Source organism: Nocardioides sp., from assembly GCF_964229035.1.
GTDB lineage: Bacteria > Actinomycetota > Actinomycetes > Propionibacteriales > Nocardioidaceae > Nocardioides.
This window is the reverse complement of sequence record NZ_CAXRAZ010000051.1, coordinates 1-55,378: the sequence shown is the minus strand read 5'-3', so window position 1 is coordinate 55,378 and position 55,378 is coordinate 1. Positions and strand designations below refer to the sequence as shown.

At 73.7% G+C, this 55,378-nt stretch carries 57 protein-coding genes and 1 tRNA gene; 23 read left to right on the top strand and 35 right to left on the bottom strand.

Annotated features, from left to right (window positions below):
* Positions 1-121: 121 nt before the first annotated feature.
* Both ACERUN_RS15700 and ACERUN_RS15695 read left to right on the top strand, forming a co-directional pair.
* Complete coding sequence (locus tag ACERUN_RS15700) at positions 122-1,411, top strand: citrate synthase (RefSeq protein ID WP_370290970.1); 1,290 nt, start codon at positions 122-124, stop codon at positions 1,409-1,411.
* Positions 1,412-1,476: 65 nt separating this feature from the next.
* Positions 1,477-2,067 (top strand): HAD family hydrolase, encoded by a 591-nt coding sequence (locus ACERUN_RS15695; protein ID WP_370290969.1) that lies wholly within the window; start codon positions 1,477-1,479, stop codon positions 2,065-2,067.
* Between the two features lie 4 nt (positions 2,068-2,071).
* On the opposite strand, the gene ACERUN_RS15690 is transcribed toward ACERUN_RS15695, so the two are convergent.
* Entirely contained in the window at positions 2,072-2,383 is a 312-nt protein-coding gene (locus ACERUN_RS15690; RefSeq protein ID WP_370290968.1) for a chorismate mutase, read from the bottom strand.
* 187 nt (positions 2,384-2,570) lie between these two features.
* On the opposite strand from ACERUN_RS15690, the gene ACERUN_RS15685 reads away from it, so the two are divergent.
* Both ACERUN_RS15685 and ACERUN_RS15680 read left to right on the top strand, forming a co-directional pair.
* Complete coding sequence (locus ACERUN_RS15685; protein WP_370290967.1) at positions 2,571-3,752, top strand: RtcB family protein; 1,182 nt, start codon at positions 2,571-2,573, stop codon at positions 3,750-3,752.
* 87 nt (positions 3,753-3,839) lie between these two features.
* Positions 3,840-4,484 carry a hypothetical protein gene (locus tag ACERUN_RS15680; protein ID WP_370290966.1) on the top strand — a complete coding sequence of 215 codons (645 nt, stop codon included), beginning with the start codon at positions 3,840-3,842 and terminating at the stop codon, positions 4,482-4,484.
* A gap of 5 nt (positions 4,485-4,489) precedes the next feature.
* Here the strand turns inward: ACERUN_RS15680 and ACERUN_RS15675 are convergent, their stop codons facing one another.
* Together ACERUN_RS15675 and ACERUN_RS15670 are read right to left on the bottom strand one after the other, a co-directional pair.
* Entirely contained in the window at positions 4,490-5,239 is a 750-nt protein-coding gene (locus tag ACERUN_RS15675) for a hypothetical protein (protein ID WP_370290965.1), read from the bottom strand.
* Positions 5,236-5,664: a hypothetical protein gene (locus ACERUN_RS15670; RefSeq protein ID WP_370290964.1), complete on the bottom strand. Its 429-nt coding sequence runs from the start codon at positions 5,662-5,664 to the stop codon at positions 5,236-5,238. Before ACERUN_RS15670 ends, ACERUN_RS15675 begins: the two co-directional genes overlap by 4 nt.
* A gap of 108 nt (positions 5,665-5,772) precedes the next feature.
* On the opposite strand from ACERUN_RS15670, the gene ACERUN_RS15665 reads away from it, so the two are divergent.
* Both ACERUN_RS15665 and ACERUN_RS15660 read left to right on the top strand, forming a co-directional pair.
* Positions 5,773-6,186, top strand: coding sequence for a hypothetical protein (locus tag ACERUN_RS15665; protein WP_370290963.1), 414 nt, complete (start codon positions 5,773-5,775; stop codon positions 6,184-6,186).
* Between the two features lie 64 nt (positions 6,187-6,250).
* Positions 6,251-6,871: an alpha-ketoglutarate-dependent dioxygenase AlkB gene (locus ACERUN_RS15660; protein ID WP_370290962.1), complete on the top strand. Its 621-nt coding sequence runs from the start codon at positions 6,251-6,253 to the stop codon at positions 6,869-6,871.
* A 33-nt stretch (positions 6,872-6,904) separates the two neighbouring features.
* Here ACERUN_RS15660 and ACERUN_RS15655 read toward each other — a convergent pair whose 3' ends face one another.
* From ACERUN_RS15655 to ACERUN_RS15645, 3 genes are all read right to left on the bottom strand, one after another.
* Complete coding sequence (locus tag ACERUN_RS15655) at positions 6,905-7,696, bottom strand: 3'(2'),5'-bisphosphate nucleotidase CysQ (protein ID WP_370290961.1); 792 nt, start codon at positions 7,694-7,696, stop codon at positions 6,905-6,907.
* 41 nt (positions 7,697-7,737) lie between these two features.
* Positions 7,738-8,334, bottom strand: coding sequence for an aminoacyl-tRNA hydrolase (gene pth, locus ACERUN_RS15650; RefSeq protein WP_370290960.1), 597 nt, complete (start codon positions 8,332-8,334; stop codon positions 7,738-7,740).
* Positions 8,335-8,483: 149 nt separating this feature from the next.
* Positions 8,484-9,161 carry a 50S ribosomal protein L25/general stress protein Ctc gene (locus tag ACERUN_RS15645; protein ID WP_370290958.1) on the bottom strand — a complete coding sequence of 226 codons (678 nt, stop codon included), beginning with the start codon at positions 9,159-9,161 and terminating at the stop codon, positions 8,484-8,486.
* A gap of 291 nt (positions 9,162-9,452) precedes the next feature.
* Between ACERUN_RS15645 and ACERUN_RS15640 the strand changes: the two genes are divergently transcribed.
* A complete protein-coding gene (locus ACERUN_RS15640) occupies positions 9,453-10,631 on the top strand; it encodes an ATP-binding protein (protein ID WP_370290957.1) in 1,179 nt (392 codons plus the stop codon).
* A 55-nt stretch (positions 10,632-10,686) separates the two neighbouring features.
* On the opposite strand, the gene ACERUN_RS15635 is transcribed toward ACERUN_RS15640, so the two are convergent.
* Positions 10,687-11,667: a ribose-phosphate diphosphokinase gene (locus ACERUN_RS15635; RefSeq protein WP_370290956.1), complete on the bottom strand. Its 981-nt coding sequence runs from the start codon at positions 11,665-11,667 to the stop codon at positions 10,687-10,689.
* A 310-nt stretch (positions 11,668-11,977) separates the two neighbouring features.
* On the bottom strand, positions 11,978-13,495 hold the full coding sequence (gene glmU, locus ACERUN_RS15630; RefSeq protein WP_370290955.1) for a bifunctional UDP-N-acetylglucosamine diphosphorylase/glucosamine-1-phosphate N-acetyltransferase GlmU: 1,518 nt from the start codon (positions 13,493-13,495) through the stop codon (positions 11,978-11,980).
* Between the two features lie 298 nt (positions 13,496-13,793).
* Here glmU and ACERUN_RS15625 point away from each other — a divergent pair, with 298 nt between their 5' ends.
* From ACERUN_RS15625 to ACERUN_RS15615, 3 genes are read left to right on the top strand one after another with little or no spacing between them, the layout of a single operon-like run.
* Positions 13,794-13,976 (top strand): DUF5999 family protein, encoded by a 183-nt coding sequence (locus ACERUN_RS15625; protein WP_370290954.1) that lies wholly within the window; start codon positions 13,794-13,796, stop codon positions 13,974-13,976.
* Positions 13,977-14,025: 49 nt separating this feature from the next.
* Positions 14,026-15,084, top strand: coding sequence for a hypothetical protein (locus ACERUN_RS15620; protein ID WP_370290953.1), 1,059 nt, complete (start codon positions 14,026-14,028; stop codon positions 15,082-15,084).
* Between the two features lie 57 nt (positions 15,085-15,141).
* Positions 15,142-16,053, top strand: coding sequence for an NAD(P)H-binding protein (locus tag ACERUN_RS15615; protein WP_370290952.1), 912 nt, complete (start codon positions 15,142-15,144; stop codon positions 16,051-16,053).
* Positions 16,054-16,115: 62 nt separating this feature from the next.
* Here ACERUN_RS15615 and ACERUN_RS15610 read toward each other — a convergent pair whose 3' ends face one another.
* Entirely contained in the window at positions 16,116-16,811 is a 696-nt protein-coding gene (locus tag ACERUN_RS15610) for a CPBP family intramembrane glutamic endopeptidase (RefSeq protein WP_370290951.1), read from the bottom strand.
* 260 nt (positions 16,812-17,071) lie between these two features.
* On the opposite strand from ACERUN_RS15610, the gene ACERUN_RS15605 reads away from it, so the two are divergent.
* Positions 17,072-19,021, top strand: a complete 1,950-nt coding sequence (locus ACERUN_RS15605) for a clostripain-related cysteine peptidase (protein WP_370290950.1) — start codon at positions 17,072-17,074, stop codon at positions 19,019-19,021.
* 22 nt (positions 19,022-19,043) lie between these two features.
* Here ACERUN_RS15605 and ACERUN_RS15600 read toward each other — a convergent pair whose 3' ends face one another.
* Genes ACERUN_RS15600 through ACERUN_RS15570 form a run of 7 tightly spaced genes read right to left on the bottom strand, consistent with a single transcriptional unit; the run spans position 19,044 to position 24,443 of the window.
* Entirely contained in the window at positions 19,044-20,174 is a 1,131-nt protein-coding gene (locus ACERUN_RS15600; RefSeq protein WP_370290949.1) for a sensor histidine kinase, read from the bottom strand.
* The gene (locus ACERUN_RS15595) at positions 20,171-20,854 is read right to left on the bottom strand and encodes a response regulator transcription factor (RefSeq protein ID WP_370290948.1); all 684 of its coding nucleotides are present in this window, start codon (positions 20,852-20,854) and stop codon (positions 20,171-20,173) included. Before ACERUN_RS15595 ends, ACERUN_RS15600 begins: the two co-directional genes overlap by 4 nt.
* Before the next feature lie 2 nt (positions 20,855-20,856).
* Positions 20,857-21,291 carry a hypothetical protein gene (locus ACERUN_RS15590; protein WP_370290947.1) on the bottom strand — a complete coding sequence of 145 codons (435 nt, stop codon included), beginning with the start codon at positions 21,289-21,291 and terminating at the stop codon, positions 20,857-20,859.
* Entirely contained in the window at positions 21,288-22,493 is a 1,206-nt protein-coding gene (locus ACERUN_RS15585) for a molybdopterin-dependent oxidoreductase (RefSeq protein ID WP_370290946.1), read from the bottom strand. Before ACERUN_RS15585 ends, ACERUN_RS15590 begins: the two co-directional genes overlap by 4 nt.
* Positions 22,493-23,131, bottom strand: coding sequence for a methyltransferase domain-containing protein (locus tag ACERUN_RS15580; RefSeq protein WP_370290945.1), 639 nt, complete (start codon positions 23,129-23,131; stop codon positions 22,493-22,495). The genes ACERUN_RS15585 and ACERUN_RS15580 overlap by 1 nt, the downstream gene beginning before the upstream one ends.
* Positions 23,128-23,787, bottom strand: a complete 660-nt coding sequence (locus tag ACERUN_RS15575) for a DUF2064 domain-containing protein (RefSeq protein ID WP_370290944.1) — start codon at positions 23,785-23,787, stop codon at positions 23,128-23,130. Before ACERUN_RS15575 ends, ACERUN_RS15580 begins: the two co-directional genes overlap by 4 nt.
* A complete protein-coding gene (locus ACERUN_RS15570; protein WP_370290943.1) occupies positions 23,784-24,443 on the bottom strand; it encodes a glycosyltransferase family 2 protein in 660 nt (219 codons plus the stop codon). Before ACERUN_RS15570 ends, ACERUN_RS15575 begins: the two co-directional genes overlap by 4 nt.
* A 112-nt stretch (positions 24,444-24,555) precedes the next feature.
* Between ACERUN_RS15570 and ACERUN_RS15565 the strand changes: the two genes are divergently transcribed.
* Positions 24,556-25,968, top strand: coding sequence for a hypothetical protein (locus ACERUN_RS15565; RefSeq protein ID WP_370290942.1), 1,413 nt, complete (start codon positions 24,556-24,558; stop codon positions 25,966-25,968).
* Between the two features lie 19 nt (positions 25,969-25,987).
* On the opposite strand, the gene ACERUN_RS15560 is transcribed toward ACERUN_RS15565, so the two are convergent.
* The 10 genes from ACERUN_RS15560 to ACERUN_RS15515 all read right to left on the bottom strand — a co-directional run bounded on the left by ACERUN_RS15560 (position 25,988) and on the right by ACERUN_RS15515 (position 35,936).
* Positions 25,988-27,055 (bottom strand): NAD-dependent epimerase/dehydratase family protein, encoded by a 1,068-nt coding sequence (locus tag ACERUN_RS15560; RefSeq protein ID WP_370290941.1) that lies wholly within the window; start codon positions 27,053-27,055, stop codon positions 25,988-25,990.
* Positions 27,052-27,834, bottom strand: a complete 783-nt coding sequence (locus ACERUN_RS15555; protein WP_370290940.1) for an S-methyl-5'-thioadenosine phosphorylase — start codon at positions 27,832-27,834, stop codon at positions 27,052-27,054. Before ACERUN_RS15555 ends, ACERUN_RS15560 begins: the two co-directional genes overlap by 4 nt.
* A 93-nt stretch (positions 27,835-27,927) precedes the next feature.
* Positions 27,928-28,755, bottom strand: a complete 828-nt coding sequence (locus tag ACERUN_RS15550; protein ID WP_370290939.1) for a cytochrome c biogenesis CcdA family protein — start codon at positions 28,753-28,755, stop codon at positions 27,928-27,930.
* A 4-nt stretch (positions 28,756-28,759) separates the two neighbouring features.
* Positions 28,760-29,377, bottom strand: coding sequence for a TlpA family protein disulfide reductase (locus ACERUN_RS15545; protein WP_370290938.1), 618 nt, complete (start codon positions 29,375-29,377; stop codon positions 28,760-28,762).
* 85 nt (positions 29,378-29,462) lie between these two features.
* Positions 29,463-29,541, bottom strand: a tRNA-Gln gene (locus ACERUN_RS15540).
* A gap of 14 nt (positions 29,542-29,555) precedes the next feature.
* Positions 29,556-30,125: a cysteine hydrolase family protein gene (locus ACERUN_RS15535; RefSeq protein WP_370290937.1), complete on the bottom strand. Its 570-nt coding sequence runs from the start codon at positions 30,123-30,125 to the stop codon at positions 29,556-29,558.
* Between the two features lie 58 nt (positions 30,126-30,183).
* The gene (locus ACERUN_RS15530) at positions 30,184-31,818 is read right to left on the bottom strand and encodes a metallophosphoesterase (protein ID WP_370290936.1); all 1,635 of its coding nucleotides are present in this window, start codon (positions 31,816-31,818) and stop codon (positions 30,184-30,186) included.
* Positions 31,815-32,783 (bottom strand): 23S rRNA (guanosine(2251)-2'-O)-methyltransferase RlmB, encoded by a 969-nt coding sequence (gene rlmB / locus ACERUN_RS15525; protein ID WP_370290935.1) that lies wholly within the window; start codon positions 32,781-32,783, stop codon positions 31,815-31,817. Before rlmB ends, ACERUN_RS15530 begins: the two co-directional genes overlap by 4 nt.
* Positions 32,784-32,872: 89 nt before the next feature.
* Positions 32,873-34,300: a cysteine--tRNA ligase gene (gene cysS, locus ACERUN_RS15520; protein WP_370290934.1), complete on the bottom strand. Its 1,428-nt coding sequence runs from the start codon at positions 34,298-34,300 to the stop codon at positions 32,873-32,875.
* 94 nt (positions 34,301-34,394) lie between these two features.
* Complete coding sequence (locus ACERUN_RS15515; RefSeq protein ID WP_370290976.1) at positions 34,395-35,936, bottom strand: molybdopterin-dependent oxidoreductase; 1,542 nt, start codon at positions 35,934-35,936, stop codon at positions 34,395-34,397.
* Positions 35,937-35,978: 42 nt separating this feature from the next.
* Here ACERUN_RS15515 and ispF point away from each other — a divergent pair, with 42 nt between their 5' ends.
* Positions 35,979-36,512, top strand: a complete 534-nt coding sequence (gene ispF, locus ACERUN_RS15510; RefSeq protein ID WP_370290933.1) for a 2-C-methyl-D-erythritol 2,4-cyclodiphosphate synthase — start codon at positions 35,979-35,981, stop codon at positions 36,510-36,512.
* 101 nt (positions 36,513-36,613) lie between these two features.
* Here the strand turns inward: ispF and nirD are convergent, their stop codons facing one another.
* Positions 36,614-36,979 carry a nitrite reductase small subunit NirD gene (nirD, locus tag ACERUN_RS15505; protein ID WP_370290932.1) on the bottom strand — a complete coding sequence of 122 codons (366 nt, stop codon included), beginning with the start codon at positions 36,977-36,979 and terminating at the stop codon, positions 36,614-36,616.
* A 92-nt stretch (positions 36,980-37,071) separates the two neighbouring features.
* On the opposite strand from nirD, the gene ACERUN_RS15500 reads away from it, so the two are divergent.
* Positions 37,072-37,878, top strand: coding sequence for a 2-C-methyl-D-erythritol 4-phosphate cytidylyltransferase (locus ACERUN_RS15500; protein ID WP_370290931.1), 807 nt, complete (start codon positions 37,072-37,074; stop codon positions 37,876-37,878).
* Here ACERUN_RS15500 and ACERUN_RS15495 read toward each other — a convergent pair.
* Positions 37,856-38,476, bottom strand: a complete 621-nt coding sequence (locus tag ACERUN_RS15495; protein WP_370290930.1) for a 2-C-methyl-D-erythritol 4-phosphate cytidylyltransferase — start codon at positions 38,474-38,476, stop codon at positions 37,856-37,858. The genes ACERUN_RS15500 and ACERUN_RS15495 overlap by 23 nt on opposite strands.
* Positions 38,477-38,615: 139 nt before the next feature.
* The gene (locus ACERUN_RS15490; RefSeq protein ID WP_370290929.1) at positions 38,616-39,101 is read right to left on the bottom strand and encodes a CarD family transcriptional regulator; all 486 of its coding nucleotides are present in this window, start codon (positions 39,099-39,101) and stop codon (positions 38,616-38,618) included.
* Positions 39,102-39,450: 349 nt separating this feature from the next.
* Between ACERUN_RS15490 and ACERUN_RS15485 the strand changes: the two genes are divergently transcribed.
* From ACERUN_RS15485 to ACERUN_RS15475, 3 genes are all read left to right on the top strand, one after another.
* Entirely contained in the window at positions 39,451-40,539 is a 1,089-nt protein-coding gene (locus ACERUN_RS15485) for a UbiA family prenyltransferase (RefSeq protein WP_370290928.1), read from the top strand.
* A gap of 234 nt (positions 40,540-40,773) precedes the next feature.
* Positions 40,774-41,364, top strand: a complete 591-nt coding sequence (locus tag ACERUN_RS15480; RefSeq protein ID WP_370290927.1) for a hypothetical protein — start codon at positions 40,774-40,776, stop codon at positions 41,362-41,364.
* Positions 41,361-42,110 (top strand): phosphoglyceromutase, encoded by a 750-nt coding sequence (locus ACERUN_RS15475; protein WP_370290926.1) that lies wholly within the window; start codon positions 41,361-41,363, stop codon positions 42,108-42,110. The genes ACERUN_RS15480 and ACERUN_RS15475 overlap by 4 nt, the downstream gene beginning before the upstream one ends.
* Positions 42,111-42,138: 28 nt before the next feature.
* Here the strand turns inward: ACERUN_RS15475 and phoU are convergent, their stop codons facing one another.
* Complete coding sequence (phoU, locus tag ACERUN_RS15470; protein WP_370290925.1) at positions 42,139-42,789, bottom strand: phosphate signaling complex protein PhoU; 651 nt, start codon at positions 42,787-42,789, stop codon at positions 42,139-42,141.
* Between the two features lie 123 nt (positions 42,790-42,912).
* Between phoU and ACERUN_RS15465 the strand changes: the two genes are divergently transcribed.
* The 4 genes from ACERUN_RS15465 (at position 42,913) to ACERUN_RS15450 (ending at position 49,881) form a co-directional block, all read left to right on the top strand.
* Positions 42,913-44,124 carry a sensor histidine kinase gene (locus ACERUN_RS15465; protein ID WP_370290924.1) on the top strand — a complete coding sequence of 404 codons (1,212 nt, stop codon included), beginning with the start codon at positions 42,913-42,915 and terminating at the stop codon, positions 44,122-44,124.
* Positions 44,121-44,798 carry a response regulator gene (locus ACERUN_RS15460; RefSeq protein WP_370290923.1) on the top strand — a complete coding sequence of 226 codons (678 nt, stop codon included), beginning with the start codon at positions 44,121-44,123 and terminating at the stop codon, positions 44,796-44,798. The genes ACERUN_RS15465 and ACERUN_RS15460 overlap by 4 nt, the downstream gene beginning before the upstream one ends.
* Positions 44,799-44,909: 111 nt before the next feature.
* Complete coding sequence (locus tag ACERUN_RS15455) at positions 44,910-45,887, top strand: DMT family transporter (protein WP_370290922.1); 978 nt, start codon at positions 44,910-44,912, stop codon at positions 45,885-45,887.
* Between the two features lie 487 nt (positions 45,888-46,374).
* Positions 46,375-49,881: an AAA family ATPase gene (locus ACERUN_RS15450; protein WP_370290921.1), complete on the top strand. Its 3,507-nt coding sequence runs from the start codon at positions 46,375-46,377 to the stop codon at positions 49,879-49,881.
* 28 nt (positions 49,882-49,909) lie between these two features.
* On the opposite strand, the gene ACERUN_RS15445 is transcribed toward ACERUN_RS15450, so the two are convergent.
* The 3 genes from ACERUN_RS15445 to ACERUN_RS15435 form a co-directional block, all read right to left on the bottom strand.
* Positions 49,910-50,524: a YbjN domain-containing protein gene (locus ACERUN_RS15445; protein ID WP_370290920.1), complete on the bottom strand. Its 615-nt coding sequence runs from the start codon at positions 50,522-50,524 to the stop codon at positions 49,910-49,912.
* Entirely contained in the window at positions 50,521-51,822 is a 1,302-nt protein-coding gene (gene mshA, locus ACERUN_RS15440; RefSeq protein WP_370290919.1) for a D-inositol-3-phosphate glycosyltransferase, read from the bottom strand. The genes ACERUN_RS15445 and mshA overlap by 4 nt, the downstream gene beginning before the upstream one ends.
* A gap of 147 nt (positions 51,823-51,969) precedes the next feature.
* Complete coding sequence (locus tag ACERUN_RS15435) at positions 51,970-52,395, bottom strand: hypothetical protein (protein ID WP_370290918.1); 426 nt, start codon at positions 52,393-52,395, stop codon at positions 51,970-51,972.
* Between the two features lie 180 nt (positions 52,396-52,575).
* On the opposite strand from ACERUN_RS15435, the gene ACERUN_RS15430 reads away from it, so the two are divergent.
* A complete protein-coding gene (locus ACERUN_RS15430; protein WP_370290917.1) occupies positions 52,576-53,343 on the top strand; it encodes an SDR family NAD(P)-dependent oxidoreductase in 768 nt (255 codons plus the stop codon).
* 95 nt (positions 53,344-53,438) lie between these two features.
* Positions 53,439-54,128, top strand: a complete 690-nt coding sequence (locus tag ACERUN_RS15425) for an aspartate/glutamate racemase family protein (protein ID WP_300404145.1) — start codon at positions 53,439-53,441, stop codon at positions 54,126-54,128.
* 133 nt (positions 54,129-54,261) lie between these two features.
* Here ACERUN_RS15425 and ACERUN_RS15420 read toward each other — a convergent pair whose 3' ends face one another.
* Positions 54,262-54,735 carry a PPOX class F420-dependent oxidoreductase gene (locus tag ACERUN_RS15420; RefSeq protein WP_370290916.1) on the bottom strand — a complete coding sequence of 158 codons (474 nt, stop codon included), beginning with the start codon at positions 54,733-54,735 and terminating at the stop codon, positions 54,262-54,264.
* A 126-nt stretch (positions 54,736-54,861) separates the two neighbouring features.
* Positions 54,862-55,378: hypothetical protein (locus ACERUN_RS15415; protein WP_370290915.1), on the bottom strand; the 517-nt coding region annotated here is incomplete at its 5' end.

Below are 55,378 nucleotides of genomic sequence, written 5' to 3'. Positions count from 1 at the left end.
GGCGGCCAAATCCCTGATCGGTGGCACGCCGACGGCGCCTCGTGCGTCCCACTGATCGCCTCTGGTCACGGTTCGGGACACCCGCTATCGCGCGTTTTCGCGCGCGCACTAGGTTGGCAGCGTGACTGAATCCCTGACCGTACGCGACAACCGCACGGGAGCGGAGTACGAGATCCCGATCGTCGACGGCACCATCAAGGCCGCCGACCTCGGGCAGATCAAGCTCAACGACGACGAGCCCGGCCTGGCGACCTACGACCCCGGGTTCGTCAACACCGCCTCGTGCCGCAGCTCCATCACGTTCATCGACGGAGAGAAGGGCATCCTCGAGTACCGGGGCTACCCCATCGAGCAGCTGGCCGAGAAGTCGAACTTCCTCGAGGTCGCCTACCTGCTCATCCACGGCGACCTGCCCACCCGCGAGCAGTACGAGCAGTGGGTGCACGAGATCACCTTCCACACGTTCGTCCACGAGAACGTGAAGAGCTTCATGCACGGGTTCCGCTACGACGCGCACCCCATGGGCATGCTCATGGCCTCGGTCGGCGCGCTGTCGACGTTCTACCCGGAGTCGAGCAAGATCAGCGACCCCGACAACCGCCACATCCAGATCGTCCGGATGATCGCGAAGATGCCGACCCTCGGCGCGTGGGCCTTCCGTCACGCCCAGGGCAAGCCGTACGTCTACCCCGACAACGACCTCTCCTACGCCGAGAACTTCCTCTCGATGCTCTTCAAGATGAGCGAGGTCACCTACCAGCCCGACCCGCGCATCGCGAAGGCGCTCGACGTGCTGTTCATCCTGCACGCCGACCACGAGCAGAACTGCTCCACCAACGCCGTGCGCTCGGTGGGCTCCTCGCAGGTCGACCCCTACTCGGCGGTCTCCGCCGGCATCGGCGCCCTCTTCGGTCCGCTGCACGGCGGCGCCAACGAGGCGGTGCTCAAGATGCTGCGCCGCATCGGCACCAAGGAGAACATCCCCGCGTTCATCGAGGGCGTGAAGAACGGCGACGAGCGCCTCATGGGCTTCGGTCACCGCGTCTACAAGAACTACGACCCGCGGGCCAAGATCATCAAGAAGGCCTGCGACGACGTCTTCGAGGTCACCGGCGTCAACCCGCTGCTCGAGGTCGCCCAGGAGCTCGAGAAGATCGCGCTCGAGGACGAGTACTTCGTCAAGCGCAAGCTCTACCCGAACGTCGACTTCTACTCGGGCCTGATCTACGAGGCGCTGCAGTTCCCGCCCGAGATGTTCACGGTGCTCTTCGCCATCGGCCGCACCCCGGGCTGGCTCGCGCAGTGGCTCGAGCTCACCCAGGACAAGGACCAGAAGATCGCCCGTCCGAAGCAGATCTACACCGGCGCGCGCACGCTCGACTTCGTGCCCGCGGAGGAGCGGTGGGCCTGAGCCCCCACGCTCTGCCGGACCACCCGGACCACGACACGACCCCGACCGCTCCTGCGGTCGGGGTCGTGTGGGATCTGGGCGACGTCCTGGTGCGGTGGTCCCCCGTGGCCGCCGTCACCGCGGGCGTCGGCGAGAGCGAGGCGCGCCGCTTCCTCGCCGAGTTCGACTTCGCATCCTGGAACCACGCCTGCGATGCGGGCACGAGTTGGGACGACGCCCTCGCCGTCCTCGAGCGCGACCATCCGCGGTGGGTGGCGCACGGCCGTGCCTACCGCGAGCACTTCGGGCTCGCCCTCACGGGCGAGGTGCCCGGCTCGGTGGACCTGCTGCGCACCCTGGACGCGGCCGGCGTGCGGCAGGTCGCGCTCACCAACTTCTCCGACGAGCTCTACCGGGCCCACATGCCCGCGCGCTTCGACTTCCTGCGCCTGTTCGCCGACGTCGTGGTCTCCGGCTCCGAGGGCCTGGCCAAACCCGATCCGGCGATCTACCGGCTCGCCGCCACCCGCATCGGCCTGCCGCTGGAACGACTCGTCTTCATCGACGACCGCCAGGTCAATGTGGACGCCGCCCGCTCGCTCGGCATGACCGGCGTGCTCTTCGTCGACGCCGAGCGCCTGGGCGCTGACCTGCGACGTGCGGGATTGCCCGTCTGAGGGCTCAGCCCTCGTGCTCCTCGGCGAACTGCTCGTGGTTGCGGATGACCTCGGCGATGATCACGCCGAGGATCTTCTCCGCGAAGTGGGGGTCGAGGCCGGAGCTGGCCGAGAGGGCGCGCAGGCGCTCGATCTGCACCGCCTCACGGGCGGGGTCGGCGGCCGGCATGCCGGCCCGCGCCTTCAGGCGCCCGACCTGCTCGGTGCACTTGAAGCGCTCGGCGAGCAGGTTGACGAGAGCGGCGTCGAGGTTGTCGATGCTCGACCGCAGGCGGTTGAGCTCGGCGCGGGCGTCGTCTGCACTCACGGGCTGCATCCTGCCCTATCGGCCCGCGCCGGGCCGGACGGCGTCCACCTCCTCGCGCGGGCGGAGCCTCGCGCGAGCGCGCGAGGATGCCGGTGCGAAAACGGGCGGTGCAACCCGATTCCCGCTCCGTAGCGTCCTCCCCCGGCCCCGCACCCGGCGGGGCCGACGACCACGGAGGAGACCCGCGGAGACCATCATGGAGAAGATCACCCCGACGCTGCTGAGCTGGGCGTCGATCCTCGAGCAGAAGACCCGCGACCAGGCGGTGACCACGGCGACCATGCCGTTCATCCACCCGCACGTCGCGCTGATGCCCGACGCCCACCTGGGGCTCGGCGCCACCGTCGGGTCGGTCATCCCGACCCTCGGCGCCATCATCCCGGCTGCGGTCGGCGTCGACATCGGCTGCGGCATGATCGCGGTGCGCACGCAGTTCACCACCGACCAGCTGCCCGCCGAGCGGCGCACCCTGCGGGAGGCCATCGAGCGCGCGGTGCCGCTCTCGGCGGGCGCCGCGAACCGCACGGTGTCGCGCGAGCACACCCGCGAGCGGCTCGAGGAGCTGACCCGCCTGGCCGAGGAGGCCGGCTTCGAGCCGGGCTCCTACGCCAAGCGGTGGGACCTCCAGCTCGGCACCCTGGGCTCGGGCAACCACTTCATCGAGGTGACGGCCGACGAGGAGCAGCGCGTCTGGCTCTTCCTGCACTCGGGGTCGCGCGGCGTGGGCAACCGGATCGCCCAGCGGCACATCCAGGTGGCCCGCACGCTGTGCGAGCGGTGGTGGATCCCGCTGCCCGATCGCGACCTGGCCTACCTGGTGGAGGGCACCGACGAGTTCTGGGCCTACATCCGCCAGATGCGGTGGGCGCAGCGCTACGCACTGCTCAACCGCGAGGAGATGATGGACCGGGTCGTTCGGCAGTTCGCCGAGTGGGTCGGGCTCGGCTCCGCCGATGAGGTGGAGCGCTGCGAGGAGATCAACTGCCACCACAACTACACCGAGCGTGAGACCCACTTCGGCCGCGAGGTGTGGCTCTCGCGCAAGGGCGCCATCAACGCCGAGGCCGGACGGCCCGGCCTGATCCCCGGCTCGATGGGCACGGCGTCCTACGTGGTGAGCGGCAAGGGCCACCCGGTCTCCCTCAACTCCGCGCCGCACGGCGCAGGGCGGGAGTACTCGCGCACGAAGGCCCGCCAGACCTTCGACCGCGAGCAGCTGCGGGCGGCGATGGTCGGTATCGAGTACCGCGACACCAACGCCTTCATCGACGAGATCCCGGCGGCCTACAAGCCGATCGACCAGGTGATGGAGGACGCGCGCGACCTCGTCGAGGTGCGGCACGTGCTGCGCCAGCTGGTCAACGTCAAGGGCGACTGAGCAGCTGCGCGTGGTTCCGGCGGCGCCGGATCCGGTGAGGACCGGGTCCGGCGCCGCCCCGCTGGGAGCGTCGGCTTCAATAGCGGGATGGATGACGATCCTGATCCTGCCGATCCCCTCCCCGCCGCGCTCGCGCAGCGGTGGCCCCTCAAGGGCGCCGACGACCTGCGCGAGGACCTCGCCGCCGCCTACGCCGACCCGGCGCGGGCCCATCACGGCACGCGGCACTTGCGCGAGGTGCTCGACCACCTCGACGAGATCGCGGCGAGCGGTGAGGGCTTCGACCCCGTCAGCGTGAGCCTGGCCGCGTGGTTCCACGACGCCGTCTACGACGGCGAGCGCGACGCCGAGGAGCGCTCGGCCACCTGGGCCGAGGAGGCCCTCGCCGGCCTCGTGGACGACGCCACCGTCGCCGAGGTCGCACGCCTGGTGCGCCTCACCGAGCACCACCGCCCCGAACCCGGCGACACTGCCGGAGCGGCTCTCTCGGACGCCGACCTGGCGATCCTGGCCGCACCCGCCGAGCGCTACGCCGCCTACGTGGAGGCCGTGCGCCGCGAGTACGCCCACCTCGACGACGCCACCTTCGCCGAGGGCCGCACGGCCGTGCTGACCAAGCTGCGCGAGGCACCCACCCTGTTCGCCACCCACTACGGTCTGGCCACCTGGGAGCGCGCGGCGCGCGCCAACGTGGACGCCGAGCTCGCCTCGCTCGCCGCCGCCACCGTCTGAGCGGCTCACCGCAGGCGGCGGCCGACCGACGCGACGAGATCGCCCACCTCCTCGATGCGCCGGCGGTGGTCGTGGGCGGCGGCGACGACGTCGTCCTTGATCTGCTCGCAGCGCTGCAGCAGGGCGATGACCCGCTCGACGTCGTCGACGATGTCGGCGACCACCTCGATGCCTCGGATCGCGAACTCGGCGGCCACCGCCGCCCAGCCGCCGGGGCCCGAGAGCCTCGCGAGCAGGCGCAGCACGAGGCGGCGCACGATGCGCACGAGCTCGACCACGAGCCGCTCGACCTCCTCGGCGACGCGGTCGCAGAAGCGCGCGAGCTCGTCGAGCCCGACGGCCAGGGGGGTGAGGGTCAGCGCGAGCCCCTCCACGGCGAGGGCGTGCTGCTCCAATCGGACGACGCACCCCGGCCCGGCCAGACCGCGCCACCGCAGCGCGACCTGCGCCCCCAGCGCCGCGAGCTGCGCGGCGTGGACGTGCAGGCCGGACTCGAGGTGGCGCGCCGCCTCCGCGTTGGCGCGCAGGGCGGCGCCGTCGCCGCTGACGGGCAGCACGACGAGCTCCTCCAGGCCCGCCTCGGGCAGCGACGGCAACCCGAGACCGAGACCGCGCAGCAGGTCGATGCCCTCGCTGACGGCCTGGCGGGCGCCGTCGTAGACCTCGCACAGGTGGGCGAAGGACGCGTCGTGCACGCGCGGCGGCTCCTGCACCGGAGCCGGCAGGTCGGCGGCGACGATCGCGGCGAGACTCATGCGGCGGCCGCCGTCACAGGGCCGAGCGCCGGCGCTGCGACGACCTCGACGCCGCCGGCGACGGCTCCCATCGACCGCTGCACGCGACCATCGGTGGCGTGCAGGTCGGCGGCGCCGGCCACGACAGCAGCCTGCACTGCGATGAGGTCGGCGCGCGCGGCGTCCTCGAGGTCGCGCAGGGCTTCTGAGAGGAGGTCGAAGGCGCCGGCGACAGGGCGCAGGAGGCACACGGGACTCGTCTGGACGCCGTCGGGCCGGCACACCCAGCGTCGCCCGTAGGAGCCGAGGGCGCCGAGGTGCTCGGTGAGGGTGTCGAGGTCGGCGACGAGGAGATCGAGGTCGGACCACGCGGCGACCTCCATCTCCTGCGACGAGACGGGCGGGCTCAGGGGCTGACCGAGGGGCTGGCTGAGGAGCTGGGGCATGGCGGGCCTTCCGGGAGAGCGGCGTCCACGGCGCCGGGGACGCCGAGGAGCGAGGGCCCGGCCCCTGCCCGCTGCGGGGCTGGGGACAAACCCGACCACAATGGAGCTGTGGACGACCCCGTGGACCCCGTCAGCGAGCCGGCGGACGAACCCGTCGACGACACCCCGATCTACGCCGCGCGGGCCCTCGTGCTGGCCGACCTGCAGGCGCGCGCGCTCGCCACGGCCGACGCGGTGACGGTGCTCGAGGAGGTCTGCTCCGAGCGCCGGTGGTGGTTGGAGCAGTGGGCCGAGGGCGCTCCGTTCGTGCCGGGCCTCATCGCGCAGGACGTGCAGGAGCACCTCGCCGACCGGTTCGGGCGCCACGATCCGCAGGGCCTGTGGCCGGTGTGCACCGCCTGCGACGCCGGTCCGGTGCACGCGCTGCACGTCGAGCCCGACCTCGGCGGCCCCGATCCGCATTGGATCTGCGAGGAGTCCGGACGGGTGATCGCCGCCCTCGGCGCGCTCGGATCCGCCTGAGCGCCACCCGACCCGCCGCGCACCGCTACGAACACCTGTTCGAACGGTGGCGTATCCTCGCGGCATGAGCGTGGACTTCCAGACCACCCTGTTCGAGGCCGACGACGTGCAGCCCGCGGCACTCGAGCGTCGCGAGCTCAGCGCCGGCGCCTGGGTGGACGTCGCCCGGGGCTGGCTGCCCCACGCCGACGACGTGCTGGCCACGCTCGTGCGCGACGTGCCGTGGCGCACGGAGCGGCGGGCGATGTACGACCGCGTGGTCGACGTGCCGCGCCTCGTCTACACCTACATGATCGGCGAGGAGCTGCCGCACCCCGCGCTCACGGAGGCTCGCGAGGCGCTGAGCGAGCACTACCGCGACGAGCTGGGCGAGCCGTTCCGCACGGCCGGCTGCTGCTTCTACCGCGACGGCCGCGACAGCGTGGCGTGGCACGGCGACACCATCGGCCGGGGCTCGACCCACGACACCATGGTGGCCATCGTCTCGGTGGGCGACCCCCGCCGCCTGCACCTGCGACCGCGCGATCCGGAGCGCCGCGAGGAGGCCTTCGCCGTCGAGATGGGCCACGGCGACCTCGTCGTCATGGGCGGTTCCTGCCAGCGCACCTGGGAGCACGCGGTGCCCAAGGTCGCGGCGGTCGGCCCTCGCATCTCCGTGCAGTTCCGCCCGCTCAACGTGTTCTGACAGGGGCCGCGCTCCCCCGACGCCTCGCGCGGCTCAGTCGGTGCCGTGCTCGGCGATGAAGGCGAGGATCCGCTCGGCGAGCTCGGGACGACACACCACGACGTCCGGGAGGTAGACGTCGGCCCGGTTGTAGCGCAGTGGCGAGCCGTCGACCCGGGAGGTGAACAGCCCCGCCGCACGGGCCACGGCCACCGGGGCGGCGGAGTCCCACTCGTACTGCCCACCGGCGTGCACGTAGGCGTCGGCGACGTCGCGCACGACCGACATCATCTTCACCCCCGCCGAGCCCATCGGCACCAGTTCGGCGTCGAGCGCGGCGGCCAGGGCCTCGACGAAGGCGGGCGGACGGCTGCGCGACACCGCGATCCGCGGGCGCGTGGACGACGACGCCGGCACCTGCGGCGCAGGGTCGGTCGAGAAGGTCTCACCGAGCGCGGGCTGCGCGACCGCGCCCGCCACGAGGTCGCCGCTCTGCCACAGGGCCACGTGCACGGCCCAGTCGTCGCGCGGGGGCTCGGAGAACTCGCGGGTGCCGTCGAGCGGGTCAACGATCCACACGCGATCGGCGCGCAGCCGCGCGTCCTTGTCGACGGCCGTCTCGAGGGCCTCCTCCGACAGCACGGCGTCGTCGGGGCGGTGCGTGGCCAGCAGTGCGGCGAGCAGTTCGTGGGCGGCGCGGTCGCCGGCGTCCTTGAGGGCCTTGCCCTCGAGCCCCTCGGCGCGGACAGCGAGCAGGCGCTCGCCGGCCGCCTCGGCCAACCAGCCGGCGAGTCGGTGGTCGTCGGCGACGACCTCGGGCGCGGGGACGGGCAGCGGCGCACTCACGCGCGTCACCCTAGCCGCCCGCCCGGGCGGCGGAGCCGGCGTCAGGAGTTGAAGCGCTGCTGGGTGCGTTCGAGGCCCACCGTGACGAGGCTCTCGACGGCGTCGGCGGCCGAGTCGACCTGGAACGGGAGTTCCTTGCGCTCGGTGCCGTTGTAGTTCGACAGCACGAAGTCGGCGACGTCCTGGCGCCCCGGCGGGCGGCCGATGCCGGCGCGCACGCGGTAGAACTCGCCGCTGCCGAAGGAGGATCGCAGCGACTTGAGGCCGTTGTGGCCGTTGTCGCCGCCACCCTTCTTGATGCGCAGGGTGCCGAAGTCGATGTCGAGCTCGTCGTGGATCGCGACGATGCGCTCGGGCGTGACCTTGTAGAAGGTGGCGAGGGCCTTGGTGGGGCCGCCGACCTCGTTCATGTAGGAGCGCGGCTTCGCGAGGACGACGCGCGGCCCGCTGCCCGGCGCTCCGAGCCGACCCTCGACGACGTCAGCGCGGCCGGTCTTGTGGGCGCGGAAACCGCTGCCGAGGCGGCGGGCCAGCTCGTCGACGACGAGGTAGCCGATGTTGTGGCGGTGGCCGGCGTAGGAGGGGCCGGGGTTGCCCAGGCCGACGACCAGCCAGACCTCGGCGGTGGTGTCGCTCATCGCCGCTTCGCTCCCCTGCTCGTCGGGTTGGTCGGTGCCGCTCGGGCCGGCGTCCGCGGCGTCATCGCCCCGGACAGCCGAACTCCCCGGCGCGGAGGTCCGCGCCGGGGAGATCAGTCGGCCCAGGTACCACCTGAGCCGGCTGAGGATCACTCGCTGTCGCCGTCCTCGGCGTTCTCGCCCTCGGCGGCGTCGTCGTCGCCCTCGGTGGCGTCCTCGGGCTCGTCGCGCTCGATGCCGGCCTCGGCCTCGGCCTCCTCCAGCTCGGCCTCGATCTCCTCCGCAGTGGGCGCGGCGGTGACGTTGACGACGAGCAGGTCGGCGTCGGAGAGCAGGGTGGCGCCGTTCGGCAGGGCGATCTGCTCGGCCAGGAACTGGGTGCCGACCTCGGCGTCGGTGACGTCGATCTCGAAGGTCTCGGGGATGTTGGTGGCCTCGGCCTCGATCTGCACGGTGGCGTTCTCGGTGACGACGAGGGTCTCGGGCTTGGCGTCGCCGACGACCACGACAGGGACGTCGACGGTGACCTTCTCGCCGCGCTTGACGGCCACGAAGTCGACGTGCTCGAGCACGCGGCGGACCGGGTCGACCTGCACCTGCTTGGTGAGGGCGAGCTGGGTGGTGCCGTCGAACTCGAGCTCGAGCAGGGCGTTCGCGCCGCCGTGCTTGAGCGCCATCATCGTGTCGTGGCCCGGGAGGGTCAGGTGGATCGGGTCGTTGCCGTGGCCGTAGACGACGGCGGGGACCTTGTGCTCGCGGCGGATGCGGCGGGCGGCGCCCTTGCCGAACTCGGTGCGGACCTCGGCGGTGATCTTCTCGGTGCTCATGGGTGCTCCTGCGGTTGTGCGGTGGATCCGGCGTGCTGCCGCGGCTCGAAAAGCAGGAACGCCGCGCTTCCCTCACCCGATGATCGGCAGGGCGCGCGGCGGCGTCGATGACGTGCCGGCCCAGTCGATCACGGAGTCACAGAAGCGGGTGCTCCCTCGCCGAGGCAACCTGGAGAGGCTACCCGCGACGACGCCGGGGGACGAAATCCGACGAGTGCGTGCCCGGGCAGTTGTGTCGATACCCCTTGATACTTTCCGCGAGTATCGGAATCGATCGCCTCGGGAGGCAGCGTGCCGTCGCTTACCAACCCCTACACCCCCGGCCAGGTGCCGCGGGTGTTCGCCGGACGCGCCGCCGAGCTGCGCCGGGTGGAGGATCTGCTCGCCCGCGTCGTGGCCTTCGGCGAGCTCGGCGGCCCGCTGCTGGTCTTCCACGCCCCCCGCGGGATCGGCAAGACCTCGCTGCTGCGCACGGCCCAGCGTCGCGCCGAGGCGCTCGGCTTCGTCGTGGCGTGGACGGCGTGCTCGCGCCAGCGGCCCGTTCTGCCCGAGATCGTCGCCAGCCTGCGCACCGCGCTGGAGCGTGCCGACGTCCTGCCCTCCGGCGGCGGATGGCGCGAGCGTCTCGACCGGGTGAGCGTGGAGGTCGGCATCCCGGGCGCGAGAGTCGGCGCCACGCTGGCCACCGGCGAGGGCGGGGCGCGCCGCCCCGATCTCGGCCAGGCACCGATCGCGGCCCTCGAGTCTCTGCTCCACGACACTGCCGCCCTGGTGCGCGAGCGCGGTGGAGCCGGCCTGCTCGTACTGCTCGACGAGCTGCACACCGCACTGCCCGACGACATGGCCACGCTGCTCAACGCGCTGCAGTACCTCGACGGTGCCCGCGAGACGAATCCGCTGGCCGTGGTCGGAGCGGGCCTGCCCGTCACCCCCGAGGCCCTCACGCGCGCGGCGACCTTCGGCGAACGCAGCACCTACGTCGCCCTCGACGTCCTCGACGACGCCGATGCCCGGGCGGTGCTCACCGCGCCCGCCGCCGACGCCGAGGTGCGCTGGTCGGACGCCGCCCTGGGCGCCGTCCTCGCCGAAGCGCACGGCCACCCCTACCTGCTGCAGCTCATGGGCAGCAGCACCTGGGACGCCGCCGATCCGCAGCCCGGTGATCTCCTCGGCGTGGCCGACGTGCGGCGCGGGGTGCCGGAGGCGCGGCGCCAGCTGCAGGCGATGCACCGCGCGCGCTGGGGATCGGCCACCCCCACCGAGCAGGCGTTCCTGCACGCGATGGCGGCCACCGGTCTCGACAACGTCACCCGCGCGGCGATCGCCGCGGGCATGGGCCGCGACTCCCGCTCCATCAGCGCACCGCGCGAGCGGCTCATCGAGAAGGGCGTGATCGAGCCGGTGGGGCACGGGCTCGTGCGCTTCACCCTGCCCGGGTTCGGCGCGTTCGTGCGGGCGCTCGACGACTGAGGAGTCCGGCCGCCGGCCGGGACCGGCCGCCGTCCACCTCGGGGTGGACGAGGGCTCAGGCGTGGCCCTCGAACATCGAGGTGACCGAGCCGTCCTCGAAGACCTCGCGGATGGCGCGGGCCACCAGCGGAGCGATGGAGAGGGTGGTGAGCTTGTCGAACTGCTTCTCCGGCGGCACCGGCAGCGTGTTGGTGATGACCACCTCGACGGCCGGGCTGTTCTTGAGCCGGTCGACCGCCGGGCCCGAGAGGATCGCGTGCGTGGCGGCGATGATGACGCCCGCGGCACCGTCGGCCATGAGGGCCTCGGCGGCCTTCACGATGGTGCCGCCGGTGTCGATCATGTCGTCGGTGAGCACGCAGATACGGCCCTTGACGTCGCCGACGACCCGGTTGGCGACGACCTCGTTGGCCACGTCGGTGCGGCGGGTCTTGTGGATGAAGGCCAGCGGCGCGCCGCCGAGGCGGGCCGACCAGCGCTCGGCGACCTTGATGCGGCCGGCGTCCGGCGAGACGACGGCGAGGGGCTGGTCGCCGTACTTGTCCTTGATGTAGTCGGTGAGCACCGGCAGCGCCATCAGGTGGTCGACGGGGCCGTCGAAGAAGCCCTGCAGCTGGTCGGCGTGGAGGTCGACGGTGATGATGCGGTCGGCGCCGGCGGTGCGGAAGAGGTCGGCCATCAGGCGGGCCGAGATGGGCTCGCGGCCACGGTGCTTCTTGTCCTGACGGCTGTAGCCCCAGAACGGCATGACCACCGTGATCCGCTTGGCCGAGGCGCGCTTGAGCGCGTCGACCATGATCAGGTGCTCCATGATCCACTCGTTGATCGGCGTGGTGTGGCTCTGGATCACGAAGGCGTCGCACCCGCGCACCGACTCCTCGTAGCGCACGTAGATCTCGCCGTTGGCGAACTCGTAGGCCGAGGTCGGCACGAGCTCCTGGTCGAGCAGGTTGGCCACCTCGTCGGCCAGCTCGGGATGTGCGCGCCCGGAGAAGACCATCAGGTTCTTCTCGGTCGTCCGCTTCAGTCCGCTCACGACGGTGACTCCCCTGGATCGACGGCTCGGCCGCACGCGATTCTGCCGCTTCCGGACCACTCGCCCAACTCGCCGTCCGTTCCCCGGCCGTTCACCTGCGGCGGGCGGGTGGGCGGGGGCGTGGGCGGACGCGTGGGCGGGCCGGTGGGCGGGGTGAGATGTAACACGCCGTTACGTCATCCACCTGCCGCGAGTCAGTCGCGGGCAGGCCCCTGAGGGCACCTGAGCGACTGACAACGGCTGGGTAGAACGGTGGACGGCGTGTTACATGCCGTCGCGCGGCGGCGCGGCTCCATCGGCGTCCACGTCGTTACTCGGCGTCGCGGGCGGCGGCGTCGCGGGCGGCCTCGGCGGCCGCCGCCTGCGCGGTGCCGGCGCGCCGGGAGATCGCCCAGCCCTCGAGGTTGCGCTGGGGCGAGGAGCTGACGGCCAGCGCGCCCGGCGGCACGTCGCGGCGCACCACGGTGCCGCCGGCGGTGCCGGCGCCGTCGCCGATCGTGACGGGGGCGATGAAGGTGTTGTTCGAGCCGGTGCGGGCGTGGGCGCCCACGGTGGTGCGGTGCTTGTTCACCCCGTCGTAGTTGGCGAAGATCGTGCCGGCGCCGATGTTGGTGCCCTCCCCGATCTCGGCGTCGCCGACGTAGGAGAGGTGCGGCACCTTCGCGCCCTCGCCGATGCGGGCGTTCTTGGTCTCGACGAAGGCGCCGATCTTGCCGTCGGCCCCGAGCTCGGTGCCCGGGCGCAGGTAGGAGAACGGGCCGACCGTGGCCCCCGCACCGATCGTGGCGAGCTGGCCGTAGGTGCGCACGACCCGGGCGCCGGCGCCGATCTCGCAGTCCTCGAGGGTGGTGTCGGGGCCGACGACGGCGTCCTCGGCCACGGTGGTGGTGCCGAGCAGCTGCGTGCCCGGCAGCACCGTGACATCGGGGGCGAGGGTCACGTCGGCGTCGATCCAGGTGGTGGCGGGGTCCATCACCGTGACGCCGGCGCGCATCCAGCGCTCGACGATGCGGCGGTTCATCTCGCGGCCGAGCACCGCCAGCTGGGCGCGGTCGTTGGCGCCCTCGGTCTGGAGGGCGTCGTCCACGGGGTGGGCGGTGACGAGCAGGCCGTCGGCGCGAGCCAGCTTCACCGCGTCGGTGAGGTAGTACTCGCCGTTGGCGTTGTCGTTGGCGAAGCGCCCCACGACCTCGGCCAGGAAGGCGGCGTCGAAGGCGAGGATGCCGGAGTTGATCTCGGTGATGGCGCGCTGGGCGTCGTCGGCGTCCTTCTCCTCGACGATCGCCTCCACGTGCCCCTCCGCGTTGCGCACCACCCGGCCGTAGCCGAACGGCGAGGCGACCACACCGCTGAGGATGCTCACGGCAGCGCCCGCGGCACGGTGGGCCTCGGTGAAGGCGCTCAAGGTGGCGGCCTCGAGCAGGGGGGTGTCGCCGTAGGCGACGAGCACCGTGCCCGTGGACGGCGGCTCGGGCAGCGCCTCGAGCGCGATGCGCACCGCGTGCCCCGTGCCGAGCTGCTCCTCCTGCACCGCCAGCACGACGCCGGGCATCGTCTCTTCGACGTGGGGACCCACGAGCTCGCGCTGGTGTCCGATCACCGTCACGACACGGGCCGGCTGCAGCGCCGCGACGGCGGCGAGCACGTGCCCCACCATGCTGCGCCCACCGATGCGGTGCAGCACCTTGGGCGTCTTCGACCGCATCCGTGTGCCTCCACCGGCAGCGAGGACGACGACCGTCAGCGCCGAGCCGTCCGCGCCCTGCTCAGCGGGGGGCGCGGCGGAGGTCGGGGCGGTCGCGGCGGCAGCGTCGTCGAAGGTGCTCACCGGGGCAGCCTAATCAGCGCGAGCCCGCGCTCGACGTCCACCGGGGCTGGGCCCCGACCACCGTCGGCGTGGTCCGTACAGATCGCGCCCGCGATGGCCCGAGACGTCCCGGACCCATGGCCCGGAAGGACCAGGACGGGCGCCGACCGGACCGAAGAGGGAACTTCTGTCCACAGATCGTCGAAAGCCGCTGCGCTGCCCGCCGATGTGGCGTACCACTGGAGAAGAACCCGCGAGAGGTGAGGTGCACCACACCGATCCGCGACCGGGACCGAAACCCAAGGAAGGGAGCACGACGATGTGTCACCACTCACCGCAGTGCCCGGAGGCGGCCGACCCCGCCTGCACCAGCGCCCACGTCATCGCCGACCACATGGAGCAGGGCTGGTGCCGGCTCTGCAACGGCGTCATCCTCTTCGACGACGGCGCGTACCTGACCCCCGAGGGTCAGATCCAGGTCCTGCTGCCCCGCTCGGCCTGATCCTTCGGACGGCGACGGGCCGGGCGGCCCCGCGGTTACGCTTCGCCGCGTGACCACGACGCCCCCGGCCCAGCCGTCCGAGCAGCTCTCCCCCCAGGCCCAGCGCCTGCTCGACGCGCAGGTCGCCTGGCTGATCGCCCGGGTGAGCGGTGACGAGCTCGAGGCGAGCATCCGCCGCGAGACCGACGAGCTGCTCGAGATCGGCTCCCGCATCACGTTCGCCGAGCTGGTCGACGTCGAGGCGGTCAAGTCCGCAGCCCGGGCGCTGTTCACCCTGGTGCCGCCGAGCACGGCCGCCAGCACGCTGGTCGAGATGGCCGCCGACGTGGCCTACGAGGGCCCCGGCCGCCCGTTCACGCTGGCCGACGTCCTCGACCGCGAGAACGTGGAGCGCATCGCCGACGAGGTGCTCGGCAGCGCCGACCTCGTGGGCACGGCGCTCGACGACCTCACCCGCAGCCCCCTCGTGGCCGGGCTCGCCTCGCGCTTCGTCACCAAGATCGTCACCGACGTGATGGCCTCCAACCGCGCGATGGCCGAGAAGATCCCCGGTGTCGGCGGACTCGTGGGCTTCGGCGCCGGCGCCGCCGGGAAGATGGCCGGCAAGGTCGTCGGTGCCGCCGACAAGCAACTCGAGGCGGTGCTGGGCGACACCGCCGCCAAGGGCGCGGCCTTCGCGATGCGCCGGCTCAACAAGATCATCGTCGAGATCCTCAAGGACCCCACGACCCGCAGCGCCGTGCTCGAGGTCTTCGACCTCTACGCCGTCCAGGACGTGCCGCCGCTCTCGGACACCTTCGAGCGCGACGACATCCACCGCGTGGCCGCGCTCATCCAGGACATCGTGATCGCCGGAGCGCCCACCGCGCCGGTGCTCGCGGTGCTCGACGCCCTGGTCGACGGGTTCTTCGAGTGCTACGGCGAGCACCCCGTCACCACGCTCGTCACCGACCTCGGCCTCGAGCGCGACGTGCTCGTCGAGCACGGCCTGGCCTGCGGACGACGCGGCGTCGCCGCGGTGCTCGCGAGCGGCGACCTCGAGCGGGTGCTGCGCGCGCGGCTCGCCGAGTTCTACGCCTCCCCCGAGGTCGCCTCGATCCTCGCCTGATCGCGCGCCGACCTCGGCGGCCCTGGTGTTCTTCCTCACGGCCCGTAGGCTCGCTGCATGGAGCAGCCCACGACCGTCCTCGTGACCGGGGCGACCGGATTCGTCGGTCGCCGCCTGGTCCCCGTGCTGGTCGAGCGTGGGCTGCAGGTGCGGGCGATGACCCGTCGCCCGGAGTCCTACGACGGCCTCGGTGTGCCCGTCGGCGCCGACGTCGCCGACGAGGCCGCGCTCGCCCGCGCCCTCGCGGGCGTCGAGGTGGCGATCTACCTCGTCCACTCCCTCGACCACCACGACTTCGAGACCCGCGACGCCGCAGCGGCGCGCACCTTCGGCCGTGTCGCCGCGGAGGCGGGCGTGCGCCAGATCATCTACCTCGGCGGCCTCGGCGCGGACGACGAGGAGCTCTCGCCGCACCTGCGCTCGCGTCGTGAGGTGGAGGGCCTGCTCGGCGAGGCGGGCGTGCCGGTCACCGTGCTGCGCGCCGCGATCGTGGTCGGCCACGGCGGCATCAGCTGGGAGCTCACCCGCCAGCTGATCAAGCGGTTGCCGGCGATGATCGTCCCGCGCTGGACGAGCACCCGCACGCAGCCGATCGCGCTCGACGACATCATCCGCTACCTGGCCGGCGTGATCGACCACCCCGACGCGCTGGGGCAGGTGTTCGAGGTGGGCGGGCCCGAGCAGATGACGTACGTCGACATGCTCACCGTGGCCTCCGAGGTGGCCAACGGGCGCTCGGTACCGGTGGTACCGGTGCCGGTCCTGACGCCGCGGCTGTCGTCGTACTGGCTCTCGTTCGTCACCGACATCGACGTCGTCACCGGTCGCAACCTCATCGACTCCATGAGCACCGAGGTGGTCGTCACCGACCACCGCATCCGCCAGGTCGTGCCCGGCGAGCCGCTCAGCTACCGCGAGGCCGTGCAGCGCGCCCTCGCCGAGCGGCTCCGGGAGGGGCAGACGGTCTGAGCCGCACGGCGGTCGCTGACGCCTGACCGCCTCTTCGATCGGGTGACCGGAAGCGAGCGGGCTCAGCCGAAGAGCAGCGGCAGCGCGAAGAGCATCGTGAGCGACCACGTGCAGTGCGTGAGGATCGGCCCGAGGATGCCGCCCGAGGCCCGCCGCTCCAGACCCACCAGCGCGCCCAGCAGGATCGCGGCGAAGGCCAGCATGATGTTGCCGGTGGCGAGCGTGGCGATCACGTAGGCGATCGACGTCCACAGCACCGGGTTGCGGGGCACGGCCGCGTAGGCCGCGCCGCGGAAGAAGAGCTCCTCGGCGACCCCGTTGACCGCGGTGACGACGATGAGCAGCGGGATCGAGCCCTGGTCGGCGAAGTCGACCACCGAGCGCACCTGCTGGTCGAGCCACGGGATCTCGCGCACGATGAGCCCGCCCACCACGAACACCGCGGCCAGGGCGAGGCCCAGCATGATGGGCGCCAGGACGGGGCGCACGAGCCGCCCGTCGCCGTCCCACGTGGCGATGCGGCCCAGGTGGAGGGGGCCGGAGATGAAGGCGCCCGCCGTCCAGACCCCGGCGAGGGCGAAGGTGGCCGGGTAGAACCACACGCTGCCCGGCTCGATGCGCAGCGAGATGCCCAGCAGCACCGCGCCGGTGAGGACGACACCGATCACGATGAGCTGTCGACGCCGCAGCGCCACGGTGCTCTCGCGGTGGTCACGGGGGACGACGTCCCACAGCGACCTGCGAAGCCATGTCTGCACGGTGGTGTCCACTCCCTTCGGGCTCTGGCTCCAACCTACGTGGCCGAGCCAGCCGCCTCGGGCGGCGCACGCCCTCCGGACGTCGCGGCGGCCATCCCTCCTCCTGCCCGTGACGACGACCGCGACCCCTGCGCTGTGCTGGTCGCCCGCCGCCGGTTGACGGCGACCGTCGACGTGACGCCCTGGGCCGGCGCCGGGAGACCGGGGGCCATCCCCCGATTCCGGCCTCCCGGCGGCGGTCTCGGACCTACGATCCGCTCATGCTCGCCTCGCTCCGCCCACGGAACCCGGCCCGATCGCGCTCCCGGCGCCTGCGCAGCGCGGCCGCGGCCTCGATGCTGCCCGCCGCGCTGCTGAGCGCCTGCACGGCCAGCGAGGACGACGGCACCCCCGACCCGCGCGCCGGCGAGGGGTGGACGGTGCTGCACTACTCGATGGCCGACACCGACCTCGAACCCTTCATGGTCGACGACCTCAACGAGATGGGTGAGGTGGGCACGCAGGGCGGCCTTCAGCTGCGGGCGTTCATGGACCGCTCGAAGGAGTACGGCAAGGCCAAGGCGCTCGACCAGGGCAACTGGGTCGGTGCGCGCGTGCTCGACGTGCTGCCGGACAGGAAGAGCGAGCTGGTCGACGACCTCGGCGACGTCGACTCGGCCGACCCGGCCGTGCTGGCCGACTTCATCGCCCAGGGCATCGCCGACCGACCGGCGCAGAAGTATGCGCTCATCATCTCCGACCACGGCGCCTCCTGGCCCGGCATCGGGCCCGACGAGGGCGCCGACGACAACGTGCTCGACCTCGCCGAGATGACCCGCGGCATCCGCGACGGCCTGAAGCGAGCCGGCCTCGACCGCCTGGACCTGCTCGGCTTCGACGCCTGCCTGATGGCCAGCTACGAGGTGGCCAGCGCCATGGCTCCGCTGGCGAAGCGCCTGATCGCCTCGCAGGAGCTCGAGCCCGGCCACGGCTGGGACTACACCGTGCTCCAGCAGGCCGCCGACGATCCGGACATCTCCGCCGACGACCTCGGCTCGGCCATCCTCGACGGCTTCAAGGAGCAGGCCAAGGAGGAGGACACCCAGGAGTCGATCACCCTCGCGCTGCTCGACCTCGACCGGATGAAGGAGGTCGACGAGGCCGTCGACGCGCTCGCCGACGCCCTGGGCGAGCGGGCGGCCAAGGTGAGCGGTCCGGTCGGACGCGTGGCCCAGAAGACGCTGAGCTTCGCCCGCAGCCCCGACGAGACCGAGGACGCGCACCTGCTCGACCTCGGCCTGCTGGCCGGCGGCATCGCCGTGGAGGCGCTCGACGTGGCCGACGAGGCCGACGCCGTCGTCCGCGCGGTGAACGACGTGACCCTGGCCAAGGTCGACGGCAAGGCCACCAAGGGCGCCTCCGGGCTCTCGATCTACTTCCCGCCGAACTCCGAGCTCATCGACGACGCCTACACGAAGGTGCGCACGGCCAAGGGCTGGAACGGCTTCCTCGACGCCTACTACGGCGCCGGCGACGCCCTCACCGACGAGGAGTCCGCCTCGCTGGACGACGGCGCCACCGAGGTCGAGTTCGACGGCGACGGCTACCTCATCAGCTCGATCTACGACGAGATCGGCCAGGACAACCTGGTCGGCGCCACGATCGCCTACGCCCTCAAGGACGCCGACGGCTCGCTGCGCTACATCGGCGAGGAGTTCGCCGAGATCGGCGAGGACGGCGAGCCCGTGGCCGCCGGCTTCTACGACCAGACCCAGCTGGTGATCAGCGACGGCGAGGACGAGGCGGTGGCCTACCTGCAGCTCGAGCGCGCCGAGGACGACGGGCAGTACACCGTCAACGTGCCGATGGCCTACTACGCGCCCGACGACGTCGACGGCGAGACCTACCAGGACGCCCTGCTCTCGCTGGTCTTCGACGAGGAGGGCGACATCATCAGCGAGGTCTACTACGCCTACGACGCCGACGCCGAGACCTACGGCGAGCTCACCGTCGAGCCCGACGGCATCATCGTGCCCGAGATCCTCACCGTCGACGCGCAGGGCGAGGAGGAGTGGGTGGCCACCACCGAGACCGGTCTCTACGCCGACCTCGACAACCTCACCTACGACCTCCAGCCGGTGGAGAAGCGCACCCCGATGCGCCTCGAGCTCACCGTCACCGACGTCGGCGGCAACACGAGCACCGTGGGGCGCGACATCCGGGTGCGCTGAGGCCGGGCGCGGCGGGAGCCGCTCAGGGCAGGCGGACGAGGAAGCGGCATCCCGCCGCTTCGTTCCTGACCTCCACCCGGCCGTCGTGGGCCTCCACGATGCCCTTGACGATCGCCAGCCCGAGGCCGGCGCCGCTGCCGAACACCGCCTCAGTGCCCTCGACTCCCGTGCGCCGGGCCGGACTGGCCTGCCAGGCGACGTCGAAGACCCGCTCCATGTCGGCCTCGTCGATGCCGCCGCACCCGTCGTGCACGGCGACCTCGACGCCGTCGTCCACGGCGCGCCCGACCACGGTGACCTCGCCGTCGGAGGGGGTGTGCCGGATCGCGTTCATCACCAGGTTGCCGAGCACGCGGGCGAGCTCGGCCGGGTCGCCGCTCACCTGCAGGCCGTGCTCCACCGCCCCGCCGAGGCGCACACCTCGGGCTCGGGCCACCGGGTCGGCGCTCGCGATCGTCTCGCTGACGAGGTCGCCGAGCGAGAGGTGCTCGATGGAGAGCTTCAGGGCTCCGGACTGCACGCGGGAGAGCTCGAAGAGGTCGTCGACCATGCGCACCATGCGCTCCACCTCGGAGCCGATCTGGCGGTGGTAGCGAGCCGGGTCGTCCGCCATGCCGTCCTCGAGCGCCTCGGTCATGGCGCGCATCCCGGCCAGCGGGGTGCGCAGGTCGTGCGAGACCCACGCGATCAGCTCGCGTCGCGACTGCTCGAGCGCCGCCTCGCGCTCGCGCGACTCGGCGAGCCGGGCGCTGGTGCGCTCGAGCTCGGTGACGAGGTGGTCGAGCTCGGCGTGCCCGCGTCGTCCGGGAGCCGTGAACGAGCCGCTCTCACCGAAGCGACGAGCCTCTTGGCGCACCGACTCCGAAGAGCGTGCGAGCACCGTGCCCGCGATCGTGGCGGCGACGGCCGCGACCAGGATCGACACCACGAGCACGCGCAACGTGACGCCGTAGTCGTGGCTGGAGTAGAACATCGCCCGCGCCGTGCCGAACACGCCGGCGGCGACGATCGACACGGCCAGCACCGCGAGCGCAGCGGCGAGCCAGCGCAGCGAGTTGCGGCGCAGCAACCAGAGGACGCCGAGGCCCAGCACCGCCATCGCGCCGGCCCAGCGGACGGCGACCAGCGCGATCTCGAGGTCGTCCCTCGTCATGCCGCCTCCTGCCAGCGGTAGCCCACGCCCCACACCGTCACCAACCGGGTGGGGTTGCGCGGATCGGGCTCGACCTTCTCGCGCAGGCGTCGCACGTGCACGGTCACGGTCGACTGGTCGCCGAAGGACCAGCCCCAGACCTGCTGCAGCAGCTCCTCGCGGGAGAACGCGACGCCGCGGTGGGTCAGAAGGAAGACCAGCAGGTCGAACTCGCGCGAGGTGAGCGCGAGCGGCACGCCCGCCCGCGTCGCCTCGTGGCGGGCGACGTCGACGACGAGGTCGCCATCGCGGTGCTCCCCCGTCCTCGGCGTGCGCCGCTCCCCCACGCGACGCAGCACGGCGTCGACGCGCAGCACCAGCTCGCGCGGGCTGAAGGGCTTGGTCAGGTAGTCGTCCGCCCCGGCCTCGAGGCCGACCACGCGGTCGGTCTCCGCGCCGCGCGCGGTCAGCATGATGATCGGCACCTCGCCGACGGCTCGCAGGCGGCGGCACACCTCGAGACCGTCCATGCGCGGCATCATCAGGTCGAGCAGCACGAGGTCGGAGGGCTGCTCGCGCATGCTGGCGAGCGCCTCGACGCCGTCCTGCGCCTCGGCGACGTCGTGCCCGCCGGCACGCAGGTAGGAGACGACGACCTCGCGCACGGTCGCGTCGTCGTCGGTCACGAGGATCCTCGCCATGCTCATCGCCCCTCCCGTGCCGCGGCCCGACGCCGGACCAGGGTGCCCATGATGCCGCCTGCCACGCAGGCGACGGCCAGGATCGCCCAGCCGACGGCGTAGTCGCGGTCGAGCAGCGTCGGGTTGTCGGGGCGGGCGCCGAACCGACCGAGCACCGGGATGCCCACCACGGTGACCGTGGCCAGCACCACCGCGGCACTCACCCAGGCGCCCGGGAGCCGGCGCCGCAGCAGCAGCCCCGCGAGCACCGCCACCGCGATCGTCGCCGGGGCGAGCACCGCGTCGTGGACGACGATGCCGCCCACCACCCAGGTGGCGGTGGCCAGCAGGTTGTCGGTGCCGAGGTCGAGCAGCAGCACCAGTCCGTAGAGCCCGACGCCGAGGCCGACCAGGCCGACCAGCGCCCGCACCGCGTCCACGGCGTTCGGGATCCTCATGCGAGCACCTCCACGTCGGTGACCCACTTGGTCTGCAGGACGCCGGGCCGGTTGGGCGCGATCAGGCGGCAGGGGTAGCCGTGGTCGAGGGCGAGCGGCTCGTCGTCCAGGGTGAGGGCGAGCAGCGTGGAGGGATCGTCGGCGAACTGCGCGGGCAGCTCGGTGGCCCGGTAGGGCCCCCTCTGCTGCAGCGAGGTGATGCGCACGGCACGCTCGCGCGGCGCCTCGACCAGGTCGAGCAGATCGCGCAGCCGCACCCCCGACCAGCGCCCGCTGGCGCTCCACCCCTCGACGCAGGCGATGGGGAGCTCTCGGCTGGTCTGGCGCAGCGCGGCCAGCTCCTCGCGGGTGAAGACGCGGGAGTTCGCGCCGAACGTGACCGTCAGCCGGTAGTCGGGGCTGAGCGCCGAGGCCACGACGTCGGCGGCGCGGGCGGACTTGTTGATCGGGATGCCGCCTGGGCCGTCGCCGCTGCGCACGCCGAGCACCGAGATGCGGCGCAACAGCGGCACGGTGGAGCCCGCCGTGGCGATCACGGCGACACCGGCGGCCAGCAGCGCGGTGCGCACGAGCCCGCGACGGTCGAGGGCACCGGGGGCGATCGAGGCGACCGGATCCGCGCCCTCGCGGTCGAGGGTCGAGGAGTCGACGGGCTCCCCCAGCGCCGTCCTGATCACCGGGAGCTTGATCGCGATGTGCAGGGCGAGGGCGCCCACCGCGATCCACCCCATCGCGTAGTGGGTGCTGCGGAAGCGGAAGTCCCACGGGTACCACTGCGCGCTGTTGGCCAGGCCGGAGGCGAGCTGGAAGATCGCGGCGCCGACGAGCACGCCGATGCTGCCCCGCTCCCCGACCTCGAGGACGACGCGCCGCAGCCCCCGCGGCGGCCGGGCGAAGAGCTTCGGGAACACCGTCCACAGCTTCACCAGCAGCAGCGGGATGGCGGCCACACCGATGACGACGTGGAGCCCCTGGGTGACGCGGTACCCCCAGGTGGGGCGGGTCGGGAAGGGCAGCCACGCGTCGGGCTCCTGCGCCCAGTGGCTGATCAGGCCGGTGAGGAAGGCGAGGCCGAAGCAGATCCCGAGCCACAGGCCCACCCGAGCCGCCACCGCGGCACTGCGCAGCGGCGAGGTGAAGTCCTCCTCGGCGGGCGGGCGGAGCGCGCTGAACCGGTCGGCGTAGGCCGTGACGCGCCCCATCAGGCGGCCTTCACCGCGACGGCGAACCAGCGTCCGCCGGAGCAGTAGCGGCGGACCTCGACGAAGCCCGCCGCCCTCGCGAGGGAGTCGATGGCGTCCACCGACACCGTGCTCCACGCGAACGGCTCGCTGGTCGCCGCCGTCGTGCGCAGCCGCACGCGGTCGGTGCGCACGCCCGCACCCGGCGGCGCGAGGTCGACCACGACACGACCGCCCGGAGCGAGCAGGCCCGCGACCCGGGCGAGCAGGCGGCGCGGGTCGCCGCCGATGCCGATGTTGCCGTCGGCGAGCAGCACCGTCTCCCACCGGCCCTCGGCCGGCAGGGGCGCGTGGACGTCGCGCAGGATCGCCGCGGCTCCGCGGCGCACCGTGCTCGCCACCGCCTCCGGGCTGACGTCGATGCCGAGGGCCGCTCGGCCCGCGCGGGCGAGGTGCTCGACCATCCGGCCCGGCCCGCAGCCGACGTCGAGGGTCGCCCCGCGGCAGTGGCGCAGGAGCGCACGGTCGGAGCGATCGGCCGCACCGCACCAGCGGGCGACGGGCAACTGGAACGCCGCGGCCCCGTCGCCCACCACCTCGCAGAACTCGCCGCGCAGGGCTGCGCCGAAGAGGTCGGTCGACTGCGCGGTCACCGTCATGCCGCCACCTCGATCCCGCGCCAGCGGCGGGCGAACCGCGTCGCCGGAGCAGCGGCGGCCACCGCGCGAGCGTCGGCGGCGGTGTCGACGTCGCGCAGCACCGCGGCCGGCTCGACCACCAGGCCGTCGTCCTCGAGGGCGCGGCGGGTGTCAGCCCCGGTCGTCGGGGTGGACGTCGGCACGGGGGCCAGCGCGGCGGCACCGCCGCCGCCATGCAGCGCGAGCACCCACCAGCCGCCGTCCTCGGCCGGACCGAGCACCGCGCCACCGGGCCGGCACGCGTCGGCGATCGCGCGCAGTGCGGCGGGGTCGAGGTGGGGCGTGTCCATGCCCACCTGCACCACCGGCCCGCCGAAGCGGGCGCCGACGGCGGCGTGCGCGTGGGCCAGGCGCCGTCCGAGGTCGCCCTCGCACTGGGCCATCACGTGCCAGCCGCTCAGCAGCGCGGTGAGCAGCTCGCCGTCCACGGCCTCGGCCAGGTCGCCCTCGAGCGCCAGGTGGCACTCGTCGAAAGCCTCCCGGCAGGCGAGGATCGTGTCGGCCAGCGATGCGGCGGCCAGCCGGGCCGCGGCGTCGGCACCGACGGTGGCGGCGAGGCGGGTCTTCACCCGACCGGCGACCGGCGCCTTGGCCACCACGAGGGCCCGGGCCCTCATCGCAGCACGCTCGCGAAGTCGCGCGCCGCACGCACCGTGCCGCGCACCGAGCCGCTCACCTTCGAGCGGGTGCCGGCCGTGCGCGGGTGGTACTCGATGTCGTGCTCGTCGATCACCCACCCGGCGCGCGAGGCGCGGGCGAGCAGCTCGACGGGATAGCCGAAGCGACGGTCCTCCACACCGAGGGCGAGCAGCTCGGCGCGGCCGCACACCCGCACGGGGGCGATGTCGTGCAGCCGCACGCCGGTGCGGCGGCGCAGCACCGCGAGCGCGACGCGGTTGCCCAGACGGGCGTGCCAGGGCCAGACCCCGCGCCGCACCGGACGCCGCCGGCCGACCGCCATGGTGGCCGCACCCCGGCTGACCTGGTCGATGAGCGGCGCGAGGTCGCGCGGCAGCATCGAGCCGTCGCCGTCCATCACCGCGACGAGGTCGGTGGCCGCAGCCTCGATGCCGCGGTGCACGGCAGCGCCGTAGCCGCGCCGCTCCTCGTGGACGACGAGTGCCCCGTGCGCGCGGGCCACCTCGGCGGTGTCGTCGGTCGATCCGTTGTCGACCACCACCACGGCGAGGCCGGGCGGCACCTGCGGCAGGAGGTGGCGCAGCGCCGCCCCCTCGTCGAGGCACGGGAGCACCAGGGTGCATGTGTTCTGCATGCCGTCAACGCTAGGAACGCCGCGCCCCGTTCGGGGCCGCCAATGCTTACGGTGAGGTGACGTCGGCCCGCTGACCCTCGGCCTGCGGCCCGCCCGCGCCTAGCGTGGCGGCATGGACGCCCCCACCGGTCGCCTCGCGACCCACCGCGCCGCGCCGCCGTCGACCGATCGCTCGCCGACCGCACTCGACCGGCTCGACCGGGCCGTGCTCGGCGGCCTGGCCGCGGCGCTCGCTCTCGTCGCGCTGGCGATGGCGCTGCCGGCGGTGACCGGGTGGAACGTCCACGTGCGCTCGTTCCCGCCGCTGCACGCCGAGTGGGCGCCGCGCGTCGGGCCCGGCACGGCGGGTGCGGTGGCGATCGCCGTCCTCGGGGTGCGCTACGCGCCCGCACTGGCCCGGCGGCTCTCGTGGCGCCGGCTGCTGGTCGCGACCTTCGCGGCAGGGCTGCTGTGGATGCTGGCGCTCGCTCTGGTCGACGGCCGCGACGGCATCGGCGTGATCCTCCAGACGCCCTACGAGTACCTGCGCACGGCCCGCGCCACCGACGACCTGCCCGCGACGCTGCGGGAGTACACCGATCGCATCCCCTATTCCGCGGCGCCGGACAACTGGCCGGTGCACATCGCGGGCCACCCGCCGGGGGCGCTGACCTTCTTCGTGGTGCTGGTGCGACTCGGTCTCGGGGGCGGTCTGGCCGCCGGTCTCGTCGTCACCGTGATCGCGGCGAGCACGGCGCCCGCCGTGCTGGTCACCCTGCGCCGACTGGGTGCCGAGTCGGCCGCCCGTCGTGCCGCGCCCCTGCTCACCCTGGGCCCGGCGGCGATCTGGCAGTGCGTCTCGGCCGACGCGATGTTCGCCGCGGTCGGCGCCTGGGGCCTGGCGATGCTGGCCTTCGCCGCCACGTCGACGCGCCGCGCGCCCGCGCTCGGGTGGTCGGCGGGCGCCGGCCTGCTGCTGGGCGCCGCCGTGATGATGTCCTACGGGCTCCCGCTGCTGGGTGTGCTCGCGCTCGCCGTGCTGTTCCTCGGCGGCTCGTGGCGCCCGCTCGTGCCCGCGGCCCTCGCCGCCTCGGCGGTCGTGCTCGCCTACGCCGCCCTCGGCTTCGCCTGGTGGGAGGGCCTGCACGTGCTGCACGGCCGCTACTGGGACGGCGTCGCGCACGTGCGCCCGCCGCAGTACTGGATGTGGGGCAACCTCGCGGCGCTCACCGTGAGCGCCGGTCCGGCGTTGGGTGCCGTCGTCGCGGTGGCCTGGGCGCGGCGTCGTGAGGCGCTCGGCCGGGCCGGCGCCGCCGCCGGGGAGCGGCGCGTCGTCCTCGTCTTGGTGGCGGCCGCTGCGGCCACGGTGCTGCTGGCCGACGTCTCCCAGATGAGCCGGGCGGAGGTCGAGCGCATCTGGCTGCCGTTCGTGCCGTGGCTGCTCGTCGGTGCGGCCCTGGTGCCGGAGCCCTGGCGGCGGCGCCTGCTGGTGGTGCAGATCGGCGCCGCGCTCGTCGTCCAGCACCTGCTGCAGACGGGCTGGTGAGCCGGCGGGCGAGCCGTCCTCAGGCGCGCAGCGGCGCGGTGGCGACGGCCCGCAGTCCGGTGGACGGCGACACCCGGGCGCGGAAGCCGAGCTCCTCGGCGGCGCGGGCGGGCGAGGCCACCACGTGGCGCACGTCGCCGAGGCGGTACTCCCCGGTGACCTGCGGCCGCAGCGCGGGCTCGTCGCCGCCGTGCTCGCTCGTCACCCCCTGCGCCACGAGGTCCGCGACCTCGCCGATGGTGATGGGGGCACCCGAGCACACGTTGTAGGCGCGCGACGTGCCGGCCGAGGGCCGCACGAGGAGTGCCTCGATCGCGGCCACGTTGGCCCGCGCGACGTCGTCCACGTGCACGAAGTCGCGGGCCTGCCCGCCGTCCTCGAACACGCGGGGCGGCTCGCCGCGCTCGAGCGAACTGCGGAACATGGCGGCGACGCCGGAGTACGGGGTGTCGCGGGGCATGCCGGGGCCGTAGACGTTGTGGTAGCGCAGCGCGATCGCCGACGAGCCGGCCTGGCGCGCCCACGCGGCCACGTAGTGCTCCTGGGCGAGCTTGCTCGCCGCATACCCGCTGCGGGGGTCGAGCGGGGCGTCCTCGTCGACCAGGGCCCAGGCGAGCGGCCGGGCGCAGACCGGGCAGGGGTTCTCGAAGCGACCGCTCTCGAGCTCGGCGACCGACCGCGGCGCCGGCCGCTGCGCGCCGTGCTCCTCGCACACGTAGCGGCCCTCGCCGTAGACCACCATCGACGAGGCGAGGACGACGCGCGAGACCCCCACGCCGGCGGCTGCGGCCACGAGGGCTGCGGTGCCGAGGTCGTTGTGGCGCGCGTAGTCGGGCAGGTCGCCCACGCGGACGCCGGCACCGACCATCGCTGCCTGGTGGCAGACCACGTCGGCCCCCTCGAGCAGGGACCGCCACGCGTGGGCGTCGACGACGTCGAGCTGGTGCACGCCGTCCGGAGGCTCCGCGGCGCCGTGCGCCTGGGCGAGCATGAGGTCGATGCCGACGACCTCCGCTCCGAGATCGGCGAGCTGGCGGGCGATCGTCGAGCCGATGAAGCCTGCGGCCCCGGTGAGCACGACCCTCACGGCAGCAGCGCCGCGTCGATGCCGTCGGCCCAGGCGGCGCAGGCGCAGCCGTCGGGGTCGGGGAGGTCGGCGACGGTCGCTCGCACCACGGCCTTGAGGCGCTCGAGGTTGGCTGCGAAGGCGGCGAACACGTCGTCCTGGGTCACGGCGGTGTCGGCGTCGACGCCAGCGTCCATGTCGGTCACGAGGGCCAGGGCCGCGAAGCACAGGCGCAGCTCGCGAGCCAGGGTCGCCTCGGGCTGGGCGGTCATGTTGACGAGGTCCCACCCCTGCGCGGCGTAGTGCCGCGACTCGGCGCGGGTGTTGAAGCGAGGGCCGTCGATCACCACCATCGTGCCGCCGACCGTGACGTCGTCGCGCCGGCCCAGCGCCCCGATCATCCGCGCGCAGTAGGGGTCGGCCAGCGGGGCGTGCACCGCGCCGGTCTCGACGAAGGTGCCCGCCCGTCCGGTCGTGCGGTCGACCAGCTGGTCGGGGACGACGATGTCGCCCGGCGCGACGGTGGGTCGCAGACCTCCGACCGCGTAGGGCGCGAGCACCTGCCGCACCCCCAGTGAGCGCAGCAGCCAGAGGTTGGCCCGGTAGTCGATGCAGTGCGGTGGGAGTGCGTGGCCCGCACCGTGACGCGGCAGGAAGGCGACGCGTCGCCCCTCGACCTCGCCGACGCTGACCGGCCCGGACGCCGGCCCGAAGGGCGTGCCCGTCTCGACCGCACGGGGGTGGTCGAGGAACTCGTAGAAGCCGGTGCCGCCGATGACGGCCACCTCTGCGCTGCTCATCCTGCGAGCCTGGCACCTCGCCGCGGTCGACCACAGGGTCGTAGCCGGGCCGTCACCCTTTCGTAAGGCCTGTCGGCGCCGGCAGTTCCGCGATCAGCCGACGCCGGGGACGAGCGCGCGGACGAGATCGCTGAGCGACCCCTGCACGGCCAGAGCAGCGTCGATCACCGGGTCCGCGGGATCGGCACCGCCGAGCACCCGCACCTCCCAGACGCCGTAGTAGGCCACGTACAGACCGACCACCGCCAGCACCGCGCCGCTGGCCCGCGGGAGCCAGCGCCCGCTGCCGCGCAGCGCCCCGATCAGACCGCCGGCGGCCAGCGCCACCGCCACCGCGGCGACACCCACCACGAGGCCCATCCCGGCGGCGTAGAGGACGAAAAGGGTGAGCCCCTCCCCGACGGAACCGCCGCGCAGCGAGGTGACGACCACGGCCAGGAACGGTCCGACCGCGCAGGTGAGGGAGACGACGGCGTAGATCGCGCCGTAGCCCAGCGTGGTGGCCGCGCCGATGCCCGCGCCGCGACGCGGCGTGGGGAGCGGGAGGGCGACGCGGCGACCGAGGAGCATCATCGCCCCGACCACGGCGAGCAGCGCACCCGCCAGCACCGTGACGTACGGCAGCACCTCCTGCGCCGAGGCCGCGACCGGCGAGATCACCAGGCCGAAGGCCGCGAACACCGCGACGAAGCCCACCGTCATCCAGGCCGAGGCGGCCAGAGCCCGGCCCAGCCGGGTGAGGGTGGCGGCTGTGGGGGGAGCGCTCGGCGCGGAGGTGCCCGCGGCCCGCGCGCCCGCGGCCGAGGGGTCGACACCGCGCACGACCAACGTGAGGTAGCCCGGCAGCATCGCGAAGCCGCAGGGATTGAGTGCGGCCAGGGCTCCGGCTGTGAAGGCGAGTCCGAGGGTCGCGGCGTCCATCGGGTCAGCCCGCGAGCCGGGCCACGACCTCGTCCAGCGCCTCGTCGTCGTCGTAGCCCGAGCGGAGCACCTCCTCGCCGCGCGCGTCGAGGACGACGAACGACGACTGCTCGGACACACCGAAGTCGCGGTAGAGGGTGCCGTCCTCGTCGTCGAGGTGGATCGGCCCGGGCGCCCGCCCGGCGAACCGCTTCAGGGCCGGCCCCTTGTCGAGCGAACCGACGCCGACGAAGGCCACCCGGTCGCCGTACCGGCGGGCCAGGTCGGCGACCTCCGGTGCCTGGCGCGCGCAGACCGAGCACCACGGTGCCCAGAACCACAGCACGACGGGGCGGCCCGCGAGCGAGGCTCCGTCGAACTCGCGACCGCCGACGGTGCGGGCGGTGAAGCGCAGGGCAGCCGGTGCCGCGGCGGCGGGCGCGGAGCTCGGCACCCCGGACGACGGGGCCGCAGGTGCCGCGGTGGCGCTGGTGGCGGCACCGCCGGTCGCGGTGGCCGCGGCGTCCGGGTCGCTCGCACGGCCCTCCGAGGGGCCGGGATCGGCTCCACATCCGGCGAGGACGACCGTCACGAGGGGGACGACGATGGCGGAAGCGGCCCGACGGGACGGCGATCGAGTCATGGCTCCCAGGGTAGGGAGCCCACCCCCGACGGCGAGCCCCACGACCTTACGAACCGGTGACGCCACCCGGCCCTGCCGCACTGTGCTCCCCGGGTAGGAGTCGAACCTACGTCGCTTGTCCTGATTCAAAGTCAGGCGGGCCCTGCCGGCAGACCAACCGGGGATCGTGGCGCACAGCCTAGGACGACGCGGGCGCAGTGCCGAAGTCGACCTCCGCGCTCGACACGACCGCGGCAGTGCGACCGGGGGCCCGCTGCCCCGACCAGAGCAGGTTGGTGTGGGCGACGACCTGCTCGGGCGCCGGGGCACCCCACTGGGTGAGGTCCTCGGTGGTGTGGGCGTCGCCGACCAGGGTGACGTCGTAGCCGCGCACGAGCGCGCCGTGCAGGGTGCTGCGGATGCAGAAGTCGCTCTGCGCGCCGGTGACGACCACGCGGCCGACCTGTGCCTCGGCGAGCAGCTGCTCGAGCTCGGTGGCCTCGAAGGAGTCGCCGTAGGTCTTGTGCACGAGGGGCTCGTCGTCGGCGCGCACCAGCTCGGGCACGTACTCCCAGCCGGGGGTGTCGCGCGGCAGGCCGTCGTCGGAGTGCTGCACCCAAATCACCGGCGCACCGGCCTCGCGTGCCCGCGCCACCAGGGTGTCGATCGCGGCCACGACCTCGTCGCGACGCGGCGCCCCGGCGACCACGTCGTTCTGCACGTCGACGACCAGCAGGGCGGTGCGTGGGCGACCCTCGAGGATGCTCATGGCCGCACGCTAGACCGGACCTCCGACACCGGCCAGGGGTGGCGACGCGGAATCCGGGTCAGCGGGGCGTGGTGGTCGCCTCCGCCGGCGGCGGCGAGCCGGTGGCGCCGTCCGGCCCGGGGGTCACCTCGCCGGCGGGGACGCCGTCCATGTCGTCGCCGTAGAGCAGCGGCTGCCAGGCGGTCACGTCGAAGCGGCCGTTGGTCTGCAGGGTGACCGACTGCAGGCCCACCGGGCGGCCGTCGCGATAGGTGATGAGCGCGACGTTGGCGGCGCGGCGCAGCTTGGTGCCGTAGGCGATCGCGTAGGCGGCGCCGCCCGTCGTCCCGAGGGTGTAGGTGTAGCCGACCGTGCCGGCCTCACCTGCACCGCTGCCGTCGCTCTCCACCGCCGTCGGCCCGCTCTCCACGTGCACGTGGCCGCCGACGACGAGGTCGACGCAGCCCCGCCGCAGCGCGTCACGGCCGATGTTGGCATCGTGCACGAGCAGGGTCGCGACGCGGCGCCCGTCGGCATCGGCCGCGCAGGCGGCGTCGGCGAGCCGGTCGCCCACCTCGCTGAACGACAGGCCCTTCTCGTCGCGCCAGTTGCCCAGGCCGCTGGAGCGCGGGTCGTCGACGCCCAGGAGGGCCGATCCGCCGGGCCCCTCGCGCACCTCGCCGTCGAAGTAGGTCCAGCCGAGCCGCTCCATCTGGCGGCGCACGAAGGTGCCGCTGTCGTGGTTGCCCGACACGGCGAAGCGCTGGTCGTAGCCGTCGAAGGCCGCCGAGACCGAGTCGAGCGAGAAGGCCTCCCAGCGCTCGCCCGTGGAGGTGTCGTCGCCGGCGTCGAGCACCGTGGTCGCACCGCCGGCGTCGCCGATCGCGCGGGCGACGCGGTCCATGCCGATGTTGTCGTGCCGGTCGGACACCAGCACCGCGACGCTCTCGTCGTCCGCGGGCGGGCGAAGGTCGAGATCGGCGGCCGCCTCCTCGGCGGCGCGGTAGAACCGCTCGCCCTGCTCGTAGGAGCTCACGGCGCTCTCGATGAGGCGCCGACTGCCGGCGGTGGTGGCGTCGCCGGAGATCTCCACCCCGCGAGCGGCGTCGGGCACCGGGATGTCGGGGCCGAGGAAGGAGCGCAGCGTCATCCAGCGATCGGAGCGCTCCTCCCCGCGCCCCCACCGGGTCGGCACCACGAGTGCGACCACCACCAGCGCGAGGACGACGACGCCCGCCGCTCCGCGCCGGCTCAGCAGTGCCCGGGGCAGGCCGCGGCGGCGCTCGGCGCCGAGGAGCACCCACAGGAGCAGTGGCACGGTCGCGAGCGCAGCGCCCTGCAGGGCGGCGGCGTAGGCCATCGACCGCACGGCCCGTTCGACCGCAGCCACCTGACCCTCCGGCTGCGAACCGATCGCGGCGTAGCGGGCGGTGAGCTCCTCCAGCGACGAGGTGTCGCTCTTGCCGAGCGTGATCTGGGCGCCGACCGCGCTGCCCGAGGGCACCCGGAGGTCGGGCAGCACCGGCCCGGTGCGCAGCACGATCTCGCCGCTGAGGTCGGGGGCCACGACAGCGTCGTGGCTGGCGATGTCGACGGCGCGGGTGGAGGAGGTGAACACCCACAGCGCGGCGACGACCGCGAGCGTGAGCCACGCGAGCGCACCCGCCACCAGCCCCGCCGCTCGGCGGGGCGACGGCAGGCGCGGACGACTCACCGCTGCGCGCGCGCCTCGGCGACGGCGTAGAGGGCCACCGAGGCGGCGACTCCCGCGTTGAGCGACTCCAGCACGCCGGCCATCGGGATCGACATCAGCCGGTCGCAGTTCTCCGACACCAGGCGCGAGAGGCCGTCGCCCTCCGAGCCCACCACGATCACGAGCGGGCCTCGGGCCAGGTCGGCGTCCGCGGCGAGCTCGGGCAGGGTGAGGTCGCCGTCGGCGGCCAGGCCCACGACGAAGCAGCCCGCCTCCTGGAAGGCCTTGATCTGCCGGGTGAGGTTCACCGTCTGCGCCACGGGGCAGCGCGCGGCGGCGCCGGCGGAGGTCTTCCAGGCCGAGGCCGTCATCGACGCCGCGCGACGCTCGGGGATGACCACGCCGTGGGCACCGAACCCGGCGGCGCTGCGCACGATGGCGCCCAGGTTGCGGGGGTCGGTGATCGAGTCGAGGACGACGATCAGCGGCGCCTCGCCGGCCTCGTCGGCCGCGTCGAGCAGGTCGTCGGGGTGGGCGTACTCGTAGGCCGGGATCTTGGCCGCGAGACCCTGGTGCACGGCGCCGTCGGTGAGCCGGTCGAGCTCGCCGCGGCTGATCTCGAGCAGGCCGATGCCCTGCTCGGCGGCCAGGCGGAAGACCTCGCGCAGACGGTTGTCGCGCTCGGCCCCTTCGGCGACGTAGACCGCGGTCACCGGCACCTTCTCGCGCAGCGCCTCGACCACCGGGTTGCGCCCGGCGATCCACTCGGCGTCGCCGGTGCGGCGTCGTCCGCGCGGGGCGCCCTTCTTGGCGGCGGCCCGCTTCTTGGCCTCCGCGATCTTGTGGGCCTTGTGGTACTCGCGCTCGGTGGCCTTCGGCGTCGGCCCCTTGCCCTCCAGCCCGCGGCGCACGCGGCCGCCGGAGCCGGCGGTGGGTCGCTTGCTGGACTTGCGGATCGCGCCCTTGCGGCTGGAGTTACCGGGCATGGTGGCTCATCTCTTCGGTGGTGTGGTCTGCGGCTGCTGGGCGGGTGGTGGATCGGGACGGGTGGATCGGAACGGGGGCGAGCGGGGGCTCAGCCGCCGATCGTCCAGGAGGAACCGTCGGCGGTGTCGGTGATCTCGATGCCGGCGGCCTTGATGCGGTCGCGGATGGCGTCGGCGCGGGCCCAGTCCTTGGCCTCGCGCGCGGCGCTGCGCTCCTCGAGCAGCCCCGCCACGAGGGCGTCGACCGCGGTGGAGAGGCGCTCCTCCGAGCCGCGGGTGGCGGACGTCGTCCACGCGGGGTCGCCGGGGTGCACGCCGAGGACGTCGAGCATCGCTCCGACCGCGGCGACCTGGCCCGCGACGGCGGCGTCGCCGGCCGCGAGCAGGCGGTTGCCCTCGCGCACGGCGTCGTAGAGCACCGCCACCGCGGCGGGGGTGCCGAGGTCGTCGTCCATCGCGGAGGCGAAGGCCTCGGGCAGGGCGGCGAGGACCGTGTCGGCGTCGGGCTGACGCAGGGCGTCGCCGCCCGCGCGCTCGAGGAAGGACACGATGCGCCGGTAGCCCGACGCGGCCTCCTCGAGGGCCTCGAAGGAGAACTCGATGTTGGAGCGGTAGTGGGCCGCGACGATGTAGAAGCGCAGCTCGGCACCGCTCACGCGCTGCAGCACCCCCGGAACGCTGAGGGTGTTGCCGAGCGACTTGCTCATCTTCTCGCCGGCGGTGGTGATCCAGGCGTTGTGCATCCAGTAGGAGGCGAACGCCCCGCCCGCCGCACGCGACTGCGCCTGCTCGTTCTCGTGGTGCGGGAAGCGCAGGTCGACGCCGCCGCCGTGGATGTCGAAGGCCCCGCCGAGGTACTTGCCCGCCATGGCGGAGCACTCGATGTGCCAGCCAGGTCGCCCCGGACCCCACGGGCTGGGCCACGAGGCGGTGGGGGGCTCGCTCGCCTTGCGGCCCTTCCACAGCGCGAAGTCGCGGGGGTCGCGCTTGCCGCGCGGGTCGGCGTCGCCGGCGGGCTCCATGTCGTCGACGCCCTGGCGGGTCAGCTCGCCGTACGAGCCCCAGGACCGCACGTCGAAGTAGACGTCGCCCGAGGAGTCGTCGGCGGCGTAGGCGTGGCCGCGCTCGATCAGCCGCTCGATGAGCACGATCATCTCGGGGATGTGACCGGTGGCGATCGGCTCGTAGGTGGGAGGCGCCACGTTCAGCGCCGCGTAGGCCTTGTCGAGCTCGATGCGCATCGCGTAGGCGAGGTTGTACCAGGGGCGGCCCTGCTCGGCGGACTTGACGAGGATCTTGTCGTCGATGTCGGTGATGTTGCGGATGAACGTGACGTCGTAGCCGCGCAGGCGCAGCCAGCGCTGCAGCACGTCGAAGTTCACGCCCGAGCGCACGTGGCCCACGTGCGGCTCGCTCTGCACCGTCAGACCACACACGTACAGACCCGCCTCGCCCTCCCGGAGGGGCACGAAGTCACGGACCTCGCGGGTCGCGGTGTCGTAGAGCCTGATCGTCACGCGTGCAGTCTAGGGACGCCGCGGGGTCGGCGGCGCATCGTCACCCGGCGCGCACGGGGTCGGTCGGGGCTCCCGGGGCCGGTCGGGGCCCGTGTCAGGCCGTGGCGGTGAACGGCACCGTGTGCCAGCCGGTGGCGCCGTCGGGCAGCACATCGGCGATCGCGCCCGTCTGCACCTCGCCCTCCCGGGAGATGGCCCGCACCCGGACGGTGTGCTCGCCGGGCTTCACGTCGAGGGTGATCCACCACTGCACCCACGTGTCGATGCCGGCGGTGGGGGCGATCTGCGCGGGCTGCCAGCGGCCGTCGTCCACCTGCACCTCGACGCCCTCGATGCCCGTGTGCTGCTTCCAGGCGTGGCCGGCGCAGACGACCTCGCCGGCCGGCACCTCGACGCCGCGGCCGGGCACCTCGATGCGCGAGGCCATCTTGACCGGACCGAACTCGCCCCAGCCCTTCTGCGTCCAGTAGGCCTCGATGCGGTCGAAGCGGGTGACCTCCATGTCGACGACCCACTTGGTGGCCGACACGTAGCCGTAGAGCCCCGGCACGATTGTGCGCACCGGGAAGCCGTGCTCGATGGGCAGCGGCTCGCCGTTCATCGCCACGGCCAGCATGGCGTTGCGGTCGTCGGTGAGGGCGGCCAGCGGCGTGCCGCAGGTCCACCCGTCGTCGGAGGTCTGCAGCACCGCGTCGGCCCCCGCCTTCGGCTTGGCCTCGGCCAGGATGTCGGCCAGGCGCACCCCGCTCCACCAGGCGTTGCCGACGAGCTCGCCGCCGATCTCGTTGGAGACGCAGTTGAGGGTGATCCAGTCCTCGGTGACCTGGCGGCCGACGAGGTCGGCGTAGGTCAGCTCGATCTCGTTCTCGACCTCGCCGTGGATACGCAGGCGCCAGTCGGCGGGCGCGATGGTGGGCTTGATGTAGGCGGTGTCGATCAAGTAGAAGTCGTCGGCCGGCGTCTGCCAGGGGGCCACTCCGGGCAGGCCGCGATCGGCGCCGGCGGGCACCTGCGGAGCGGTGACCCCCTCGATGCGCAGCAGTCGGCGGCTCTCCTCGGCGCGACGTCGACCGGAGCCGGCCACCCGCCCGATCAGACCGCCGCCGGCCGCGATGCCCGCGGTGACCAGCGAGAGCACGAGGAAGCCGCGACGGCTCTCGGCCGCCGAGGCCGGGTCGGTGCGCCCCTGGTCGTCGGTGCCCGCGGAGGCCTCCCACCGCTCGAGACGCTCGGAGAGCCGGGTGAGCGCCACCGACCAGGTGAGCAGACCGGCCAGCAGCGGCGCGATCTGGCTGATGCCCGGCGACGGCTTGGCGAGCACCGCCACCAACCCGATCGCCGCGAGGACGCCGAACCCGGCGAGCGCCACCCACCGACGATCGCGGGCCGCGCGACCGAGCAGGGCGAACACGACGAGCAGGATGACGACGATGCCGATGGTGAGCACCAGCTTGTCGTCGGTGCCGAACGTGCTGATCGCCCACTCCACGACCGCGCCCGGCGTCAGCGCGGTGACGCCTTCGGCGACCGCGACCACCGGCGACTCGCGCACGTGCAGCAGCGACGCGACGGCGTAGCTCACCGCCAGGCCCGTCAACCCGACCAGGATGCCGAGCACCGACCACCACGAACGCATCGTCCTCACACCCTCGATTGTTGCTCAGGCATGATCACGCCCGTGAGCGAGATCGCAGGACGACCCGACCTCTCCCCCCTGCGGGGCCTGCGCACGGGCGTCGGCACCGACGTCCACCGACTCGTCCCCCGCGCGGACGACGACCCGCCCCTCGCCCTCGGCTGCCTCACCTGGCCCGACGAGACCGTGCGACTCGAGGGTCACTCCGACGCCGACGTCGCCGCCCACGCCGTATGCGACGCACTGCTCAGCGCTGCCGGCCTCGGCGACCTCGGCACCAACTTCGGCACGGCCGAGCCCCAGTGGGCCGGCGCCAGCGGTGCTGCGCTGCTCGCCGAGACCTGTCGGCGCGTCGAGGCGGCGGGCTTCGTCGTCCTCAACGCGGCGGTGCAGGTGATCGGCAACCGCCCCCGCCTCGGCGCCCGCCGCGGCGAGGCGGAGGCCGCGCTCACCGCCGCCGTCGGTGCCCCCGTGTCGCTCTCGGCCACCACCACCGACGGCCTCGGCCTCACCGGCCGCGGTGAGGGCGTGGCCGCCGTGGCCACCGCGCTCGTGGCCCGGGTGGACCCGGCCTGAGATTCACCGGTTGGCCGGTGAATCTCGTGCTGGTCACATGAAGCTTCATGCGACCAGCACGAGATTCGGTCGACCAGCAGCGCCCGCCGACCGCCGCCACCTCACGCCGCGTGCGACTTGCGGTGCCCGATGAGGACGACGCCCTCCACCACCTTCACGTCGTAGGCCGGCACCGTCACGTGGACGTCGTCCAGGCACCGGCCGGTGCGCAGGTCGAAGGCGTGGCGATGGGTCGGGGAGGCGACGAACGGGGTCTCGCCGCGGCGTCCGACGATGCCCTTGGCGATGCCGCCGACCACGTGGCGGGCGAAGGGGTCGTGGTTGCCGAGGGCGTACACCGCGTCGTCGGCGGTGCGGAAGATCGCGATCGCCTGGCCGTGCACCAACGCGGTCACGCCGCGATCCACCTCGAGCTCGACCATGCGGCACACCGGCTGCCACTCCTCTGCAGCGCCTCGAGCACTCATGCGGCGAAACTAGGGTGACGTTGTTCTCAGCGGCATTTCGCTGTGTAACGGCCAGGAAAACGCTTCGCCCGGACGTCGCTACGCTCGCCGCTGTGCCCCTCGACGACCCCACCGCGGCTCCCGCGCCGCCCGCGCGGGCGGCGATCGTCGTCCTCGGGGCCGGCAGCGGCACGCGCGTGGGTGCGGGCGTCAACAAGGTCCTGCTGCCGCTCGCCGGGCGTCCGCTGCTCGCCTGGTCGGTGGCCACCGCCCTCGAGGTGTCGGGCGTCGGCCCCGTGGTCGTGGTGTGTCGCCCCGGCGAGAGGACGACGGTCGCCGGCGCCCTGCAACCGACCCTCGACGAGGCGCTCGCCCGAGCCCCGGAGGCGGCCGACCGCGAGGTGCTGCTCGTGGACGGCGGGGCCACGCGACACGCCTCCGAGATGGCGGCGCTGCGGGTGCTCGCCCCCGCGATCGCCGACGGCTCGGTCGACGTCGTGGCCCTGCACGACGGCGCCCGGCCGCTGGCCTCGCGCGCGCTCTTCGAGGACGTCATCGCGCAGGCGCGCGCCGCGGGCGGTGCGGTGCCGACGCATCCGCTGCCCGGCCTGCTGCCGCGGGACCCGGCCGCGGCGCCGCAGGGGTGGGGCACCGGGACGCTGGCCGGCGTCGCGACGCCCCAGGCCTTCCGCGCCGCCCCGCTGGCCGCGGCCTACCGCGCCGCGGAGGAGGCCGGCTTCGACGGAACCGACACCGCGGTGACCTTCGCCCGCTTCGCCGACCGGCACGCGGCACCGGATGGCACGGCGGCCCCCCTCGAGGTCCGGGCGGTCGCCGGGAGCGCGGTGAACCTCAAGGTCACCTTCGCCGAGGACGTCGTGCTCGCCGAGGAGCTGCTCAGCCGTCGCCTGGCCGGGTGAGCGCCTCGAGCAGCTCGATGTCGTCGAGCCCGCCGACGCGGCGAGCCTCGGGCGGCGCGTCGACCAGTACCACCCGCTCGGCCCCGTAGCGCGCCCGGAGCGCCGCGGTGAGCTCGGCGAGGTCGAGCGCGGGGAGGGTCGGACCGTCGCCGGCCGACGCTGCGAGGTCGGCGAGCACGTCGGGCGGCACGACCACCGGCGACCACACGGCCACCAGGGCGTCGCGGTCGACCGTCGCCCCCAGCACCGGACCGTCCGCCTCGCCCCGCGCGGGTGCGAGCAGCTTCACGGTGTCGGTGACCGCGCGCACCCCCACGACCACCACGTCGTCGTCGGCCGATCGCGCGGCACAGGCGGCAAGGAACGCCGGCGGCGTCATCGGGCACAGCGCATCGTGGACGACGAGCACCTCGCCGCGCTCGGCGACGGCCGCGAGCGGGGCGGTGGCGTCGACCAGCTCGATCCCGGCCTCACCGGCCGCCCCGGCCGACGCCGCCCCCAACGACTCGCCGGGGATGAGGCGGAACGGCAGGGAACCCCGCCCCGCCTCGAGGACGACGCCCGCCGCGGGCGGCGCCTCGTCGTCCCAGGCGCTCATCGGCGACCCGCGGACCACGAAACGCCGGAAACGACGACGACGTCGGACCCGTGGCAGCTGGTGGCTGCTGTGGGTTCCGACGTCGTCGTCATGGACTGCAGTGGGACCGCGCCTACGGCCCGCCCGAGGGGCGAACGGGTCAAGAGGCGAGGACCTCGTCGAGGATGGTCTCGGCCTTGTCCTCGTTGGTGTTCTCGCAAAGGGCGAGCTCGGAGACGAGGATCTGGCGAGCCTTGGCCAGCATGCGCTTCTCGCCGGCCGACAGGCCGCGGTCACGCTCGCGGCGCCACAGGTCGCGCACGACCTCGGCCACCTTCATGACGTCGCCACTGTGGAGCTTCTCGAGATTGGCCTTGTAACGGCGCGACCAGTTGGTCGGCTCCTCGACGTGCTCGGCGCGCAGGACGCTGAAGACCCGGTCGAGGCCGTCCTTGTCCACGACGTCGCGGACCCCGACGAGGTCGAGGTTGTCGGCCGGCACCCGGACCACGAGGTCCTGCTGGGCGACGATCCGAAGCACGAGGTACTGCCGTTCCTGGCCCTTGATCGTCCGCATCTCGATGTTCTCGATCACTGCGGCCCCGTGATTGGGGTAGACGACCGTTTCGCCGACGGTGAAAGTCATATGAGCAAAACCCCTTCCTAGGGTTGCCTACTCTACCACGTCCGAGCCCCGCCCCTGAAAGCGTTTGTGCAGGTCAGGGCCGCAATGCGCGCCTTGACAACCCCTGTGAGGTGTGTTTCGCGCGCAGAGTTCACCGTGAGGCAGATCACCCGACCTCCCCGGTGAGGGGCGTTGCGTGTGTACCCGCAACCACTCCTGCATAACCTCCGTGCGGCCGCGAACCTTCCCCTGACCTGCACCGATCGGGCCACGTCGTCCTGGCCCCGGGGTCGGGACCAAGGCCCGCACCCGGCGTCCGCCCGGGCGGGGCGGCGTCCACACGGGCCCGCCGTGGTCGATACTGCTCGCCATGGCGAAGATGCAGCGTTGGCGACGCCGCGGCTCCGCCGGGGAGGACACCGGCACCGTCGAGCAGACGACGTCCGAGCAGCACGACCTCCCCGGGGACGACGTGGGCGAACTCGGTGCCGACCCCGCGGACGCTGCGGCGCCCGCCCAGGACGACGGCGCGAGCGGGTTCGACGACGTCGCCGACCACACGGTGCCCCAACCCGAGGTCCCCGCCGCGCACGACGGCGAGGGTGAGGTGTTCCCCGAGGACGACCACCCGACCGACCACGAGTCGACGGACCCCGACCCGGCCGGCGACGAGCCGAGCGACGACGAGCCGGCCGCCCTGCCGCACGTGCCCGAGAGCAACCCCATCGCGCGCGCCCTGCTCGGTGGTCGCCTGCCCGCGGAGGTCACCTGGGTCCAGCTGCTCCAGGCCGCGCACGCCAAGCAGGCGGTCACGACCGCGCTCGCCGTGGCGCTCGCGGCGGCGCTCACCGGTCGCGCCCCCCGGGAGACCGGCGTGGTGTTCGCGACCGTGCTCATCGGCCAGACCGTCCTCGGCTGGCACAACGACATCGTCGACCGCGACCGCGACCGCCGGCACGGCCTCACCGCGAAGCCGATCGCCATGGGGCGCCTCACCACCGAGACCGCCTGGTACGCGGTGGTCGTCGCGGTCCTGCTGCTCGTCCCGCTCGCCGTCACCACCGGCATCCGCGCCGGCTGCTTCTACCTCGGCGCGGTGGCCGTCGGCATGCTCGGCAACGTCCTGCTGCGCAAGGGGCTGCTGTCGTGGTGGTCGTGGGCGGTGTCCTTCGCCCTCGTCCCGGCCTACCTCTCCTACGGCGGCTGGGGCGGCCAGGCGGTCGGCGACCGCCCCGAGACGGCGATCGTCGTCCTCGCTGCCGTGCTCGGCGTGGGCGTGCACTTCACCCGCTCGGTGTGGGGTCTGGTGGCCGACCACGAGGACGGCTGGACCTACCTGCCGCTCAAGCTCGGACTCCGCATCGGCGCCACCCGGTTGCTCGCGCTGTCGACCGTGCTGAGCATCGCGGTCGTGATCGCGATGGTCGTCGTGGCCAGCCAGGTCGGCCTACGCGCCTGACCCGCGACCGCCGCGGACGCCCCGAGCCCGGCCGCCCGGACCGCGCCCGCACCGCCGGGGGGGGGCGCGGTCCGGCACTCTGTGACGGTCGCCTCGCCTCCGGGTCCTGAGCCGAGGCGGGACGCACCGCGCGGGGCCGGTAGCATGAGGGTGCCCGAGCCGCTGTCGCGCGGGCATCCGGAACCGGCCGTGCCCACGGCCCATCGAACCACTGCTGCGGAGGCCTGCCGAACCATGCGACACCTGCGACCGACCGCCCTCGCCGGACTCCTGCTGGTGCTCGTGCCGGCCGCCGGGGCGCTCTCGTCCTGCGGTTTCGATTACCCGACCGACCGCGTCAACACGATCGCGGGTGGCGTCAACAACCGCGACGGTCTCGTCGACGCGCTCGGCGTGCGGGTGCTCGCCAGCAAGCAGGGCGAGGGGCGCCTCATCGGCGCGCTCGCCAACAACGTCAACGAGTCGGCCTCCCTCGATACCGTGACCTCGCCCGACGGCCGCGTCACCGCCGGCCGGTTCGCGCCCGTCCTCGTCGGCCCCCGCGCCGGGGTCAACCTCTCGACCCAGGCGCAGATCCCGCTCACCGGCGACTTCACCGCCGGCGACTTCGTCAAGCTGCAGCTCGGCTTCAGCAACGGCGAGACGCTCGACCTCGAGGTCCCGGTCGTCAAGGCCTGCTACCAGTACACCCAGGTCCCGGGCGCCACGAAGCCCGCCGAGTCGGCTGCGGGCGACGAGGCCGAGGGCGAGGCCGAGGGCCCGGACGCCACCTTCACCTGCTCCGACCAGATCCCGACCCCGAAGCCCGAGGGCGGCGAGGAGTGAGCACCGCGACGCTGGTCCTGCTGCGCCACGGCGAGAGCGAGTGGAACGCCAAGAACCTCTTCACCGGCTGGGTCGACGTGGCCCTCACCGAGAAGGGCCGCGGCGAGGCCGTCCGCGGCGGCGAGCTGCTCAAGGAGAGCGGCATCCTGCCGGACGTCGTCCACACCTCGCTGCAGCGGCGCGCGATCAACACCGCCGCGCTCGCCCTCGACGCCGCCGACCGCCACTGGATCCCGGTGCGACGCTCGTGGCGGCTCAACGAGCGCCACTACGGCGCCCTGCAGGGCAAGGACAAGAAGGCCGTCAAGGACGAGTTCGGCGAGGAGCAGTTCATGCTCTGGCGCCGCTCCTTCGACGTGCCCCCGCCGCCGCTGGCCGACGACGACGAGTTCTCCCAGGCCCACGACCCGCGCTACGCCGACCTCGGTGACGAGCTGCCACGGGCCGAGGCGCTCAAGCAGGTCATCGCCCGGCTCCTGCCCTACTGGGAGGCCAGCATCGTGCCCGACCTGCGCGCCGGCCACACGGTGCTCGTCGCCGCCCACGGCAACAGCCTGCGCGCGATCGTCAAGCACCTCGACGGCCTGGACGACGAGGCCATCGTCGGCCTCAACATCCCCACCGGCATGCCGCTGCTCTACGAGCTCGACGCCGACACCCTCGCTCCCACCGTGCCGGGTGGGCGCTACCTCGACCCCGAGGCTGCGGCGGCTGCGGCCGAGGCGGTCGCGAACCAGGGTCGCTGACCTCCGCGGACGACGCGCGGCCGGCGCCTCAGCTGGCCGACGGCTTGTGGCCGGTGACCACGAAGATCACCCGGTTGGCGATCGACACCGCGTGGTCGGCGATCCGCTCGTAGTAGCGGCCCAGCAGGGCGACGTCCACGGCCGCCTCGACGCCGTGGTTCCAGTCGTCGGAGAGCAGCTCGGCGAAGCTGGTGCGACGCAGCTGGTCCATCTCCTCGTCGTCGCGGCCCAGAGCGATCGCGGCCTCGACGTCGCGGCGGGCGATGACGTCGGTGACGCGAGCCACCATGTCGGCGGCGACGGCTGCCATGCGCGCCATCGTCGGGCGGATCTCGTCGGGCACAGCCACGTCCGGCACGCGCAGGCGGGCCACCTTGGCCACGTGCACGGACAGGTCGCCCATGCGCTCGAGCTCGGCCACCATGCGCAGCGCCGCCACCACGGTGCGCAGGTCGCCGGCCACCGGCTGCTGCAGCGAGAGCAGGTCGAAGGCGGCCTCCTCCACGCGCTCGCGGGCGAGGTCGATCTCGGAGTCGTCGGTGATGACGCCCTCCGCGAGCTCGACATCGCCGGTCATGAGGGCGTCGGTGGCTCGCTGCACGGCCACGCCCACACGCCGCGAGATGTCGACCAGGTCGGAGAAGATCGAGTCGAGCTGGTCGGTGTAGGCCTCGCGCATAGGGCTCAACCTAGGGCGAAGCGGTAGCGCACCCAAGTGCGGGGGTGAACGTGGGGTGAACATCGCGAAGCCCAGGTTCGGTGATTCGTAGCCGCGCGGACGCCTCGCCGTACGATCAGGGTCGTGGATCCGTCGCTCCAGGCCCTCGCGGCCGCGCTGCTCGGGGCCGTCGTGGCCGGCGGCGCGATGCTCGCCTGGCACCTGAGCGACCGGGTGCAGCGCACCTACCAGCCCTCGCCCGAGCCGACGCTGCCCGACGGCGTCGCCGCCGTCCTGTCGGTGCTGCGCAGCAGCGCGGTGCTGGTCGACGAGTCCGACTCGGTCGTCAAGGCCTCCGCACCGGCGCACGCGATGGGGTTCGTGCGGGGAGCGAGCCTGGAGTCGGAGCCGCTGAGCGAGCTCATCCGCCAGGTGCGTCGCGACGGCCAGATCCGCGAGACCGAGCTGATCGTGCCGCGCACGGCCGGCGTCCCCCGCCACGTCACCGCCCGCGTCGCGCCCCTGGGCTCGCGCCTGGTGCTGGCCCTCATCGAGGACCGCACGCGCGAGCGACGCGTCGAAGCGGTGCGCCGCGACTTCGTGGCCAACGTCAGCCACGAACTGAAGACGCCGATCGGCGCCATCCGACTGCTCGCCGAGGCCGTGCAGGACGCCGCCGACGACCCCGAGGCGGTGCACCGCTTCAGCTCGCGCATGCTCACCGAGAGCGACCGGCTCTCGCGCCTGATCCAGCAGATCATCGAGCTCTCCCGCCTGCAGGGCGACGAGCCGCTCGAGTCGCCCGTGGCGGTCTCGATCGACGACGTCGTCTCCGGCGCGGTCGACGGCAGCCACACCACCGCCGACGCCAAGAACATCACCGTGCTCGCCGAGGGTGAGCGCGGGCTGCGCGTGCTCGGCAGCGAGAAGCAGATCAGCGCCGCCGTCGCCAACCTCGTCGCCAACGCCGTGGCCTACTCGGGCGAGGGCTCGCGCGTCACCGTCACGCGCCGCGCGGCCGGCACGAACGTCGAGATCGCCGTCATCGACCAGGGCATCGGCATCCCCGAGAACGAGGTGGAGCGCATCTTCGAGCGCTTCTACCGCGTCGACCCGGCCCGCCACCGCTCCACCGGCGGCACGGGCCTCGGCCTGTCGATCGTCAAGCACGTGGCCGCCACGCACGGCGGCGACGTGCGGGTGTGGTCGGTCGAGGGGCACGGCTCGACCTTCACCCTCACCCTCCCCCAGCATCAGGACGACGTCAGCGCACCCTCGCGCCCGCACGAGGTCCTGACCACCCACACGGGCGGTGTGCCCGTGGCCACGTCACCCACCAAGGAGGACCGCCGGTGACCCGCGTACTTGTCGTCGAGGACGAGGAGAGCTACTCCGACGCCCTCGCCTACCTGCTCCGCAAGGAGGGCTTCGAGGTAGCCGTCGCCGCCGACGGCAACGAGGCGCTCAAGGAGTTCGACCGCGGCGGCGCCGACATCGTGCTGCTCGACCTCATGCTCCCCGGCATCCCCGGCACCGAGGTCTGCCGCACGATCCGCCAGACCTCCAACGTTCCGGTGATCATGGTCAGCGCCAAGGACGACGAGGTCGACAAGGTCGTGGGCCTCGAGCTCGGTGCCGACGACTACGTCACCAAGCCGTACTCCCCCCGCGAGCTGGTCGCGCGCATCCGCGCCGTCCTGCGTCGCGGCCAGGAGGCCGAGCTGATGCCCGACACCCTCGAGGCCGGCCCGGTGCGCATGGACGTCGAGCGCCACGTGGTCACCGTGGACGGCGTGGAGCAGCGCCTGCCGCTCAAGGAGTTCGAGCTGCTCGAGATGTTCCTGCGCAACCCCGGGCGGGTGCTCACGCGGGGCCAGCTCATCGATCGCGTCTGGGGCTCCGACTACGTCGGCGACACCAAGACCCTCGACGTGCACGTGAAGCGCCTGCGCGCGAAGCTCGAGCCCGAGCCGAGCGAGCCGAAGTACCTCGTCACCGTGCGCGGCCTCGGCTACAAGCTCGAGGTCTGAGCCGCCCGACCCGGCCCGTTCCGGCCCGGTCGGGCCCAGCCCGGTCGGGTCCGGCCCGATCCGCTCCGGCCGACGGCCGCGGTGTCGTCGCCGGCCGCTAGCGTGGCGCGGGTGACGTCGTCCTCGGGCCCCGACCTGCCGTCCGCCACCCCCGCGAGGGCCGCCACGGCCACGGGGCGAGACCCCGGCGCGGGCGGAGGGGCCGGAGCGGGCGCGACGCCGCCGCTGCCGCTGCTCGCGGTCGGCACCACGCTCGTGCTGTGGGCCTCGGCCTTCGTCGGTATCCGCCACCTGGCCGACGACTTCTCACCGGGCGCGCTGTCGCTCGGGCGGCTGGTGGTGGGCGCCCTCGCCCTGGCCCCGGTGGCGCTGCTGCAGGGCGTGCCGCGCCCCGACCCGCGCCAGTGGCGCTCGCTCGTCCTCATCGGCGTGCTGTGGTTCGGGCTCTACAACCTCTCCCTCACCGCCGGCGAGCGCCGCGTGGACGCCGGCACCGCCTCGATGCTCATCCAGGTCTCCCCCATCCTCATCGCGGTGCTCGCGGCGCTCTTCCTCGGTGAGCGCTTCGGCGCACGGCTGGCGGCCGGGCTGGCGCTGGCCTTCGCGGGCGTCGTCGTGATCGGTGCCGCGGGGCACGGCGAGGGCGCCGAGGGCGACCTGCTGGGCGTCGTCCTGTGCCTGGTGCCGGCACTCGCCTACGCGGTCAGCGTGATCATCCAGAAGCCGCTGGTCGCCGCACTGCCCGCCGTGCACGTCACGTGGCTGGCCTGCACGATCGGCGCGGTCACCTGCCTGCCGTGGGCGGGCCAGCTGGTGCGGCAGGTGGGCGAGGCGCCGACGTCCTCGCTGCTGTGGCTGGCCTACCTCGGCGTCTTCCCCACCGCGATCGCCTTCACCACCTACGCCTACGCGCTGCGGCACATGAGCGCCTCGGCCCTCGGCGTCACGACCTACCTGGTGCCGCCCATCACCATCGTGCTCGGCGTCCTGCTACTCGACGAGGCGCCGCCGCCCGCCGCCTACCTCGGCGGGGCGCTCGCCCTGCTCGGCGTCGCCGTGGCCCGCGGACGCCGCACGCGAGGCCGGTGACCCGGCGGGGTACGGGGAGGGGGTCGGTGCCCCGCACCCCACCGGGAGTCACGGTGTGGCCGCACCACGCCCTCCGCGACCGGCAGCCCCGCGCCGTGGCCGCGCATCCGCCCCGCACCGCCCCCACCGCGGTGCCGGACGACGCACGCCCACCGCTGGTGCGGTCGGGAGGACGAGGTCGGAACGGTCCGCCGGGTGGGCGGGCCCGCGCAGACCACCTTGGGCCCGGTGCCGCGCGAACGCAACGCCGCACCCCCGCCGATGCGTCATCTGAGCGCAATCTGGCGACTCCTCGCCACATCGCGTGGCGCCGTGGAGGTTGATCCGCAGGTGCCAAAGCGGCCTGGCGAAGGCCGCCGCGGTGTTAGCGTGCCGCCGTCCTCGCGGCTGACCGGCGAGGACCATGCGGGAGGTTCCGGCCAATACTTCGGCAGCACTTTCGGCAGCACTTCGGCAGCAGGTGGACGGCGCAGTGGGGGGCGATGCGATGACGCACGCGGTCACCGCGATCGCGCCCTGGCCCTGGCCGGACGACGCGGCGGGGCGGGTCGTCGTCCTCGGGCCGTGGAGCCTGACCGTGGACGGCGTCACCGTCGGCGCCGACCGGCTCGCCGGACCGCGCGGGGTGACGCTCCTGGCTCGCCTGGCGTGGTCGGCCGGGGAGGTGGTGGATCGCGAGACCCTCGCGGCCGCAGTCTGGGGCGCGGATCGCCCGGCCACCTGGCAGTCCTCCCTGCGCAACCTCGTCGCAGCCTCGCGCAAGGCGATCGGCGACCTGCCGGGGGTCCGGCTCGAGACCCTCACGGCGGGCCTGCTGCTCGACGTCGACGGCACCGTGGTCACCGACGCCGCGCTCCTGGCGACCGGGCGTGCCGAGGTCGAGGCGCACCGCCGCGCCGGCAACCTGGCGGCGGCACTCGACGGCGCGCAGAGGCTGCTGCGCAGCAGCGCCGGCGCGCTCGCCGTCGACATCGTCGGCCCCTGGGCCGAGACCGTGCGCCGAACGGTCTCCGACGACCGGGTCCGGCTGGCGCTGCTCGGCTCCGAGACGGCACTGCGCCTCGGCGACGCCGAGCAGGCGGTGGAGCTCGCGCGGCTCGCGCTGTCGCTGCGCCCCCGCGAGGAGGCCGGCCACCAGGCCCTCATGCGCGCCCAGCACGCGGTGGGCGACCGCGCAGCCGCTCTCGACACCTACACCGAGCTGCGCGAGCTGCTGCGCGAGGAGTTCGGCAGCACGCCGTCGCAGGCCACCCAGGACGTCTTCCTCGACATCCTGCGCCACGAGGAGGCCGGCGCGGTGCGCGACCGACGCCGGCTGCTGCCCTTCGCCACCGGCCGACTGCGGCTCATCGACAGCACGCAGCCGCTCGTGGGCCGGGCGGCCGAGCTCGACCGCGCCGTCGAGCACCTGCTCGGCCCGCGGGCGACGACGTCCGTGCTGGTGCTCACCGGCACGGCAGGCATCGGCAAGACCCGGCTCGCCGCCGCGGTGGCGGCCCGGGCGCACGCCGCCGGGACGATGGTGCTGCACGGGCGTGCCGACAGCCGGGTGGCCGCGCCGTACGCGACCGTGGCCGAGGCGCTCGACAGCCACCTCGGCCTGCTCGGCCCGCAGGAGCTCGCCGACCTCGCCGGCAACCACACCTCGGTGCTCAGCCGCTACCTGCCCTCCTGTCGCAGCCTGTGGCCCGCCGTCGAACCGACCGGGAGCAACCGCCTCGAGCGACTGCACGCCGAGACGGCGCTGTGCGACCTGCTCGCCCGCCTCGCCGACGCGGGCCCCACGCTGCTGGTGCTCGACGACCTCCAGTGGTCCTCGACCACGACCGTGCGACTCGTCGAGGCGCTGCTGCGCGGCCCCGACGTCCCCGGCCTCGCCGTCCTGGCCCTCCAGCGCCCCGGCACCGAGGACGACGCCCTGCCCAACCCCACCCACCCTCCCCCCGGCGAGGGGCTCGACCGCCCGACCGAGGGGCGGCTGCTGCGGATGGACCTCGGTCCTCTCGACCGCGACGCCGTCGATCGCCTCGTCCACGAGGTCGCCGCCTCAGCGACCTCGGCGACCTCGCCGACCGGCGACGAGAGGGCAGGACAGCGCGAGGAGGAGCGCGCGAGCGTGGCGGCACTGACCGACGCCGTGTGGCGCATCGGCGCCGGCCACCCGCTCGTGACCACCACCCTGCTGCGCAGCCGGGCCACGGGGCTCGTCCAGCTCGCCCGCCCGACCGTGTGGGGTCCCCTCACCCAGGAGCTGGTCACGGCTCTGCCCGAGGACACCGCTGCCGTGCTGCGGGCGGCCGCAGCGGCCGACGGACCGCTCACCCCGTCCACGGTCGCGGACGCCACCGGCCTCAGCGCAGCGAGCGTCGCAGCGATCATGACGGGCGCCGTCGGTCTCGGCATCCTCAGCCCGGGCGCGATCTCGCCGACCGGGGCCGCCGTCGGGACGACGCTCAACAGCGTGGTGGCCGCAGCCGTGCGCGAGACCATGAGCGCCGCCGAGCTCGAAGCTCTGCGCGAGCGCCTCAACGACGCCGCCGCGCTCGGCTCGGGTGACGACGCCCCACCCGCACCCCTGGTGCCCGCGCCGACTCGCCGTCCGAGCCGACGCGAGTGGACCCGGCAGGTGCGGGCCGCCGTGCCCTCGATGCGCTCGGCGATCGATCGCGGGGAGTACCTGAGCGCGGTGAGCACCGGCCTGGCGGCCTTCCACCTGCTCGAGCGCGCCGACGACCCGGACGAGCAGGTGCGCTGGCAGCTGCAGATCCTGCTGGGCGAGGCCTGGCGGGCACTGGGCGACGAGCGCGCCCACGCCACGCTGCATGACGTGGTGGACGAGGCCCGCCGCGCAGGCGACGTCCTCACGATGGCCGAGGCGGCCCTGGCGTTCACGGCCACGGGCACCGGCACCGACGAGGCGCACCTGTCCGACGCGCTGCTGGCGCTCTACGAGGAGGTGCTCGCCGGGCTCGGCGAGGGCGAGCCCGGGCTCCGCGCCCGGCTCCTCGGGCACCTCGGCACCGCCTACGGCTGGCGGCACAGCGCGGAGAAGGCGGCGGAGGCCACCACGACCGCGATCGCCCTGGCCGAGGAGCTCGGCGACCCCGACACCCTCATCTCGGTCTACACCACCGGACGACGCGCGCTCGCCGGCTCCGGCATGGTCGACCACCAGGAGTTCTTCGAGCAGCGACTGCTGCAGCTGACCGCCGACTACAACGATCCGCCGACCACGGTGCGCACCGCGATCTGGCAGTTCGAGTCGCAGGTGCAGCGCGGGCGGGGCGACGACCTCGAGACGCTCCTGAGCCCCGATGAGACCGCGCTGCGCATGGTGCGCGACACCGGCAGCCGGCACTCCCTGCTGTACTCGCGCGCCGCCCTGCACCTGCTGCGCGGCGAGCTCGAGGAGGCCGACGCGGCGATCGAGGAGGCCGCCGAGGTCGGGCGTCGCAATGCGGCGGCGGCGACGATCGTGGAGGCGATCCGGCTCATCCAGCTCATGCTGCTGCGCTTCGAGCAGGGACGCCTCGCCGAGGTGCGCGCCGAGCTCGCCGCCTTCTGCGCCACGCAGGACGTTCCCGAGTGGTGGGGGTCGATGGCGTTCGCCGACGCCGCCATCGGGCTCGACGCCGAGGTCCCCCGCGAGCTCGACGTCTTCTTCACCGGTTTCGAGCGTGCTGGCGCGCGGATCGCCATCCCGCACGGCCTGGCCGCGCTCATGGCCACGCCGCTGCGCCGCTTCGGCCAGGTCGAGCGCGCCCGGCGCCTGTACGACGTGCTGCTGCCCGCGAGCGGCACCGGCGGCTACGTCGGCTGCTTCTCCGGCCCGATCGACCACTCGCTCGGCGTCCTGGCCGACTGCCTGGGCGACGCGGCGGCAGCGCGGCAGCACTTCACCGCGGCCGCCGATTTCTGTCGTCGGCTCGGTGCGCCGCTGTGGCTCGAGCGTTGCGACGCCGAGCTCGCGGCCCTGGACCTGCGCACGGCCTGAGGCGGATCGGGCTCAGGGCTGGTCGGGCTCAGGGCTGGTCGGCCGAGGTGCCCGACTCGAGCCAGCCCTTGAAGGCGGCGAGGTTGTCGGTGGACTCACCGCGCTCGACGCGCCACTCCCACTCCTTGCGGATGGAGGTCTCGAAGCCGAGCTCCAAGATGGTGTTGAAGGAGGAGTCGGCGTAGGTGAGCACCGAGCCGAGGAGCCGGTCGAGGTCGTCCGGGGTGACCGACGTCAGCGGCAGGCGGGCGTCGAGGTAGATGTCGCCGTGGTGGTCGAGGGCGAACCCCACGCCGTACATGCGCAGGTTGCGCTCGAGCAGCCAGCGGTAGACCCGCTCGAACTGCTCGTCGGGGCGCCGGCACACGAAGGCGTGGACGCCGAGCGCGTGGGCGCCGACGTCGAGGCGCACGGGGGTCTGCAGCTTCTTCTCCCCGGGCAGCGCGAAGCTGAACACGCCGCCGGCCTCCTCCTTGAACTCGAGGTCGTTGGCGGCGAGGTAGTCGCGCACGACCTGGAGCAGGGCGGGGTCACCGGCCGACGTGGCGACCAGTCCCTCGGAGACGTCGCCGATGACCGCCTGGAAGGGCTCCGAGTCGCCGCTGGGCAGGTGCGGCTCGAAGGGGTTCGGGGCGTCGCTCATCGGTGTGCTCCTTCGGTGCGCATCAGGGCGTGCGCACGCTCGTAGACGGCCAGGGTCTGGGCGGCGGTGGCGTCCCACGAGAAGTGCTGCGACTGGGCGAGGGCTCCCCCCGCGAGTCGCTCGCGCACGAGCGGGTCGGCGACCACCCGCTCGAGGGCGAGCGCCCAGTCGCGGGGGTCGTGGGTGTCGACCAGCAGGCCGCTGTGGTTGTGCCGCACCACGGTGGTGAGCCCGCCCACCGCGGCCGCCACGACCGGCGTGCCAGTGGCCTGCGCCTCGGCGGCGACCAGGCCGAACGACTCGTTGTAGGAGGGCACGGCCACCAGTGTGGCAGCGGCGTACCAACCGGCCAGCTCGTGCTGCGGCACGGGAGGCACGAAGCGGACGACGTCGTCGATGCCCAGCTCGGCGGCGAGTGCGGCCAGCGCGGTGGGGCGCTCGAGGCCACTGCCGGAGGGGCCGCCGACGATCGGCACCACGAGGCGCGGGCGCAGCTCGGGTCGGCGCTGCAGCAGCTCGGCCACCGCGCGCAGCAGCACGTCGGGCGCCTTGAGCGGCTGGATGCGCCCGGCGAAGAGCAGCACCAGTGCGTCGGGCGGGAGGTCGCGGCGCAGGCGGGCCAACGCCCGCTCGTCGGCGGTGAGCGGCGAGAAGACCTCGGTGTCGACACCCGGATGCACCACCTCGACGCGGCCGGGATCGGCGTCGTAGAGGTTGATGAGCTGCTTGGCCTCGAGGTCGGTGTTGGCCACGAGCACGTCGGCGGCCTCCACCACCTGCTGCTCCCCTATCACGCGCGCCTCGGGCTCGGGGGTGTCGCCCTCGGCGAGCGACTCGTTCTTGACCCGCGCCATCGTGTGCATGGTGTGCACCAGCGGCACGCCCCAGCGGTCGCGCGCGAGGGCGCCGACCTGCCCCGAGAGCCAGTAGTGGGAGTGCACGGCGTCGTAGTGGCCCCGCGGCTGCACCGCCTCGGTGCGCAGCACCTCGCGCGCGAACACGCACAGCTGGCCGGGCAGCGCGTCCTTGGCCAGACCCTCGTAGGGACCGGCGTGGACGTGGCGCACCAGCACCCCGTCGGCGGCCTCGACGACCGGCGGCAGCGCGGAGGAGGTGGCGCGGGTGAACACGTCGACCTCGATGCCCTGCCGCGCCAGACGGCGGGCCAGCTCGATGACGTAGACGTTCATGCCGCCCGCATCACCGGTGCCCGGCTGGTCGAGCGGGGAGGTGTGCAGGCTGATCATCGCGAGACGGCGCACGGGCCGGGCGACATCAGGACTCACAGGCTCCCTCACGGGTGATCGACGGGTGATGAACGGGTCAGCGACGGTGGACGACGGTCGGGTCGGGCTCAGCACCAGTGAACACCCGACCACCCCGGGGCATTCCCACCCCACGGGTGGTGGGCCGGTACGCCGGCGGGCAACGCCCGCCCGTCGGGCTCAGCGCGCGTGGCTGCCGGGACGCTTCTCCGCCGACCGCTTCTGGGCCGCGCGCCTGGCGGCGGTCCGCCCGGCCCGCGCGGGCTCCGCGGAGGACCCGGTCGCCCGCCTCGGCCCGACCGGGCGTACCCGCTCCCAGCCCACCGGCACGACCACCATGAGCACCAGCCCGACAACCCCGGCGCGGACCGGGTCGCCGTCGAGACCGGCGCCGGCGCCGAGCGACCAGCACAGCAGCGCCAGGCAGACCCCGACGACCGCGCGCAGCGGGACGGGCTTGACCATCCCCGCGCCCGCGGCGACGGCGACGACGGTGAGCAGCGCGGCACCCACCCACAGCAGCGGGTCGAGGTCGGTGGCCCAGCGTGCGACCCACGCCCCGGCCCCGAGCACCCCGATGCCGCTGACGACGGTCCCGACCTGCACGCGCAACGAACCCTCCCGACGCTCCCTGGGGGACCTGTCCGGCCCCACGACGCCGCCCCACGACGGCCGCACCCGACCCGGCTCGAGCGCTGCCCCATCGTGCACCACCGGGCACCGCGGGACCAGAGCCGTCCCACCCGCCTGTCGGTCCCCTCGCGGACCGGGTGGTTCGATGACGCCATGACCTCCCACACCGAGTCCGACACCCGTCGTACCGCCGTCGTGACCGGCGCCAGCAGCGGCATCGGCGCCGCCACCGCGCGCGCCCTGGCCGCGGAGGGGTTCCACGTCTACTGCGCGGCCCGGCGCACCGAGCGGGTCGTCGAGCTGGCCGAGGAGATCGGCGGCACCCCCGTGACCGTCGACGTCACCTCCGAGGACTCCGTCGCCGCGCTCGCCTCGACCGTCGGCGACCAGCTCGACGTGCTGGTCAACAACGCCGGCGGCGCGTTCGGCTCGGCCCCGGTGGCGGAGGCCGACGCCGAGCAGTGGCGCGCGATGTACGAGGTCAACGTCATCGGGCTGATGCTCGTCACCCGCGCCCTGCTGCCGGCACTGAAGGCCTCGGGCGCCGGTGTGATCTGCAACGTCGGCTCGACCGCGGGCCGGATCGCCTACGAGGGCGGGGCGGGTTACACGGCCGCGAAGCACGGCACCCAGGTCGTCACCGAGACGCTGCGCCTGGAGCTCTTCGACCAGCCCGTGCGGGTGTGCGAGGTCGCGCCCGGCATGGTGAGGACCGACGAGTTCTCCCTGGTCCGCTTCGGCGGGGACCAGGACAAGGCGGACGCGGTGTACGCCGGGGTCCGCGAGCCGCTGGTCGCCGAGGACGTCGCCGACGCGATCTCCTGGGTCGTCACCCGACCGCCGCACGTCAACATCGACGAGCTCGTCATCCGCCCCCGCGCCCAGGCCGCCCAGCACCTCGTGCACCGCGAGTTCGACTGACACGTGACCGCCGGCCGCACCGCACTCGGCCCCTGACCCGGCCGGGTCACGGACAGGTGGCTCGCCGGCGTACGGCGCGTGGAAGACTGCGGGCCGTGCAGACGATCGGACTCATCGGCGGGATGAGCTGGGAGAGCAGCGCCGCCTACTACGAACTCCTCAACACCGGTGTCGAGAAGCGGGTCGGCGACCTGTCGTCGGCGAAGACGATCATGTCGTCGGTCGACTTCGCCGAGGTCACGCGCCTGCAGGAGGCCGAGGACTGGGACGGCGTCGCGCGCATCCTGGTCGAGGCCGCGCAGGGCGTGGAGCGCGCCGGCGCCGACTTCCTGCTGCTGTGCACCACCACGTTCCACCGGGTCTTCGACCAGGTCGAGGCCGCGGTGGGCATCCCGGTGCTGCACCTGGCCGACGTGGTCGCCGAGGCGTGCAAGGCCGCGGGTCTCTCCCAGGTCGGCTTCCTCGGGACGACGTTCGCGATGGAGCGGTCCTTCTTCACCGACCGGCTCGCCTCGCACGGCCTGACCGTCCACGTGCCGCCCGCGGATCACCACGACACGGTCAACACGATCATCTACGACGAGCTCGTGCACGGCCGCGTGGTCACCAAGTCGCGGCGTACCGTCGTCAGCCTCATCGACGACCTCTGGGACGCCGGCGCGGGCGGGGTCATCCTCGGCTGCACCGAGCTCGAGCTGCTGGTCCGCCAGGCCGACGCCGACATCCCCGTCTTCCCCTGCACCAGCCTGCACGTCGAGGCCGCGCTCGACCGCGCGCTGGGCTGAGGGGCGCCGGGATACGACGAATTCGATCTCACCCTTACTGCGCAGTAAGGGTGAAAAGGAATGCGGAGTAACCCCGCCGTGTGACCTCTGTGACGCATGAGGCCACTGAGGTCCGCGCCGGGACCAGCCGGGCTCAACCCTGCGGCGCGCGGTCCGGCGGGAAGCCGCCGGTGGCGATCGGGCCCCACGAGGTGGGGGTGATCCGGAGCAGCGCCTTGCCCTGGCGGCGCATGGCGGCGCGGTACTCCTCCCAGTCCGGGTGCTCCCCGGAGATGCAGCGGAAGTACTCCACCAGCCCGTCCTCGGCGGCCCGCGACGGCATGTCGAGCACGGCCGCCTCGCCGTCGACCTGCACGTAGGCGTCGTCCCACTCCTGCCCGTGCACCAGCACCGAGCAGCGCGGGTCGCGCCGCAGGTTCACCGCCTTCGCGCGGTCGGGGTAGGTCGAGATCACGATCTTGCCGTCGGTGTCGACGCCTCCGGTGACGGGCGACATCTGGGGGCGCCCGTCGCGCCGGAAGGTCACCAGCGTCATGTGGTGCAGCGGCCGCACGAAGTGCAGCAGGTCGTTGAGGTCGACGCGTCGGGCCGTCGCGAGGTTCGCCATGTCCTCGACAGTACGTCGCCGACGACCCACCCCTCAGGGCCGTCGCACGCCGAACCGGCGTATCGACACGCCGGCTCGACCCATCCCGCCCACGCAGCCCACGCAGCCCACGCAGCCGTACGCCGGTCAGCGACGCTTCACGCGCACCCAGTCGCTCGCGTTGCCGGCCCGGTCGAGCACACGGACCCAGTCCAGCAACCGGTCGTTGCGCGTGTTACCGACGGCCCGGCCGTCCACCACGCGCACGGTCCCGGCCGACCCGTTGCGCCGCCCCGCGTGCAGGACGGTGTGCGGCCCGCTGACCCCCGAGCGACCGGCCGCGCCGGCCGCACCCGCGGGACCGGCCCGGTCCACCGCACGCACCCGGAGCTCCCACCGCTGCTCGCGCCGGACCCACCTCGCGGAGACCGACTTCACCCGAGGCGCCCTGGTGTCGAGCCCGATCCGGTCGGCCAGCACGTCGCCGTCACGAGCACCACCGTCGATGCGCACCTGTACACCGCTGTCCCCGGCCGAGAGGAGCCAGTCGTAGTCGCAGTCCTCGCGCAGCCCCACCGACACCGGCTCCCCCGGCTCCGACGACCCACCGCCCACCGCGGCGAACGTCAGCCCGGTCGCGCCCGCGGGCGCGACGACCCGCACC

Coding starts and splice junctions, on each gene's coding strand:
- ACERUN_RS15450 (WP_370290921.1), top strand. CDS start 46,375: ATGACGCACGCGGTCACCGCGATCGCGCCCTGGCCCTGGCCGGACGAC.
- pth (WP_370290960.1), bottom strand. CDS start 8,334: ATGAGCGACACCACCGCCGAGGTCTGGCTGGTCGTCGGCCTGGGCAAC.
- ACERUN_RS15670 (WP_370290964.1), bottom strand. CDS start 5,664: ATGCCCCAGCTCCTCAGCCAGCCCCTCGGTCAGCCCCTGAGCCCGCCC.
- ACERUN_RS15600 (WP_370290949.1), bottom strand. CDS start 20,174: ATGACGAGGGACGACCTCGAGATCGCGCTGGTCGCCGTCCGCTGGGCC.
- ACERUN_RS15565 (WP_370290942.1), top strand. CDS start 24,556: ATGGACGCCCCCACCGGTCGCCTCGCGACCCACCGCGCCGCGCCGCCG.
- ACERUN_RS15675 (WP_370290965.1), bottom strand. CDS start 5,239: ATGAGTCTCGCCGCGATCGTCGCCGCCGACCTGCCGGCTCCGGTGCAG.
- ACERUN_RS15420 (WP_370290916.1), bottom strand. CDS start 54,735: ATGGCGAACCTCGCGACGGCCCGACGCGTCGACCTCAACGACCTGCTG.
- ACERUN_RS15595 (WP_370290948.1), bottom strand. CDS start 20,854: ATGGCGAGGATCCTCGTGACCGACGACGACGCGACCGTGCGCGAGGTC.
- ACERUN_RS15615 (WP_370290952.1), top strand. CDS start 15,142: ATGGAGCAGCCCACGACCGTCCTCGTGACCGGGGCGACCGGATTCGTC.
- ACERUN_RS15590 (WP_370290947.1), bottom strand. CDS start 21,291: ATGAGGATCCCGAACGCCGTGGACGCGGTGCGGGCGCTGGTCGGCCTG.
- ACERUN_RS15495 (WP_370290930.1), bottom strand. CDS start 38,476: ATGAGCGCCTGGGACGACGAGGCGCCGCCCGCGGCGGGCGTCGTCCTC.
- ACERUN_RS15580 (WP_370290945.1), bottom strand. CDS start 23,131: ATGACGGTGACCGCGCAGTCGACCGACCTCTTCGGCGCAGCCCTGCGC.
- ACERUN_RS15535 (WP_370290937.1), bottom strand. CDS start 30,125: ATGAGCATCCTCGAGGGTCGCCCACGCACCGCCCTGCTGGTCGTCGAC.
- ACERUN_RS15605 (WP_370290950.1), top strand. CDS start 17,072: ATGCTCGCCTCGCTCCGCCCACGGAACCCGGCCCGATCGCGCTCCCGG.
- ACERUN_RS15515 (WP_370290976.1), bottom strand. CDS start 35,936: ATGCGTTCGTGGTGGTCGGTGCTCGGCATCCTGGTCGGGTTGACGGGC.
- ACERUN_RS15575 (WP_370290944.1), bottom strand. CDS start 23,787: ATGAGGGCCCGGGCCCTCGTGGTGGCCAAGGCGCCGGTCGCCGGTCGG.
- ACERUN_RS15445 (WP_370290920.1), bottom strand. CDS start 50,524: ATGAGCGACGCCCCGAACCCCTTCGAGCCGCACCTGCCCAGCGGCGAC.
- nirD (WP_370290932.1), bottom strand. CDS start 36,979: ATGAGTGCTCGAGGCGCTGCAGAGGAGTGGCAGCCGGTGTGCCGCATG.
- ACERUN_RS15430 (WP_370290917.1), top strand. CDS start 52,576: ATGACCTCCCACACCGAGTCCGACACCCGTCGTACCGCCGTCGTGACC.
- ACERUN_RS15685 (WP_370290967.1), top strand. CDS start 2,571: ATGGAGAAGATCACCCCGACGCTGCTGAGCTGGGCGTCGATCCTCGAG.
- ACERUN_RS15545 (WP_370290938.1), bottom strand. CDS start 29,377: ATGACTCGATCGCCGTCCCGTCGGGCCGCTTCCGCCATCGTCGTCCCC.
- ACERUN_RS15485 (WP_370290928.1), top strand. CDS start 39,451: ATGGCGAAGATGCAGCGTTGGCGACGCCGCGGCTCCGCCGGGGAGGAC.
- ACERUN_RS15585 (WP_370290946.1), bottom strand. CDS start 22,493: ATGGGGCGCGTCACGGCCTACGCCGACCGGTTCAGCGCGCTCCGCCCG.
- ACERUN_RS15625 (WP_370290954.1), top strand. CDS start 13,794: ATGTGTCACCACTCACCGCAGTGCCCGGAGGCGGCCGACCCCGCCTGC.
- ACERUN_RS15690 (WP_370290968.1), bottom strand. CDS start 2,383: ATGCAGCCCGTGAGTGCAGACGACGCCCGCGCCGAGCTCAACCGCCTG.
- ACERUN_RS15555 (WP_370290940.1), bottom strand. CDS start 27,834: ATGAGCAGCGCAGAGGTGGCCGTCATCGGCGGCACCGGCTTCTACGAG.
- ACERUN_RS15680 (WP_370290966.1), top strand. CDS start 3,840: ATGGATGACGATCCTGATCCTGCCGATCCCCTCCCCGCCGCGCTCGCG.
- ACERUN_RS15660 (WP_370290962.1), top strand. CDS start 6,251: ATGAGCGTGGACTTCCAGACCACCCTGTTCGAGGCCGACGACGTGCAG.
- ACERUN_RS15480 (WP_370290927.1), top strand. CDS start 40,774: ATGCGACACCTGCGACCGACCGCCCTCGCCGGACTCCTGCTGGTGCTC.
- ACERUN_RS15490 (WP_370290929.1), bottom strand. CDS start 39,101: ATGACTTTCACCGTCGGCGAAACGGTCGTCTACCCCAATCACGGGGCC.
- phoU (WP_370290925.1), bottom strand. CDS start 42,789: ATGCGCGAGGCCTACACCGACCAGCTCGACTCGATCTTCTCCGACCTG.
- ACERUN_RS15570 (WP_370290943.1), bottom strand. CDS start 24,443: ATGCAGAACACATGCACCCTGGTGCTCCCGTGCCTCGACGAGGGGGCG.
- ACERUN_RS15645 (WP_370290958.1), bottom strand. CDS start 9,161: ATGAGCACCGAGAAGATCACCGCCGAGGTCCGCACCGAGTTCGGCAAG.
- ACERUN_RS15550 (WP_370290939.1), bottom strand. CDS start 28,755: ATGGACGCCGCGACCCTCGGACTCGCCTTCACAGCCGGAGCCCTGGCC.
- rlmB (WP_370290935.1), bottom strand. CDS start 32,783: ATGCCCGGTAACTCCAGCCGCAAGGGCGCGATCCGCAAGTCCAGCAAG.